Annotated in this window: 47 protein-coding genes, 1 pseudogene and 1 riboswitch (1 of these 49 only partly in view); of the genes and pseudogenes, 23 read left to right on the top strand and 25 right to left on the bottom strand. The window is 66.3% G+C overall.

Annotation, left to right across the window (positions count from 1 at the left end; genetic code table 11):
* The first annotated feature begins 87 nt into the window (after window positions 1-87).
* Complete coding sequence (locus CFK21_RS13685) at window positions 88-2385, top strand: DUF255 domain-containing protein (RefSeq protein WP_172844309.1); 2298 nt, start codon at window positions 88-90, stop codon at window positions 2383-2385.
* Window positions 2386-2405: 20 nt separating this feature from the next.
* Here CFK21_RS13685 and CFK21_RS13680 read toward each other — a convergent pair whose 3' ends face one another.
* Complete coding sequence (locus CFK21_RS13680; RefSeq protein WP_096367173.1) at window positions 2406-2999, bottom strand: uracil-DNA glycosylase family protein; 594 nt, start codon at window positions 2997-2999, stop codon at window positions 2406-2408.
* Window positions 3000-3232: 233 nt separating this feature from the next.
* On the opposite strand from CFK21_RS13680, the gene CFK21_RS13670 reads away from it, so the two are divergent.
* Window positions 3233-5398, top strand: coding sequence for a tRNA(Met) cytidine acetyltransferase TmcA (locus CFK21_RS13670; RefSeq protein WP_096367171.1), 2166 nt, complete (start codon window positions 3233-3235; stop codon window positions 5396-5398).
* Between the two features lie 231 nt (window positions 5399-5629).
* Window positions 5630-10798 (top strand): DUF11 domain-containing protein, encoded by a 5169-nt coding sequence (locus CFK21_RS13665; protein WP_157745698.1) that lies wholly within the window; start codon window positions 5630-5632, stop codon window positions 10796-10798.
* 100 nt (window positions 10799-10898) lie between these two features.
* Here CFK21_RS13665 and CFK21_RS13660 read toward each other — a convergent pair whose 3' ends face one another.
* Together CFK21_RS13660 and CFK21_RS13655 are read right to left on the bottom strand one after the other, a co-directional pair.
* Window positions 10899-12176 carry an MFS transporter gene (locus CFK21_RS13660; RefSeq protein WP_096367169.1) on the bottom strand — a complete coding sequence of 426 codons (1278 nt, stop codon included), beginning with the start codon at window positions 12174-12176 and terminating at the stop codon, window positions 10899-10901.
* 150 nt (window positions 12177-12326) lie between these two features.
* The gene (locus tag CFK21_RS13655; RefSeq protein ID WP_157745696.1) at window positions 12327-12803 is read right to left on the bottom strand and encodes a DsrE family protein; all 477 of its coding nucleotides are present in this window, start codon (window positions 12801-12803) and stop codon (window positions 12327-12329) included.
* 236 nt (window positions 12804-13039) lie between these two features.
* Between CFK21_RS13655 and hrpA the strand changes: the two genes are divergently transcribed.
* Together hrpA and CFK21_RS13645 are read left to right on the top strand one after the other, a co-directional pair.
* Entirely contained in the window at window positions 13040-16909 is a 3870-nt protein-coding gene (hrpA, locus tag CFK21_RS13650; protein WP_096367631.1) for an ATP-dependent RNA helicase HrpA, read from the top strand.
* Between the two features lie 166 nt (window positions 16910-17075).
* Window positions 17076-17993, top strand: coding sequence for a DUF4382 domain-containing protein (locus CFK21_RS13645; protein WP_157745694.1), 918 nt, complete (start codon window positions 17076-17078; stop codon window positions 17991-17993).
* A 105-nt stretch (window positions 17994-18098) separates the two neighbouring features.
* Here CFK21_RS13645 and CFK21_RS15560 read toward each other — a convergent pair whose 3' ends face one another.
* The 5 genes from CFK21_RS15560 to CFK21_RS13620 form a co-directional block, all read right to left on the bottom strand.
* Window positions 18099-18599, bottom strand: coding sequence for a glycine zipper 2TM domain-containing protein (locus CFK21_RS15560; protein ID WP_231971521.1), 501 nt, complete (start codon window positions 18597-18599; stop codon window positions 18099-18101).
* A gap of 186 nt (window positions 18600-18785) precedes the next feature.
* On the bottom strand, window positions 18786-20003 hold the full coding sequence (fabB, locus tag CFK21_RS13635; RefSeq protein WP_096367166.1) for a beta-ketoacyl-ACP synthase I: 1218 nt from the start codon (window positions 20001-20003) through the stop codon (window positions 18786-18788).
* Window positions 20004-20008: 5 nt separating this feature from the next.
* The gene (fabA, locus tag CFK21_RS13630) at window positions 20009-20539 is read right to left on the bottom strand and encodes a 3-hydroxyacyl-[acyl-carrier-protein] dehydratase FabA (protein ID WP_096367165.1); all 531 of its coding nucleotides are present in this window, start codon (window positions 20537-20539) and stop codon (window positions 20009-20011) included.
* Window positions 20540-20628: 89 nt separating this feature from the next.
* Entirely contained in the window at window positions 20629-21930 is a 1302-nt protein-coding gene (locus CFK21_RS13625) for a GGDEF domain-containing response regulator (RefSeq protein ID WP_172844307.1), read from the bottom strand.
* Between the two features lie 80 nt (window positions 21931-22010).
* Window positions 22011-23021, bottom strand: a complete 1011-nt coding sequence (locus CFK21_RS13620) for a glycosyltransferase family 2 protein (RefSeq protein ID WP_096367163.1) — start codon at window positions 23019-23021, stop codon at window positions 22011-22013.
* 95 nt (window positions 23022-23116) lie between these two features.
* Here CFK21_RS13620 and CFK21_RS13615 point away from each other — a divergent pair, with 95 nt between their 5' ends.
* Both CFK21_RS13615 and CFK21_RS13610 read left to right on the top strand, forming a co-directional pair.
* Window positions 23117-24280, top strand: a complete 1164-nt coding sequence (locus CFK21_RS13615) for a hypothetical protein (RefSeq protein ID WP_096367162.1) — start codon at window positions 23117-23119, stop codon at window positions 24278-24280.
* Window positions 24280-24765: a hypothetical protein gene (locus CFK21_RS13610; RefSeq protein ID WP_096367161.1), complete on the top strand. Its 486-nt coding sequence runs from the start codon at window positions 24280-24282 to the stop codon at window positions 24763-24765. The genes CFK21_RS13615 and CFK21_RS13610 overlap by 1 nt, the downstream gene beginning before the upstream one ends.
* 67 nt (window positions 24766-24832) lie before the next feature.
* On the opposite strand, the gene CFK21_RS13605 is transcribed toward CFK21_RS13610, so the two are convergent.
* On the bottom strand, window positions 24833-25228 hold the full coding sequence (locus CFK21_RS13605; protein WP_178110275.1) for a hypothetical protein: 396 nt from the start codon (window positions 25226-25228) through the stop codon (window positions 24833-24835).
* A gap of 514 nt (window positions 25229-25742) precedes the next feature.
* Here CFK21_RS13605 and CFK21_RS13600 point away from each other — a divergent pair.
* The gene (locus CFK21_RS13600; protein ID WP_096367160.1) at window positions 25743-27080 is read left to right on the top strand and encodes a YihY/virulence factor BrkB family protein; all 1338 of its coding nucleotides are present in this window, start codon (window positions 25743-25745) and stop codon (window positions 27078-27080) included.
* Between the two features lie 302 nt (window positions 27081-27382).
* On the opposite strand, the gene CFK21_RS13595 is transcribed toward CFK21_RS13600, so the two are convergent.
* A complete protein-coding gene (locus CFK21_RS13595) occupies window positions 27383-27922 on the bottom strand; it encodes a hypothetical protein (protein ID WP_096367159.1) in 540 nt (179 codons plus the stop codon).
* Between the two features lie 158 nt (window positions 27923-28080).
* Between CFK21_RS13595 and CFK21_RS13590 the strand changes: the two genes are divergently transcribed.
* Both CFK21_RS13590 and CFK21_RS13585 read left to right on the top strand, forming a co-directional pair.
* A complete protein-coding gene (locus tag CFK21_RS13590; RefSeq protein ID WP_096367158.1) occupies window positions 28081-28590 on the top strand; it encodes a protein disulfide oxidoreductase in 510 nt (169 codons plus the stop codon).
* Between the two features lie 4 nt (window positions 28591-28594).
* Complete coding sequence (locus tag CFK21_RS13585) at window positions 28595-28795, top strand: hypothetical protein (protein ID WP_096367157.1); 201 nt, start codon at window positions 28595-28597, stop codon at window positions 28793-28795.
* A gap of 127 nt (window positions 28796-28922) precedes the next feature.
* Here the strand turns inward: CFK21_RS13585 and typA are convergent, their stop codons facing one another.
* Window positions 28923-30737, bottom strand: coding sequence for a translational GTPase TypA (typA, locus tag CFK21_RS13580; RefSeq protein ID WP_096367629.1), 1815 nt, complete (start codon window positions 30735-30737; stop codon window positions 28923-28925).
* A 132-nt stretch (window positions 30738-30869) separates the two neighbouring features.
* Here typA and CFK21_RS13575 point away from each other — a divergent pair, with 132 nt between their 5' ends.
* Window positions 30870-31286: a secondary thiamine-phosphate synthase enzyme YjbQ gene (locus CFK21_RS13575; RefSeq protein WP_096367156.1), complete on the top strand. Its 417-nt coding sequence runs from the start codon at window positions 30870-30872 to the stop codon at window positions 31284-31286.
* A gap of 12 nt (window positions 31287-31298) precedes the next feature.
* Here the strand turns inward: CFK21_RS13575 and CFK21_RS13570 are convergent, their stop codons facing one another.
* On the bottom strand, window positions 31299-32765 hold the full coding sequence (locus tag CFK21_RS13570; protein WP_096367155.1) for a cobyric acid synthase: 1467 nt from the start codon (window positions 32763-32765) through the stop codon (window positions 31299-31301).
* A gap of 53 nt (window positions 32766-32818) precedes the next feature.
* On the opposite strand from CFK21_RS13570, the gene CFK21_RS13565 reads away from it, so the two are divergent.
* The gene (locus CFK21_RS13565; RefSeq protein ID WP_096367154.1) at window positions 32819-33685 is read left to right on the top strand and encodes a cobalamin-binding protein; all 867 of its coding nucleotides are present in this window, start codon (window positions 32819-32821) and stop codon (window positions 33683-33685) included.
* A gap of 48 nt (window positions 33686-33733) precedes the next feature.
* Here CFK21_RS13565 and CFK21_RS13560 read toward each other — a convergent pair whose 3' ends face one another.
* The 3 genes from CFK21_RS13560 to CFK21_RS13550 are packed head-to-tail and all read right to left on the bottom strand — an operon-like array spanning window position 33734 to window position 36903.
* The gene (locus tag CFK21_RS13560) at window positions 33734-34285 is read right to left on the bottom strand and encodes a cob(I)yrinic acid a,c-diamide adenosyltransferase (RefSeq protein ID WP_096367153.1); all 552 of its coding nucleotides are present in this window, start codon (window positions 34283-34285) and stop codon (window positions 33734-33736) included.
* A gap of 15 nt (window positions 34286-34300) precedes the next feature.
* Window positions 34301-35062: an energy transducer TonB gene (locus CFK21_RS13555; RefSeq protein WP_096367152.1), complete on the bottom strand. Its 762-nt coding sequence runs from the start codon at window positions 35060-35062 to the stop codon at window positions 34301-34303.
* Window positions 35062-36903: a TonB-dependent receptor domain-containing protein gene (locus CFK21_RS13550; protein WP_096367151.1), complete on the bottom strand. Its 1842-nt coding sequence runs from the start codon at window positions 36901-36903 to the stop codon at window positions 35062-35064. Before CFK21_RS13550 ends, CFK21_RS13555 begins: the two co-directional genes overlap by 1 nt.
* Before the next feature lie 114 nt (window positions 36904-37017).
* Window positions 37018-37231, bottom strand: a riboswitch (cobalamin riboswitch).
* Window positions 37232-37339: 108 nt separating this feature from the next.
* Between CFK21_RS13550 and CFK21_RS13545 the strand changes: the two are divergent.
* Window positions 37340-37791 (top strand): annotated as a pseudogene (locus tag CFK21_RS13545) (hypothetical protein).
* Window positions 37792-37885: 94 nt separating this feature from the next.
* Here the strand turns inward: CFK21_RS13545 and CFK21_RS13540 are convergent.
* The 3 genes from CFK21_RS13540 to CFK21_RS13530 are packed head-to-tail and all read right to left on the bottom strand — an operon-like array spanning window position 37886 to window position 40301.
* Entirely contained in the window at window positions 37886-38656 is a 771-nt protein-coding gene (locus CFK21_RS13540) for an ABC transporter ATP-binding protein (protein WP_096367150.1), read from the bottom strand.
* Window positions 38653-39648, bottom strand: a complete 996-nt coding sequence (locus tag CFK21_RS13535; RefSeq protein WP_096367149.1) for a FecCD family ABC transporter permease — start codon at window positions 39646-39648, stop codon at window positions 38653-38655. The genes CFK21_RS13540 and CFK21_RS13535 overlap by 4 nt, the downstream gene beginning before the upstream one ends.
* Window positions 39645-40301, bottom strand: a complete 657-nt coding sequence (locus tag CFK21_RS13530) for an HAD family hydrolase (protein WP_096367148.1) — start codon at window positions 40299-40301, stop codon at window positions 39645-39647. Before CFK21_RS13530 ends, CFK21_RS13535 begins: the two co-directional genes overlap by 4 nt.
* A gap of 251 nt (window positions 40302-40552) precedes the next feature.
* On the opposite strand from CFK21_RS13530, the gene CFK21_RS13525 reads away from it, so the two are divergent.
* The 4 genes from CFK21_RS13525 (at window position 40553) to bfr (ending at window position 44381) form a co-directional block, all read left to right on the top strand.
* Complete coding sequence (locus tag CFK21_RS13525) at window positions 40553-41083, top strand: RNA pyrophosphohydrolase (protein ID WP_172844306.1); 531 nt, start codon at window positions 40553-40555, stop codon at window positions 41081-41083.
* A 107-nt stretch (window positions 41084-41190) separates the two neighbouring features.
* A complete protein-coding gene (ptsP, locus tag CFK21_RS13520; protein ID WP_096367146.1) occupies window positions 41191-43458 on the top strand; it encodes a phosphoenolpyruvate--protein phosphotransferase in 2268 nt (755 codons plus the stop codon).
* 139 nt (window positions 43459-43597) lie between these two features.
* The gene (locus CFK21_RS13515; RefSeq protein ID WP_096367145.1) at window positions 43598-43810 is read left to right on the top strand and encodes a (2Fe-2S)-binding protein; all 213 of its coding nucleotides are present in this window, start codon (window positions 43598-43600) and stop codon (window positions 43808-43810) included.
* Between the two features lie 106 nt (window positions 43811-43916).
* A complete protein-coding gene (gene bfr, locus CFK21_RS13510; RefSeq protein ID WP_096367144.1) occupies window positions 43917-44381 on the top strand; it encodes a bacterioferritin in 465 nt (154 codons plus the stop codon).
* A gap of 89 nt (window positions 44382-44470) precedes the next feature.
* Here the strand turns inward: bfr and CFK21_RS13505 are convergent, their stop codons facing one another.
* The 5 genes from CFK21_RS13505 to CFK21_RS13480 form a co-directional block, all read right to left on the bottom strand.
* Window positions 44471-45406 carry a hypothetical protein gene (locus CFK21_RS13505; protein ID WP_157745692.1) on the bottom strand — a complete coding sequence of 312 codons (936 nt, stop codon included), beginning with the start codon at window positions 45404-45406 and terminating at the stop codon, window positions 44471-44473.
* Window positions 45407-46341: 935 nt separating this feature from the next.
* Window positions 46342-46770, bottom strand: a complete 429-nt coding sequence (locus tag CFK21_RS13495; RefSeq protein WP_096367141.1) for a CopD family protein — start codon at window positions 46768-46770, stop codon at window positions 46342-46344.
* 122 nt (window positions 46771-46892) lie between these two features.
* A complete protein-coding gene (locus CFK21_RS13490; protein ID WP_096367140.1) occupies window positions 46893-47396 on the bottom strand; it encodes a peroxiredoxin family protein in 504 nt (167 codons plus the stop codon).
* A complete protein-coding gene (locus CFK21_RS13485; RefSeq protein WP_096367139.1) occupies window positions 47393-48067 on the bottom strand; it encodes a DUF4126 domain-containing protein in 675 nt (224 codons plus the stop codon). The genes CFK21_RS13490 and CFK21_RS13485 overlap by 4 nt, the downstream gene beginning before the upstream one ends.
* 29 nt (window positions 48068-48096) lie before the next feature.
* Entirely contained in the window at window positions 48097-49407 is a 1311-nt protein-coding gene (locus CFK21_RS13480; protein ID WP_096367628.1) for a chloride channel protein, read from the bottom strand.
* A gap of 236 nt (window positions 49408-49643) precedes the next feature.
* Between CFK21_RS13480 and argC the strand changes: the two genes are divergently transcribed.
* The 5 genes from argC (at window position 49644) to CFK21_RS13455 (ending at window position 53734) form a co-directional block, all read left to right on the top strand.
* Window positions 49644-50675 carry an N-acetyl-gamma-glutamyl-phosphate reductase gene (gene argC / locus CFK21_RS13475; RefSeq protein WP_096367138.1) on the top strand — a complete coding sequence of 344 codons (1032 nt, stop codon included), beginning with the start codon at window positions 49644-49646 and terminating at the stop codon, window positions 50673-50675.
* Between the two features lie 13 nt (window positions 50676-50688).
* Entirely contained in the window at window positions 50689-51450 is a 762-nt protein-coding gene (locus CFK21_RS13470) for a DUF6776 family protein (protein WP_096367137.1), read from the top strand.
* Window positions 51437-51883: a bactofilin family protein gene (locus tag CFK21_RS13465; protein WP_096367136.1), complete on the top strand. Its 447-nt coding sequence runs from the start codon at window positions 51437-51439 to the stop codon at window positions 51881-51883. The genes CFK21_RS13470 and CFK21_RS13465 overlap by 14 nt, the downstream gene beginning before the upstream one ends.
* 59 nt (window positions 51884-51942) lie before the next feature.
* Window positions 51943-52314 (top strand): iron-sulfur cluster insertion protein ErpA, encoded by a 372-nt coding sequence (erpA, locus tag CFK21_RS13460; protein ID WP_172844336.1) that lies wholly within the window; start codon window positions 51943-51945, stop codon window positions 52312-52314.
* A 262-nt stretch (window positions 52315-52576) separates the two neighbouring features.
* On the top strand, window positions 52577-53734 hold the full coding sequence (locus tag CFK21_RS13455; RefSeq protein ID WP_096367135.1) for a citrate synthase: 1158 nt from the start codon (window positions 52577-52579) through the stop codon (window positions 53732-53734).
* A gap of 2 nt (window positions 53735-53736) precedes the next feature.
* Here the strand turns inward: CFK21_RS13455 and CFK21_RS13450 are convergent, their stop codons facing one another.
* Both CFK21_RS13450 and CFK21_RS13445 read right to left on the bottom strand, forming a co-directional pair.
* Window positions 53737-54873: an anhydro-N-acetylmuramic acid kinase gene (locus CFK21_RS13450; protein ID WP_096367134.1), complete on the bottom strand. Its 1137-nt coding sequence runs from the start codon at window positions 54871-54873 to the stop codon at window positions 53737-53739.
* 34 nt (window positions 54874-54907) lie between these two features.
* The gene (locus CFK21_RS13445) at window positions 54908-56467 is read right to left on the bottom strand and encodes an OapA family protein (protein WP_096367133.1); all 1560 of its coding nucleotides are present in this window, start codon (window positions 56465-56467) and stop codon (window positions 54908-54910) included.
* A gap of 237 nt (window positions 56468-56704) precedes the next feature.
* On the opposite strand from CFK21_RS13445, the gene tyrS reads away from it, so the two are divergent.
* Window positions 56705-57198, top strand: the 5' portion of a protein-coding gene (gene tyrS / locus CFK21_RS13440; RefSeq protein ID WP_096367132.1) for a tyrosine--tRNA ligase. It continues 712 nt past the right edge of the window; only the first 494 of its 1206 coding nucleotides appear in the window; its start codon is at window positions 56705-56707; the stop codon falls past the right edge of the window.

Raw genomic sequence — 57198 nt, 5'->3', positions numbered from 1 at the left:
AAATTGTTGACGTATGCGGCTCGACTCCGACGGCGGCGTCCCGGTGAACGCACTCACCCGGACCGGGTCCAAGAGGATATGGTTCCTATGCATGCCTGGTTGTGTTCCGTCATGGTTTCCCTGGCCGGCCTGTGCCTGGCCCCGGGCGCGGTCCAGGCGCAGGCGCCGGGGGAGGGGAATCGGCTGGCCGATGCGGCCAGCCCCTACCTGCAGCAGCACGCCGACAACCCGGTGGACTGGCATCCCTGGGGCGCGGCAGCGTTCGAGCGGGCCCGGCGCGAGGACAAATTCATCTTCCTGTCCGTGGGCTACTCGACCTGCCACTGGTGTCACGTGATGAATCGCGAGTCCTTCAGTGATCCGGCGATCGCGACGCTGCTCAATGACTATGCGGTCAGCGTTAAGGTCGACCGCGAAGAGCGCCCGGAGGTGGATGCCGTCTACATGACCGCCCTGCGCCAGATGACCGGACGCGGCGGCTGGCCCATGAACCTGCTGCTCACACCGGATCTCGACCCCTTCTTTGCTGCCGTGTACCTGTCCCCGGAACAGCTGGCCGCCACCCTGAAGGAGGCGCGGAGCCGGTGGCGGGAGGACCGGCCCGCGATTGAGCGTCGCGCGGCCCGGATCATGGCGCGCGTCGCACAGGCCCATGCCCTTCCGGGCGAGGCGGCGGCACAGCTGCCCGGGAAGGACGTGATCGCGCGGGCGGTGGCCGGGCTGGAACAGGAGTTCGATCCCTTCGACGGCGGCTTCGGTCCGCCGCCGCGTTTTCCGCTGCCGTCCAACCTGCAGTTGCTGCTGACCCATGCTGAGCGCAGCGGCGACGCCAGGGCCCGCGAGATGCTCCACGCCACTCTGGATGCCATGGCGCGCGGCGGCATTTTCGATCAGGTCGGCGGGGGCTTCCATCGCTATGCCGTCGATCCGCAGTGGCGCGTGCCGCACTTCGAGAAGATGCTCTATGACAATGCCCAGCTGCTGCAGGTCTATGCGCATGCCTGGGCGCTGACCGGCGAGGCGGCCAATCGCCGGGTCGCCGAGGCCATCGTGGCCTGGGTGAGGCGGGAGATGACCGGCCCGGACGGGCTGTTCCATGCGGCGCAGGATGCCGAGGTGGCCGGCGTGGAGGGTGCTTCCTATGTCTGGTCCCGGGATCAGCTGCGGGCGGTGCTGGCCGAGGCGGAGTATGCCCTGGCCGTTCAGGTCTGGGGCGTGGAGGGACCGCCCGAGCTGGATCATGGCCATGTGCTGCACTGGCCGCAGGGCTATGCGGCGACGGCCGAGGCCCTGGGGTTGACGCCGACCCGGCTGCAGGCGCGTCTGGCGCCGATCCGCGACCAGCTGCTCGCGGTCCGCCTGCAGCGTCCGCAGCCGCACACCGATGACAAGGTCATCACGGCCTGGAACGGCCTGATGATCGAGGCGCTGGCGGATGCCGGCGCGGCGCTGGGGCGCAAGGACTATATCGACCAGGCGGCGGGTGCCGCCGATGCCCTGCTGCGGCAGCTGCGGGACGCCGACGGCCGTCTGCTGCATGTGGCCCGCGGCGGGGAAGCCCGGCTGCCGGCCTATCTCGATGACTATGCCGCCACCATTCTCGGACTGCTGGCGCTGGACCGGGTGCGCGACGAGGCGCGCTGGCGGCGTGCCGCCGGACAGTTGGGCGATGCGATGATCGCCGCGCTCTGGGATCCGGCCGGCGGCTTCCACTATGCCGATGCCGCCGTCGGGCACCTGGTCGTGCAGCCCAGGTCGCGTCGCGATGCCGCCCTGCCCGCACCCAACAGCCTGGCCGCGCGCGCCCTCGCCGGCCTGGCGCGACAGGTCGATGAGCGCTTCGGTGCCTATGCCGCCGCGACCCTGCGCGCCTTCACGCCCGTACTGGAGGAGGCGCCCACGGCCATGCCCCACATGCTCCGGGCGCTGGCCGAATACCGTGCGGCGGGGCTCGATGAGGGCGCAGCGCCGCCGGCGCAGGATTTCACGCCGCCGGACACGGCCGACCGGCTGCGGGTGGTGGCCCGGTCCGAGGCAGAGGATCCGCGCCGGCTGATCCTGACCCTGCAACTGGATCCCGGCTGGCACGTCAATGCCTCACCGGCCTCGCTGGAGTTCCTGATACCGACCCGGGTCAGCGCCCGCGCCGGCGGCCGCGAACTGGTACTGACGGCCGATTACCCCGCCGGCCGGCCGCTGGCGGCCGGCTTCGAATGGCCCATCCGGGTCTATGACGACGGCACGCGCATCCCACTGCGACTTGAGCGGGCCGCGCCGCCGGGGCTGGAGTTGAGCGTGCATGCCCAGGCCTGCAGCGACGCCGGACAGTGCCTGGCGCCGGCACGCATCCCGGTGCTGATCGAGACGGTCGGTGAGGCCCGCTGACGCTGCGACCCCGCAGTCGATTACAGCCGTCCGGGATGGCCCTGGCTGTCGGCGGCTTTGTCGTCATCCTGCTGGGCGCACACCCGCCGCCAGGCCGGATGCCGTGCCAGCCGTTGCAGTGCCTGCGCCAGCAGTTCCCGGCCCGGGTCGGTGCGGTGCCAGGTGGAGGCGCCGGAGGGATGCGGCAGCGGCAGCACGTCGGTGGGCCGTCCCTGCACCGAATGGTGGTGGATGGTGCCGATGACCTCGGTCAGTTTCCGGAACGGCATGAAGCGGCTGATGGCGAGCCGGCCGACCGGTATGATCAACTGCGGGCGCAGCAGGGTGAGTTCGGTTTCCAGCCAGGTACTGCAGTTGGCGATCTCCTCCGGGGCCGGCACCCGGTCGCCGCCCCGGGTCTTCTTGCCTGGAAAACAACGACACACCGCGGCCATGTAGACGCGCCGGCGGAAGGCTTCCTCTTCCAGGCCGATGCCGGCAAACCACTGGAACAGGGTCTTGCCTGCGGTCCAGGCGAAGGGACGGTGCAGATGGATCTCCTTGCCGCCGGGGGCCTGACCGATCAGCATGATGGGCGAGAGCACCGCGGTGCCGATGACCGGGGGTCCCTGCATGTCGGGGCAACGGCGGCAGCGGGCGAGTTGATGCTGGTGCTCGCGCAACTGGACGTGGCGGGTCTTCACAGCGACACGCCCGGAACAGGGGCCTGGTGCCGTAAGCTGCCGGGCTCGATGCAGAACAGGGGTGAAGACACCGCCATGCGCACTGGCATGTTGATAGCGCTCCTCGGGTTTCATCGGGGGAATGCCGGTCAGTATGCCCGATCCGGCGCGTGGGGCCAAAACCGATGATATCCGAACCGTCAACAGATATCCGGGCCGCAGCCGCCGCCGAGTTGCTGCAGCTGCGTCCGGCCCTGCGACGCGCCCGCCAGCGCCGGCTGTGGGTGTGCGCCGGTGCGCGGGACTGGTGTGTGGAGGCGGTTCGGCGCCTTGCCCATGCCTGGCGGCCCGAATCCATGTTATGGATCGGTGAGGACGCGCCGGACGCTGGCGAGGCGGCGGCGCAGCGCGATTATCGCCGCTATCTGGGCGGCGAGTACGAACTGGTGGTGCTGGATGCCCATGCCGGCCTCGATGTGGACGCCCTGGCGGCGGTGGCCGGCACCCTGCGCGGCGGTGGCCTGCTGGTGTTGCTCGTGCCGCCACTGGCCGATTGGCCGCGGCGGGCGGACGCGCAGTTCGCCCGCTTCGCCGCGCATGCAGCACAGCCGGAAGGGCATTTTCTCCTGCGTCTGACCGAGTGCCTGGACGATCCTGCCGTGGGGCTGCTGCAACAGGGCCATGGCTGGCGCCCGCCGCTGCCGCCAGCGCCGGCGGCGGCTGCAGCGGAATCCGCGGTTGCCCCTTCAGGACAGGCGGCGGCCGTCGCCGCAGTGCTGGCCCTGGCGCAGGCCCGGCATCGCCACCGGCCGCTGGTGCTGTCCGCCCCGCGCGGACGCGGCAAGTCGACCGCGCTCGGGCAGGCGGCCGCGCAGCTGCCGGCACAGCAGATCCTGGTCACGGCTCCGGGGCGGGCAAGCTGCGAGACCCTGCTGCGTCATGCCCGCGGCGCGGGCGGCCGGGTGCCGCCCTTTGTCCCGCCCGACGAACTGCTGCGCCGGCGTTCGGCCGCCGACCTGCTGCTGATCGACGAGGCCGCGGCCATTCCCCTGCCCTTGCTGGAGCAGCTGGTGCTGGGCTGGCCGCGGGTGGCACTGGCCACCACGGTGCAGGGATATGAAGGCACCGGGCGCGGGTTCGAGTTGAAGTTCTTCCCCCGGCTGGATCGCATCGCCCCGGGCTGGCAACTGCTGCGCCTGAGCGAGCCCATCCGCTGGGCCGCGGCCGACCCGCTGGAGCGGTGGCTGGCCCGTGCCCTGCTGCTGGAGGCCGAGCTGTTCCCGGAGGAGCGCCTTCCCGCACTGGTGCCGGAAGCCCTGGTATATGAATGTCTCGACCCCGGGCGGCTGGTCACCGACGAGGCGCTGCTCCGGCAGCTGTTCGGTCTGCTGGTCTCGGCCCACTATCGCACCCGGCCCTCGGACCTGCGCCAGTTGCTGGACATGCCGGCGTTGTCAGTCCATGTATTGCGCCAGGGTGAGGCAGTGCTTGCGGTTGCCCTGGCGATTCCCGAGGGGCCGCTGCCGATGGAATTGATACCCGCGATTCTCGCCGGCCGGCGGCGGGTGCGGGGCGAGTTGATCGCCCAGTCCCTGGTGGCGCATGCCGGCTGCGAAGCGGCGGGCCGACTGCGCGGTCTGCGCATCATGCGCATCGCCGTGCATCCCCGGCGCCAGGGCCGCGGCTTGGGCAGCCGGCTGTTGCGCGATCTGACGGCGCAGATGCAGGCACGGGGCGAGGCCGACTGGATCGGGGCGAGTTTCGGTCTGGACCGACCCTTGCTGGCTTTCTGGGAGGGCAACGGCTATGTGCCGGTGCGGGTAGGGCTGCGGCGTGAAGCCAGCAGCGGCCAGCATGCGCTCATCGTGCTGCAGGCACTGAACCGCAGCGCAGCAAGTCAGCTGAAACAGTTGCGGATTCGTTTTCATGCCCTGCTGCCCCTGCAGCTGGCCGATGGACTGCAGGCGCTGGAGCCGGAACTGGCCCGGGCGCTGCTGGCTGCAGCAGTGGGGCCGACCGATCCGGGGGCGGCATTGGAGCCGCAGGACTGGGCCGAACTGGCCGCCTTCGCCTGCGGCCGGCGTGGTTACGAGGTCAGCCTGGTGGCGATCCATCGGTTACTGCAGCAGTACGAGGCGGCCTGGAGGCATAGCGATGTCCTGGACCCCGGCGAACGCGCCTTCCTGATCGAAAAATGTCTCCAGCATCATCCCTGGTCGCAGCTGGCGCAGACACATCGGCTGGACGGGGCCGGGATGGCGCGCGCACGCATGCGCGAAATCCTCCATCGGCTGTTGCGTGCCGTTGCGCCGGATCGGCTCGAAGCCGAGTGTCGGCGTCAGTCTGCCTGAGCGACTGCATCCCTGATCCCGTCGCCCCACGGCACGCTGCGCATAATCTTTAGCCCACCTTCCCTGTTGTTTTCCCTGTTTGTGACTGATTCCTTCAGATCGTGCAGATCATGGCCGGTGCATCCGGAATAGTGTGAACTCATACCGTTTCATCGCTGCAGCATCCCGTTATGCTGCCGTCACTTGTTGTACTTGGCACCACTTTTTCTTTTTGATTTTTTTGAGTTGCAGATGATGATGAAACGGATTATTCCCGGCCCGTTTGCGGCCGCATGCCTTGTCGGCCTGACGGCCGCCCTGTCCACCCTCTCAGTCCATTCCCAGACCCCCCGCCAGGCGCAGTTCGCGCAGCTCGATTACGACGTCGTGTATGTGCGTTGTCCACGCGGCAAGGAGCCGGTGCGGATGCCGGACGGCAACGAATACGGCAACTGGAACGGGGTCAATGATATCTGGCTGTCGGCCTCCAACAACCTCTACCAGCAGCCGGGCTGCGATCTGGTGCTGCACCGTCATGACAAACCGCACGGCGATCCGGCGGCCGAACAGGTGCTGGTCGAGTGCGACGAGGATATCGCCAGCGGCCCCGTCTGCAGCGTGGCCGACCCGAACGTCTCCTTCGATGGCAGCCGCATCGTCTATACCAAGTTCGAGGACACCCGCAGCTTCATCACCGATCGCGGCTTCAACGGCAATGGCGGCTGGGGCGAGACCGACCATCTGCAGAGCGTGATGGAACTCTATCCCGACGGCGACGGCCCCATGGGCAAGTATGCCCATCGGCGCGGCATTCTGCTCGAGTCCTTCGACGCACCGGCCCATGTCTACATCTATGACCTGAAGACAGGCACCGAGCGCCGGGTCTCGCCGCCGGGCGGCAAGTTCGCCGGGCGCGCCCATCCCGGTCTGGACCCGGAGTGGGAGAGCCCCATCCCGGTCATGGACACCGGCCCCTTCTTCCTGCCCGATGGGCGTATCGGCTTCACCAGCAACCGCGCCAGCGGCTTCTACCAGTTCCAGCTGTTCGCCATGGATGTGAACGGCGACAACCTGGAATGGCTGGGCCATCGCGCCATGGGTCAGCAGCTGCACCCGGCCATGCTCAGCAACGGCAAGGTGGTCTATACCAGCCAGGACACCATGCTGCAGCGTTCCAACAACAACGACTATTCGCTGTTCACCATCAACCCCGACGGTTCGGATCCCTTCATCTTCGCCGGCAAGACCGATGCCACCCATTTCTCCTATCACTATGTCACCCAGCTGAGCGACGGCGACGCGGTGGTGACTCTGTACTACGACAACAACAACGGCGGCATGGGCTCGCTGCAGCGCTTCCCGGCCGATCCCGCGGGACCGGATTTCGAGCATCGCAACCATGATCCGGGTGTCTGGAAAAGCGGCAACCAGCTGCATCCCTTCGCCCGCCGCGGCGAATACCGACTCACCCCCGAGGCGCCGGCCGGCGACCAGGCCGCCGATCCCTATGTCGACAGCGGCGATTACTGGCGCCATCCGGGCGATGGCCGCACCGTGATGATGAACGGCAAGTTCACCCATCCCTCCGGCGCGCCGGACAACGGCCTGCTGACGACCTACACCATCGGCAGTTCCTCGACCATGGGCAAGTACTATGCCTCGCTGCAGGATACCCTGGCCCAGATCGGCAAGGATGCCGGCATCTGGCTGTTCCCGCTCGCGCCCAACGGCACCGATCCCATCGGGCATGTGACCGAGGACGGCCTGATCGTGGTGGATCACCCCGACTATCATGAAATCATGCCGCGCGCCGTGGTGCCCTACAGCCGCATTCACGGCAAGCCGCAACCCGACACCATCGCCCGCCATGACAACCTGGGCCTGGAGGATCCGCGGCTGCCCGCCGGCGTGCCCTGGGGCCTGACCGGCGCCTCGAGCCTGTATGACCGCGAGACCCGGGCGCTCAACGGCACCCCCTGGAACGCGAAGGACGGCGGCGGTTTCCATTCCGGTCGCACCTACCAGAACCTGCTGGTGCAGGGCGGAGAACTGGCGATCTTCGACAACGAAGAGATCGCCGGCATCCGGGTGAGCCTGCCGATTCCGCAGACCCCCAACGGCTTTTCCGGCAGTCGCGAGCAGTGGGCCGGCAAGGCGCAGAACCACCATCTGCGCATCCTGGGCGAGTTCCCGGTACGCAAGCCGGGGGTGACGGACGGCCAGGGCAATCCGGATACCAGCTTCATCGTCCGCATCCCGGCCGACACGCCGTTCCTGTTCCAGACCATCGACAAGCACGGCATGGCGCTGGACATCGAAACCGCCTCGCGCACGGTCGGTCGCGGCGAGCAGCAGCTGTGCGTCGGTTGTCATGTGCATACCCGCGACGGCCTGGACCCGGAACAGTCCTTCGCCAAACTGGATACCGGCGCGCCGTTCGGGGACTTCACCCGTCACAGCGCGCCGCTGTTCGCCGGCGTGGATGCGCAGGGCAGGGTCGAGGTGGCCGCCGCCGAGGCGGTCTATCCCGAACTGCCCGGCATCAGCGCGCGGCGCAGCCTGGGTGTGGACTGGGAGAACGGCATCGGCGAGATCATCCAGAGCCGCTGCGCCTCCTGTCACGCCGAGGGCAGAGCGGCACAGCAGTTGACAGGTCTGCGGCTGGACGGCGATATGCGCACCTACGATCTGCTCACCCGCAACGCCTATGTGCGCGAGGACGGCGTGAAGATCAATCACACCACCCGGCCCGGCGACGGCCTGACCGATCTGGATCAACCCGGCACCGACCGCATCACCCGGCATTACAGCTGCTGCACCGTGTCGCGCTGGCTGGCCATGAACAGCGCCCGCTCCAGCATGCTGATCTGGGCCCTGTACGGCGAGCGTCTGGACGGCCGCGATCCGGCCACCGGCCTGCCGCCGGTCAACAGCGGCGTGCCGGTCGATCCACAGGGGCGCGAGTTCCCCGAGATCTGGCCGAAGGTGAGCGAACATGCCGGCTATGTGGCCGACATGCCCGAGCGTGAGAAGCGACTGCTGGCACGCTGGGTGGACATGGGCGCGCCCCTGACCAATGTGCACGATGACCTGGTGCGGCCGGTACTCACCGTTACCCCGGTGCTGTCCGGCGGCTACATCAGCCAGGTGCTGGTGGGGGTCTGGGACGACTCGCCACTGGATTACGGTCGCTTCCGGGTGCTGGCCGATGGTATCGACATCACCCCGGCGGTCGACGGCCAGCCCGCCGTGATCCCGGTCAGTCTGCCAGTGGCGGTGAGCGAGGCCAACGCCGATGAGGTGCGGATCAGCTTCGAGATCTGGGATCGCCCCGATCGCAGCCTGAGCCTGGTACAGCCGGGCGTGCCGGCGGCCAACCGCACCCGCAAGAGCTACACCGGCCGCGGCCTGCTGCGTCTGGCCGGTGTGGATGTGAGCGCCACCGACCTGCCCGATGTGATTGACTCGGTCGATGACACCAATGCGGATGCCGGGCCCGAACCCATGCCTGAGCCGATCGATGATCCGGACCCGGACATCACTACGGATGACACTGATGCGGGCACGGTGGATACCACCCCCGATGATCCTGTCGTCGATGAACCGGTCGATGAGCCTGTGGACGAGCCGGTGCCGGAACCGGCCCCGGACGTGGATGTGGCCACCGTGGTCGAGACCGACAGCCCGGTGCTGGCCGCAGGCGGACGTACACAGCTGCGCTGGACCCTGATGAACCTGTCGCAGACGCCCGCCACCGGCATCGATGCCTACCTGCGCCTGGAGGGCGAACTGGCCGACGTCGCGCTCACCGAACCGGTTGCCGGCTGTGAGCGCCGGACCGACGGCCTGCGCTGTGCCCTGGACGGGCTGGCGGCGGGCGAGCGGCGCGGCATCACGCTCGAACTGACGGCCGCCGAGGCCGGCGAGATCGACGTACGCGCCGAACTGCTGGCCGCCGAACCGGACGGCATGCTGTCCAACAACCTGTTCGAGGATCGTCTGATGATCGAGCCCGCACAGGTGGATCTCCAGCTGCTCGCCCTGGACGCGCCGGCCGCCCTGGAACCGAACGAACCGGTCAGCTGGACGCTGGAGCTCGCCAACACCGGCAGCGATACCGCCCGCGGCGTGCAGCTCTCGGCCGTGACCGAGGCCCCGCTGAGTGTGGGCATGACCGCGGACGAAGTGGCCTGTACCCGCAGCGGCGATGAACTCGCCTGTCCGGTGCCCGACCTCGCGCCGGGCGAGCGTCTGACGGTGCGCGTCCTGACCGTCAGTGACAGCACGCCGACGGCCGCTGTCCGCATTGCGGTCAGCAGCGCGGGCAGGGAACCCACCCCCACCGACAACCAGTGGGAACGCAGCTACAGCGTCAATGACAAGGGCTTCGATCAGGCCAACCTGCCGGCCGCGGTCTGGACCGAAATCCCCGACAGCCGCCTGGCCGACGCCGTGGCCGGGGACGAATCCGAGGCCTATCTGCGCGCCCTGACCGAGGCCAGCAGCGGTGCGGCCTTCGATACCCGGCGCGGCCGGCTGCTGGTCTGGGGCGGCGGCGGCAACCGCTACGGCGGCAATGCCGTCTATGCCTTCGATACCCGCCGGCTGCAATGGCAGCAGGTGTCCGCGCGCAGCGAGTGGCAGGAGGGCGATCCGGAGACAGGCTACTACCGCGACGGCCTGCCCTGGGCGCGTTCGACCTATGACTCGCTGGAGTATGTTCCGGGCGAGGACGCGCTGTGCGCCTTCGGTGGCAAGGCCCTGTACCAGGCCACCCGCACCACCCTGCAGAACCTTGACTGTCTGCGGCTGGAGACCGGCGAGTGGTTCCGCCTCGAGGACGTGCCGGGCCGGATCAGCTACGGCGTGATGACGGCCTGGGATCCGGTCACAGAAAAGGTGTGGATGCACAGTGCCGGCGGCCGCGGCCACCTGCTGTCCTTCGATGCCGCCACTCGCCAGTGGGCCGGCCATGGCGACCGCAGCAGCGATCCCTGGGTCAGCCGCATGACCGGTGCCATCGATCCGAAGCGGCGCCTGTTCGTGGCCGTGGGGGGCGATGCCGGCGGCGCGCCCGGGGAAATCATGCTGTGGGACCTGGCCGCGGGCGAGACTGCCGCGCGCCGCGTGCAGACCACGGGTGATATCGCCGTCACCGCGGCCAAGAGCCCCGGCCTGGTCTACGATCCCGACCTGGACCGCCTGGTGGCCTGGATGGGCGGCACGGACCTGTACGCGCTGGATCTGGACAGCCGGGTCTGGCAGCGCATCGAGGCGGGGGTGGCGGCCGGCAGCAGCGGCCCGGGCGAGGCGCCCTCGGCCGGCACCTTCGGCCGCTTCCGCTACGTGCCGGACCAGCGGGCCTATGTGCTGGTCAATGCCGTGGACGAGAACGTCCATATCATCCGGCTGGCGGAATGACGGGCGGATTGCGGCTCAGAGTGTAGGATGGGTGGAGCGCAGCGCAACCCATCGCGACCCGGTCGTGTGATGGGTTACGGCGCAAGCGCCTCCACCCATCCTACGTGCCTGCGTTCACGCGCTGCTCGCCGCGCTCGATGTCCACCCTCGAGAGCAGCCAGACGCCGATGCCGAACAGCAGCAGCACGGAGACAATGCCCACACGCGGCGAGCCGGTGACCAGCACCACCGTCCCCATCAGCAGCGGTCCCAGCACGGCGGCGAACTTGCCCAGCATGTTGTAGAAACCGAACAGTTCCGCCGACTGCCGCAGCGGAATCAGGCGGGCGAACAGCGATCGGCTCAGTGCCTGCACCCCGCCCTGGACCAGGCCCACGGCGGTGGCCAGCAGATAGAACTCCCACACCGCGCTCATGAAGGCGCCCCACAGGGTGATGAGCATGTACAGCCCCAGCGCCAGGTAGATGGCATTGCGGGTGCCCATCAGGCCGCCCAGGCGGCCGAACACCAGGGTGGCGGGAAAGCCGACGAACTGGGTGATCAGCAGGGCGGTGACCAGGCTGGTGTCGGGGAAGCCCAGCGACAGGCCGTAGTCCACCGCCATGCGGATGATGGTGCCCACGCCGTCTATGTAGAACCAGTAGGCGAGCAGGAAGATGAAGGCCTCCGGCAGGGCGCGGATCTCGCGCAGGGTGCGCACGAGTTGACGTCCGCCCCGGCTCAGGCTTGCGCCCCAGGTCGGCCGTGACGGCGGCTGCGGCTCATGCACCCACAGCAGCAGCGGCAGCGAGAATACCACCCACCAGACTGCCACCGAGAGGAAGGCGGCCCGCACGGCCGCATCGCGGTCGGCCAGGCCGAACCATTCCGGCTGCCAGGCCATGACCAGGTTGAGGCTGAACAGCAGGCCGCCGCCCAGGTAGCCCAGGGCGAAGCCCAGTGCCGAGACCCGGTCGCTGTCGCGCAGCGGGGCGATGTAGACCAGCAGGGCGTCATAGAAGAGGTTGCTGCCGGAGAAGCCGATCACCGCCAGGGCGTAGGTCAGCGCGGCCAGTTCCCAGTGTCCGGCCTGGATCCAGGCCAGCGCGCCGGTCATGAGAATACCCAGGGCGGCGAAGATCAGCAGCGCGCCCTTGCGGTACCCGAGCTGGTCGGCCATCGCGCCGATCAGGGGCGCGGCCAGCATCACCACCAGGCTGGCCAGCGAATTGGCCAGACCCAGGCGGAAGGTGCTCAGCGCGACCGGCTCGCCGGCGTTCCAGACCTGCTTGAAGAAGACCGGGAAGAAGCCGGCCATGACCGTGGTGGAGAAGGCGGAGTTGGCCCAGTCGTACAGGGCCCAGCCGTAGATGCCGCGCTGGTGGGAATGGGATGCCATCGGCCGCCGGTTCGAGGGGATGTGCCGCCGATCATACCCGCCGTCGGCGGTTGGTCAAAGGGATGTAGATCGGGTTGGCCTGAAAGGCGTAACCCGACGCATGCCGCGACATGTCGGGTTACGCTGCGCTGACCCGACCTGCGGCCCTGCCTACCAGCTGATATAGCTGAAGCCCTGTTCCTGCAGCAGCATCAGGTCCGCCGCGCCGACCTCGACGTAGGTGGCGTAGCTTTCCATGTCGTCCATGGTCCATTCCAGGGACTTGAGGGTGTTGCCGCAGACATGAAACTCGACGTCATACATGGCCAGGCTTTCGGCCCGTTGGCGCAGTTCCTCCGGTACCGGCCGGCCGGGGTTCTTCGCCGCCAGATGCACGCCGGGACCGATCAGGGTGATCACGATCTTGATGTCATCGCCGAACTTGCGCAGCATGGCGCCGGCCGAGAACAGGATGTGATCCATGTAGTCCGGGTCGGCCTGGTTGAGTTGGTAGACCAGCTTGTGGCTGGGTTCGCCGAACAGGGAATCGGTCTGGGTCTCGCCCTCCTGAGCCAGGGCCGGGACGGTGGCTCCGAACAGGCACAGGGCGCAGAACGGCAGAACAAGAATACGGAACAGCTGTTTCATTGTGAATCTCCATCCGGGCGCTGGTCGGACTGGGGCGCCCTGTTGCCGGGTGTCGACCTGATCAATGCAGGATGCAGGCCAGCGGATCTGCAGGAAGTGGGATTCCCCGCCGCCCTGTTGGTTCCGCGGCGGGCAGGATATCATGTCCGATCCATATTGACCTGCGGCGCCCCTGAATCCCGCCGATACCTGCATGACGCATTACTGGCATGGCCGGTCTGCTGATACCTGTTTGCATGTCCGTTTCTGAGCTCAAACAACTCGAACAGCGCCTGGCCCGGTGCCTGCTGCGCGACAGACCGGCGTTGCACAAGCGGCTGGCCGGGCTGCGCCGGCGCCTGCGCAGCAACAAGCCCATCGATCGCGGCTTGAGCGCGGTGGCCGCCGAGATCTCGGCCTCCGAGCAGCGGCGTGAACAGCGCCGCCGCTCCCTGCCGCGGCCGGAGTATCCGCTGGAGCTGCCGGTGGTGGAGCATCGCGAGGCGATCGCTGCGGCCCTGACCGAACATCAGGTGGTGATCGTCTGCGGCGAGACCGGCTCCGGCAAGACCACCCAGCTGCCCAAGATCTGTCTGGAACTGGGCCGCGGCGTGGACGGCCTGATCGGTCACACCCAGCCGCGGCGTATCGCCGCGCGCAGCCTGGCCGCGCGCATCGCCGAGGAACTGCACACCGAGGTCGGCGCGCAGGTCGGCTTCAAGGTGCGGTTCAGCGACCGGGTCGGCGCGGATTCCCTGATCAAGGTGATGACCGACGGCATCCTGCTGGCCGAGACCCGGAGCGATCCGCAGCTGCTGGCCTACGATACCCTGATCATCGACGAGGCCCACGAGCGCTCGCTCAATGTCGATTTCCTGCTCGGCTACCTCAAGCGGCTGCTGCCGCAGCGGCCCGAACTGAAGGTGATCATCACCTCCGCCACCATCGACCCGGAACGCTTCAGCCGCCACTTCGACGACGCCCCCATCATCGAGGTCTCCGGCCGCACCTATCCGGTGGAGCTCCGCTACCGGCCGCTGCGGGGCGAGGACGAGGACAGCCGCGAACGCGATCGCGGAGAGGCCATCCTGGATGCCGTGGACGAGCTGGCGCGCGCCGGCCCCGGCGATATCCTGGTGTTCCTGCCGGGCGAGCGCGATATCCGCGACGCCGCCGAGCGGCTGCGTAAGCACCATCCGCCGCAGACCGAGATCCTGCCGCTGTACGGCCGGCTGTCGGTGCAGCAGCAGCAACAGGTGTTCCGGGCGCACAGCGGCCGGCGCATCGTGCTGGCCACCAACGTGGCCGAGACCTCGCTCACCGTGCCCGGCATCCGCTATGTGGTCGATACCGGGCTGGCGCGCATCAGCCGCTACAGCCATCGCACCAAGGTGCAGCGCCTGCCCATCGAGCCGGTCGCGCAGGCCTCGGCCGACCAGCGCGCCGGTCGCTGCGGCCGGGTCGCGCCCGGGATCTGCATCCGCCTCTACAGCGAGGAGGACTACGCCCAACGGCCCGTCTTCACCGATCCCGAGATCCGCCGCACCAGTCTCGCCAGCGTCATACTGCAGATGCTGCAGCTGGGGCTGGGGGATATCGAGGCCTTTCCCTTCATCGATCCCCCCGACCCGCGCTATGTCCGCGACGGCTTCCGGCTGCTGCATGAGCTGCAGGCCATCGATGACGACAGCCGCCTGACCGACATCGGACGCAAGCTGGCACGCCTGCCGCTGGACGTGCGCCTGGGCCGCATGCTGCTGGCCGCCCATGCAGAGGGCAGCCTGGAGGAGGTGCTGGTCATCGTCAGTGCGCTGACCGTGCCCGACCCCCGCCTGCGGCCGCTGGAGGCGCAGCAGGCCGCCGATGAGGCGCAGGCGGCGTTTCGCGACGAGCAGTCGGACTTCGTCGGTTTTCTCAAATTATGGCGCTTCTACCGCGAACAGGAACGGCACCTGACCCGACGCAAGCTGCAGCGCCTGTGCGAGCGCCACTATCTGTCCTGGGTGCGGCTGCGGGAATGGAAGGATATTCACGGTCAGTTGCTGGGGCTGGTCCGGGAGCTGGACCTGCAGTTCAATGCCGAGCCGGCCGAGCATGGCGCCATTCACCGGGCGCTGCTGAGCGGGCTGCTGGGCAACCTGGCCTTCAAGGGGGAAGGGCAGGAGTACACGGGCGCGCGCGGGATCAAGCTGCATATCTTTCCCGGCTCGGGCCTGTTCAGGAAGCCGCCCAAATGGATCATGGCCGCCGAACTGGTCGAGACCGGCCGCCAGTACGCCCGTACCGTGGCGCGCATCGAACCGCAGTGGGCCGAGCAGCTGGCGCCGCATCTGGTCAAGCGCAACTGGCGCGATGCCCACTGGGAGCAGAAGCGCGGCCGCGCCGTGGCCGACGAGCAGGTCAGTCTCTACGGCCTGGTGCTGGTGCCGGCGCGGCGGGTGGATTACAGCCGGGTCGACCCTCAGGCCGCGCGCGAGTTGTTCATCCGCGGTGCCCTGGTGCGCGGCGAGTACCGCACCCGGCTGGAATTTCATCAGCACAACCGGAGCCTGATCGAGGAGGTGGAGGAACTGGAGGCCAAATCGCGGCGCCAGGACATACTGATCGACGAGGCCGTGCTGTATGACTATTTCGATCGCCTGGTGCCGGCGGATGTCAGCAATGCCCCCGAGTTCGAGCGCTGGTACAAACGCGCCACGCCGGAACAGCAGCAGGCCTTCCATCTCAGCCGCGAGACCCTGATGCAGCACGCCGCCGGCCATATCACCGGCGAGGCCTTCCCGGCCCGACTGGAACTGGGCGGGCTGAGTCTGGCGCTGCACTATCACTTCGAGCCCGGCCATGCCGAGGATGGGGTGACGCTGGAGATCCCGCTGGCGGCGTTGAACCAACTCAGCCCGGAACCCTTCGAGTGGCTGGTGCCCGGGCTGCTGGAGGAGAAGGCCACGGCCCTGATCCGTTCCCTGCCCAAGGCGCTGCGCAGGCACTTCGTGCCGGCGCCTGACTTCGCCCGCGCCTGTCTGCAGGCGCTATCCCCCGGAGAAGGATCGCTCACCGAACAGTTGGCCGCGCAGCTCAGGCGTATGACCGGCATCGAGGTCGGACCGGACGACTGGCGGCTGGAGCAGCTGCCGCTGCATCTGTTCATGAATTTCCGGGTGCTGGACGGCAAGGGCAAATGTCTGGCACAGGGCCGCGACCTGGCGGCGCTCAAGGCCGGGATCGGCGCCCGCGCCGAGCGCAGCTTCGCCGGTCTGCCTACGGCGGAATATGAACGTGCAGGGATCATGGAATGGGACGTCGGCGATCTGCCCGAGTCCATCGAACTGGAGCGCGACGGCCTGCGCCTGCGCGGCTACCCGGCGCTGGTGGCGGAAGACGATGGCGTTGCGCTGCGACTGCTGGACAATCCGGAGCGGGCGCGCCGGGCGCACCGTGCCGGCACCCTGGCCCTGTTCTGCCGCCAGGCGGACAAGACCCGGCGCTATCTGGAGAAGAACCTGCCGCAGGCGAAGCAGCTGTGCCTGCACTATGCGCCGGTCGGTGACTGCGATTCGCTCAAGCGCGATATCATCCGCGCCGCGGCGGCCGAATGTCTGTTTGCAGAACAGGAGGAACTGCGCACGCAGCAGGATTACGCACGTGCGCGCCAGGCAGCCGAGGCGCGGCTGGTGGAGACCGCCAACCGGCTTGCCGGCGAGGTCGGTGCCGCCCTGGCGCGCCACCACGCCATCGCCCGCCGCCTCAAGGGCAAGGTCCCGCCGCAGTGGCTGGGCGCGCTCAACGACATCCGTGACCAGTTGCAGTACCTTGTCTATCCGGGCTTTGTCGCCGCCACGCCGCGGGCGTGGCTGGGCGAACTGCCGCGCTATCTGCAGGCAGTCGAGCGCCGGCTGGACCGACTGGAGAGCAATCCCGGCCGGGACCGTCAGCTGGCCGCACAGGTCGCCCCGCATTGGGAGGCATGCAAGGCGCGGCTGCAGACACAGGGCCCGGCCAGCGATGCGCTGCAGCATTTCCGCTGGCTGGTTGAGGAGTTCCGGGTCTCGCTGTTCGCGCAGGAACTGGGCACGCGGGAGAAGGTTTCCGACCAGCGATTGCAGAAGGTGCGGCAGGCACTTTCATAGAACCCGGCAGTAAGTTTCATTGAAGCAATAACTTGTCGATTGGCTTGACAGTGTTGCCAGGCCTCCCCAAGCTCCTGATACACAGGAAGTGTGCGTCGTTTCGCAGCGACAGGACATGTCATCCCCTAGGCTGCGGGTCACCAATTCGAATAATGGAGGGCGCACCATGAATCCCACCACTACGCATTTTCACCGAACCCTGTTGGCAGGCCTGGTCGCCGTCGGCCTGAGTGCCTGCGGCGGTGGCGGGGGCTCCGATTCCGGCGGGACCGGCAGCTTCAGCCTGTCCATCACCGATGCCCCGGTCGATGACGTCACTGAAGTGGTCGTCACCTTCACCGCCGTGACCCTGAAGCCGGCCGACGGTGATGCGATAACCATCACCCTGGATACGCCGCAGAGCATCAACCTGCTGGACTACCAGAACGGTGCGAGCGTGACCCTGGTTGATGATGAGGCCGTTACTGCCGGGGACTATGCCTGGATCCGGCTGGAACTGGATCAGGACAATACCTACATTGTGGATGGCACCGGCCAGCATGACCTGACCATCCCGAGCAGTGCCCAGACCGGGCTGAAACTGAACAACAGCTTCACGCTCTCCGCCGACCAGACCCTGGCCTACACCATCGATTTCAATCTGCGCCAGTCGGTGCATCTGACCGGCGCCGGCGATTACATCATGCGGCCGACGCTGCGGATGGTGAAGGATGATGAGGCCGGCACCCTGGCCGGCTCGGCGGATTCATCCCTGTTCCCCGCGCTCTGCGCTTCACCCGCAGCCGTTTATGTGTTCGAGGAAGGCGACAGTGTGGACGACATGGATGGCGATGACGGTGATCCGGTTGCCACGGTGAACCTGCCCATGGACGGCGTCAACGACTACACCGTGTCGCCCCTGGATCCCGGGGTCTACACCGTGGCCCTGGCCTGCGGTTCGGATCAGGATACCGCCGAGGACGGTGATCCCGGCACCGATGACGACAACTATGGCGAGACCGGGGATGCCGACGACATGTCGTTCTACGGTGAAACCAGCGTGACGATCACGGCCGGCGAGACGACGACGCACGACTTCAACTGAGTCCCTGTTCCCCTTATCCATGACGGGGACGAAAAAGGGGTGGCAATTGCCACCCCTTTTGCTTGTCGGCGCTGCCGCCGGACGGTTTCATCAGGCGGTGCCGGATCAGTAGCGATAACCGATATCCCGCCCGATCGAACCGCCGAGCAGCACGCCGGCCACGGTGGCCGCATCGCGGCCGCGGCCCTTGCCCATCTCGTTGCCGATCACGCCGCCGATGATACCGCCGACGATCATCGGGGTGGCGGAGCGGTACTCGCCATAGCCGCTGTGACGCGGTGCCGGATAGTGGCGCGGCGGTGCGACCACCACCCGCGACGGGCGGTCGTGATGGTAGTGATGGTGGATCACCTGCTTCTGCCGGCGGTGTTTATACCGGTCTTTGTGATGGTAGTGGTTATGGACCTCCTTGCGGGGCTTGTAGTGCCCGTAGCCATGGCCGCGGCCGCGGTCATGACGGGCATAGTCACGGCCGTAGTCCCGCCCGTAGTCCCGGTCATAGTAATGGTTGTGCTCGACATAGCGCTCGGCATGCGCCAGGGGTGCGGCAGCCAGGGCGGCGGCACCCAGCGTCAGTGCGATGAAGCCCTGCTTGATTCGGTTCATGATCTCGCTCCTTCTGTAGAGGTTGGCGAACAGACGGGTCTGTTCTGAGATTGCGGGATCAGTGTAGGGCGGGGGAACTGAATGCAGGCTGAATGGGAAGGGTGCGTCAACTTGTTGATTTCAAGCCAGTGTCCGAAGCCGCTTGGCCCCGTCATTGCGGGGATGCCTTGACCCGGCCGGCGGGGCTTAATCAGCCCACTTGCGGAACACCAGGGTGGCGTTGGCGCCGCCGAAGCCGAAGCTGTTGGACATGACCGTGTTCAGTTCCGCACCTTCTTCGAGCTGGCGCACGATGGGCAGACCCTCGGCCTTCTCGTCCAGCTGCTCGATATTGGCGGTGGCGGAGATGAAGCCGTCCTGCTGCATCAGCAGACTGTAGATGGCCTCGTGCACGCCGGCCGCGCCCAGGGCGTGACCGGTCAGCGACTTGGTGGAACTGATCTTCGGCACCCGGTCGCCGAAGACCTCGCGCACGGCTTCCAGCTCCTTGGTGTCGCCCACCGGTGTACTGGTGCCGTGGGCGTTGATGTAGTCGATCGGGCCGTCCACGTCCTCCAGGGCCTGACGCATGCAGCGCGCTGCGCCCTCGCCGGAGGGGGCGACCATGTCGTAGCCGTCGGAGGTTGCACCGTAGCCGATCAGTTCGGCATAGATCTTCGCCCCGCGAGCGCGGGCGTGTTCGAGTTCCTCCAGCACCACCAGGCCGCCGCCGCCGGAGATGACGAATCCGTCACGGGCCGCGTCGTAGGGACGTGAGGCCTGTTCGGGACGGTCGTTGTACTTGGAGGACAGCGCCCCCATGGCGTCGAACAGCATGGTCATCGACCAGTGCACCTCCTCGCCGCCGCCGGCGAAGACGATGTCCTGCTTGCCCATCTGGATCAGCTCGGCGCCGTGACCGATGCAGTGGGCGCTGGTCGAGCAGGCCGAACTGATGGAATAGCCCACGCCCTTGATCCTGTAGGCCGTGCCCAGGCAGGCGGAGTTGGTGCTGGACATGGTGCGGGTCACGCCGTAGGGGCCGATGCGCTTCACACCCTTCTCGCGCAGGGTGTCGGCGGCCAGCACCACGTTTTCGGTGGAGGCGCCGCCGGAACCCACGATGAGGCCGGTGCGCGGATCGGAGACCAGGTCTTCGCCGAGCCCCGAGTCCGTGATGGCTTCCTGCATGGCGATATAATTGAAGGCGGCGCTGTCGCCCATGAAGCGGCGCAGCTTGCGGTCGATCAGGGTCTCGGTGTCGATGTGCATCGGGGCATGCACCTGGCTGCGAAAGCCGAGCGCCTTGTATTCTTCCGAGAACTCGATGCCCGAGCGGCCTGTGCGCAGGCTCTCACGGACCTCCTGTGCATTGTTGCCGATGGAGGAAACGATGCCGATTCCGGTGACGACGACCCTGCGCATAACCTTCAAAACCCTTCCGTTGATGTGAACAAACCGACCCGCAGATCGTTGGCCTGATAGATCGCGCGGTCGTCGACGTACATGGTGGCATCGGCGATGCCCATGAACAAGCGCCGCTTGATGATACGCTTGATGTCGATCTGGTATCTGACCAGGGAATTCTTCGGCGTGACCTGGCCGCTGAACTTGACCTCGCCGCTGCCCAGGGCGCGCCCGCGGCCCGGACCGCCGCTCCAGCCGAGGAAGAAGCCGATGAGCTGCCACATGGCATCCAGGCCCAGGCAGCCGGGCATGACCGGGTCGCCCTCGAAATGGCAGCCGAAGAACCACAGGTCCGGCCGGATATCGAGCTCGGCCCGGATCTCGCCCCGATCATGGGCGCCGCCGGTGTCGCTGATGCGGGTGATGCGGTCGAACATCAGCATGGGCGGCAGCGGCAGCTGGGCGTTGCCGGGACCGAACAGTTCGCCATGGCCGCAGCGGATCAGATCCTCGTAGCTGAAGCTGTCCTGGCGGGGGGTCTCGCTTGTACTCATCGGGGCGCTCGTGCGGGTTGTCCACAAAGCGCGCTATTGTACCCCAGCCGGCGGGCGGACTCACGCTGCCAGGGATCGGGGCTCGGGGGTCAGGGGTCCGAGGTGTCGAGGCTGGCGCGGATTCGCTCGAGTGCCTCGTCGAGACTGCCGTCCTGGCGGCGCTGCCAGGCCTCCAGCAGTGGCAGGAGTTCCCGGATCAGTCCCGGCAGGTGGGGGGCGACGGCGGCTTCGCCGCTGTGCCGGAGCCGTTGCAGCGCCTGCTCCAGGGTCGGGGCCGGTTCCGGTTCGGTTGCGGGTTCGGGTTGCGGTTCCGGCTCGGGTGCCGCCATTGCCGGCGGGTGTTCGGCGGTGCTCGCCGGCGGGGTTTCCGATTGCGCAGCGGCCTCGTCCCCGGCGGTATCGTCCCCGGCTTCTGCGACCACGGCTTCGCGTTCGTCCGCCGCGGCGGTGCCCTGGTCGAACAGCACCCGGTTGCCGCCGCTGTGCTGGGCGCGGCCCAGCAGGCGCTGGGCCTGTTCCAGCAGTTCCTCGAAGCGGGTGTCACGCCGGATAAGCGGCGTGATCACCCCGGCGCTGGCGGTGAGTCTGAGGGTGTCGTTGCCGATCTTGAAGGTACGCGAGGCGATCTGGGTGCAGATGCGCACGGCCAGCTTGCGCGCCCCCACCGCGTTGGCCGAAGGCAGCACCAGGCCGAAGCGGGCCAGGCCGACGCGGCCGGCGGTGTCCTCGGCGCGGATGCTGTCCTGGATGATCCGGGTGAAGATCTTGAGGATGGCCTCCCCGGCCGGTTTGCCGTATTTGATGAAGGCCTCGTCGAAGGCGTCCACGTCGATGAATACCAGCCCCAGTTCGCTGCGGTGGCGGATGGCGTAGGCCAGTTCCTGGTGGCCGCGATCGGTGAAGCTGCGCTGGTTGAGCAGGCCGGTGAGCAGGTCCACGGTGGGTTCGGTCTCGATGGCCGTGGCGGTCTGCTCCAATCGGGTCTCGGTCGTGGCCAGTTTGATGTGGGACCGGGTATGGGCCAGCAGCTGCACCGAGTCGAAGGGCTTGCTCAGGAAATCGCTGGCGCCGGCGGCGAAGGCGGAGGACTTGGCGTCCTCGTCGTCCTCGGCGCCGGTGACGATGATCACCGGCAGGTTGGCCAGGCGCTTGTCCTCGGCCTCGCGGATGCGCTTGAGCAGGCCCATGCCGTTGAGATAGGGCATGGACAGGTCGGAGATGACCAGGGCGATACCCGGGTTCTGCTGCAGCGCATCCCAGGCGGCCTCGCCGTCGCCGGCCTCGAGCACCTCGAACTCCTGTTTGAGAATCTTCCTGGCGGCGACGCGGATGACACGCGAGTCATCCACGACCAGTACCTGGGTTCCGGCCGCTGTGTTTTCCTCGGACATAGGTCTTCCCTGTGACGTTAAAACCGCGGTTTCATGGGAGAATCGGCCGCAAGCCGGAAAGGCTTTAGCCATTCCGGGCGCTACCCTACCTGATAATAATCCCGCCCCGGCCGCAGATCGTGCCCCTGCAACCAGGCGGCGATCTCCTCGCGGGCGCCGTGACTGGCGATATAGATCAGGACGACCGGCCTGACCGGCTGCGCCAGCAGCCACGGCGGCGCCACGACGGGTACGCCATCCAGGCACTGGCCCAGCTTGCGCGGATCGATGTCGATCCAGGCATCCGGACGGTGGCCCAGTTCCAGCAGCGGCCGGACCCGGCGCCGGGTCTTGCGCCCGGCACCCCAGATGGCCAGCGGCCGGCCCTGGTGCAGCAGCGGGTCGCGGCTCAGGTAACGGGCGCGGATCCGGTCGAAGGCCGCGCGCGAGCAGCGCGGGTCGCAGCGCGAGACCCGGTCCGGCCGCTCGCGCCAGTCCAGCAGTGACAGGTCCACCTTGCCGAAGCGCACGCCCTGTTGATGCAGACGCAGCCAGAGCTCATAGTCCTCCGGGAAGTCGCCGTTGCGGTAGCCGCCGTGTGCCAGCACGGCACGGCGGCGGAACATCACCGAGGGGTGGGCCAGGGGCGATTCCAGGTAGATGTCCTGGTGGATCTGGGTCGGAGTCAGGCAGCGGTTGAGCCAGTCGACATAATGGCGCATGCCGTTGCGCACCGCCTCGGCGGGAAACAGATCCACGCGGCAGCCCACCACGTCATGGCCGGGATGGGCCTGCAGCCAGTCACGCTGACACTGCAGCCGCTGCGGGTGCATGCGGTCGTCGGCGTCCATGCGCGCAATCAGTTCGCCGCGCGCCTGTTCCAGACCCAGGTTCAGGGCGTTGACCAGCCCGGGTTCGGGATTTTCGAGCAGGCGCAGACGCGTATCCTGCGCCCGGTACTGTTGCAGAATGTCGACTGTGGCATCATCCGAGGCGTCATTGACCGCGATCACCTCGTAATCGGTGCAACTCTGACCGGCGATCGAGTCCAGTGCCTCGGGCAGGGTGGCGGCGCCGTTGCGTACGGGCAGAAGGATGCTGATGCGGGGCATGAGGCGGTCAGGAACAGGTGCGGGTGCTGGCTCCGGTCGGGCAATGATACCGGAAGCGGTGCCGGCACGCCTTTCATCAGTCAACGGGGAGTCACATGCAGCAGCAGGAACGCCAACGTCTGTTCGATCTGTTAAGCATTCCGACGGCGCCGTTTCGGGAACAGGCCGTTCATGCCCATGCCGTTGAACGCCTGCAACAGGCCGGCGTGGCGCATTTCACCGATCCGCATGGCAATCTGGTCATCGGGGTGGATTCACCCATCGCCTATCGCCGTCTGCTGCGACAGCGCGCGGACGAGCCGGTGCGGCTGTACATCGCCCACATGGACCACCCCGGCTTTCACGGCCGTCGCTGGCACGATGACGGCAGCCTGGAGATCGTCTGGCATGGCGGGTCGCCGGTGAGGCACCTGCGCAATGCCCGGATGTGGCTCGCCGACGCGCAGGGCTATGTGGGGACGGGGCGGCTGCAGGCCGTGGAACTGCATGAGAAGGGCTACTGTATCACCCGCGCCCGGGTGCGTCTGGAAGGTAAGCTCAGTCGCAACGTGCCCGCCCGGAGGCTGTTCGGCGGCTTCGCCTTCCGCAAGCCGGTGTGGCGCAGCGGTGCACGCGTCTATACCAAGGCCGCCGACGACCTGGTGGGCGTGCACTGCATACTCGAGACGGCCGTGCGCCTGCAACGCGCCGGTGAACGGCCCTTTCTCGGCCTGCTCACACGGGCCGAAGAGGTCGGCTTCGTCGGCGCGGTGGCGCACTTCGAACTGGGCTGGCTGGAGGCGCGCCGGCGGCCGCTGGTCTGCGTCAGTCTGGAAGCCTCGCGCACCCTGCCGGGAGCGCGCATCGGCCGGGGACCGGTCGTGCGACTCGGTGACAGACGCACGGTATTCGAGGCCGATGCCATGCAGCTGCTGGACGAACTGGCGGCGCGCACGCTCAGGGACGGTTACCAACGCCGTATCATGGACGGCGGGGCCTGCGAGGCGACGGCGGCCACGGCCTTCGGTCTGCCCACCGTGGGCCTGACGGTGCCTCTGGGCAACTATCATAATGAAGGCTATGAGGGTGGTGCAGACTGTCCGCGGCCGCGCGGACCGGCGCCCGAGTTCGTCAATCTCCAGGATGTGACGGGCATGCGCCGTCTGTGTCAGGCGCTGATGCGCCGCAACCTGCCCTGGCAGGATCCCTGGCGCGGGGTGCGGCGGCGTCTGCAGCGCAACCGTAAGGGATATGATGTCCTGTTGAAGGAGTGGAACTGATGCCGCGACTCACACTGATGTTTGCCGTCTTTCTGCTGGCAGGCTGTGCCTACATGGATTCCTACACGGCGGTGCCGCTGCCGCTCGAGCCGGGCGAACGGCTGCGGATCGAACAGAGACTGGACCTGCCGGACGACGGCAGTCGACTCTACATCCAGCATGGCGAAGCGGGCGGCGCGCGCGATTACACCGTGTGGGAGCACCATTGTTCGCTGGTGGCGCGTATGCCGGGACAGACCCTGCCACCGATCGAGGCAGGTACCGAACTGGTTGTTGCAAATGTGCAACGTTCGACTGACTTCGGCGTATGGGAGCGGGGGGTGATCAACTATCACACCCTCATCCAGCTGGAAGCCGGTCAGCATCCGCTGCAGGCGCTGGAGTGCGAGATCTGGGCGCACGGCTATGATGAACGGAGCTATATCGGGAGGACTGAACTGCGCCGGCTCCTGGCGCCGGTCATCCTTCTGCAGGAGTCAGATTAACTTATTGTTTTTGTAATAGAAAAGGCCCGCTTGCGCGGGCCTTTTTTCAGCGTTGAAGCCGCCGGTGTTACCGCCGCCGCTTGGTGGTGCGGCGCTTGGCGACCTTCTTCTTGGTCGGCCGTTTCTTGGCGACTTTCTTCTTCGCCTTCTTCTTGGCGACCTTCTTCTTGGTCGGTCGCTTCTTGGCGACTTTCTTCTTCGCCTTCTTCTTGGCGACCTTCTTCTTGGTCGGCCGTTTCTTGGCGACTTTCTTCTTCGCCTTCTTCTTGGCGACCTTCTTCTTGGTCGGCCGCTTCTTGGCTACCTTCTTCTTCGCCTTCTTCTTGGCGACTTTCTTGCGAGCTGTGGTCTTGCGTGCCGTGGTCTTGCGAGCTGTTGTCTTGCGTGCCGTTGTCTTGCGCTTGACGGCTGCCTTCTTCCTGGCTGTCGTCTTACGTTTCGTGGTTTTCTTTCTCACTGCCATGAGGAAACCCTCCTGTTTAATGGTTCGCGCAACATAACGGCTATTGATTATAAAAACTTTAACGAAAAATAAAAGATTAGCGCCGGAAAATGATATTGAACTGCACTAGTGTGTGATAACTTCTGACTGGCCTGCATGGACGCTGCAGTTGCGGCTGCGGCGATGAAACCAAAGCCGCGCGAGTGTCTGTCCCGATGTGCGAAGATGCGATTGATATGCGCAAAACACTATATATACAGTCTGAAAGCGATCTGTTGTCGATTCGTGTGCAACAGGGTGCAGGAATGAGCTTTGCTATTGCCGGGGTTGAGGTGTGTCGTGGCACAGGCTTGGGTATGGCCGTTTACAGCCCTGTGCGAGGGTGCAGGGAGAGCCGTTCTGTGTCGGCAAAAATTGCCGGGATTTTGGGGTGCTTGTTGCATCAGCGGCATGCGGGAAGCCTATCGCATGCATGTGCGCTAGACTTGGAGGCGAGGCATTGTCAGCGCGGTATCGATCAACCAATGAGGCTGTCATGTATCAGTTGAACGAAGTCATAACCCGGCTTAACGGACTCGTGTGGGAGGATGATCTGCGTTCGCTGTCACCGCTTCGACGGATCCTGATACGCAGTCTGCGCCTGCTCTATGTCATGGTGCGCGACTTCCTCTCCGGGGATCTGACACTGCGGGCGATGAGCCTGGTCTACACCACCCTGCTGTCACTGGTGCCGCTGCTCGCGGTCAGTTTCTCCGTGCTGAAGGGCTTCGGTGTCCACAAGCAGATCGAGCCCCTGCTGTACGGCTTTCTGGAACCGCTCGGGCCCAAGGGCAGCGAGGTTGCCGCCCAGATCATGACCTTCGTCGATAACGTCAAGGGCGGTGTGCTGGGCGGCATCGGCCTCCTGCTCCTGGTTTATACCGTATTGTCTTTGCTGAAAAAAATTGAGGGCTCGTTCAATTTTGTATGGCGGGTTGAGCAGCTGCGGCCGTTCGCCCAGCGGTTCAGCAATTACCTCAGCGTAATACTGATCGGCCCGTTGCTGATCATCAGTGCTTTGGGCATGACCGCCTCGGTCATGAACACCGGGCTGATGCAGCAGCTGATGGCGATCGAGCCCTTCGGTACCCTGATCGTCCTGGCCACCAAGCTGGTGCCCTATGTGCTGATCTGGGTCGCCTTCACCTTCATATATATATTCATCCCCAATGTGCGGGTGCGCTTCGGCGCGGCGGCGATCGCCGCCCTGCTGGCGGGCTTTCTGTGGCAGACCACCGGCTGGGTCTTTGCCTCCTTCATCGCCTCATCGACCAAGTACGCCGCCATTTACTCCAGCTTTGCCATTCTGGTGATGCTGCTGATCTGGCTCTACATCAACTGGCTGGTGCTGTTGCTGGGCGCGCAATTGGCGTTCTATATCCAGAATCCCCAGTACCTGACCCGGCACCGGGTGCGGTTGCTGCTGAGCAACCGGCTCAAGGAGCGGCTGGCGCTGACGGTGATGTACCTGGCCGGTGAGAATCACTTCCACAATCGCCCGCCCTGGACGCTGACACAGCTGTGCGATCACCTCAATCTGCCGGCCGAACCGCTCAACCAGCTGCTCGAGGTGCTGCTCGAGCGGGGCTTCCTGGTCGCGACCGCGAGTGAGATCGTTGGCTACGTACCCGCGCGGGATATCGAGACCATCCGCCTGGATGAACTGCTCAACCGGGTGCGGGAGGCGGGAGAGAGCCATTTCGTGCGCCCGGGGCAGGTGCCCGCGTTGCAGGCGGTGGACGGCCTGATGGAGGAACTGCAGGGTGCGCAGGCCGCGCATCTGGATGGCATGACCCTGCGTGATCTGGTGGTGCAGAGGCAGCCTGCGCGTTGATCGGTATGTCTGCCGGGCGGATCAGCGCCGGGCGGGCGAGGCTTCCGGGCTTAGCGTGCAGATTGCGCACATGCGCCCGGAAGCCTCGCCCGCCCGACGCTGACTTGCGTGCGGCGGGAAGCGGGTTGTTGTACGGGATCATGAGGGTTCTTCGAGTTCAGGCAGCTTCAACCCGCCGAACCAGTGCCTGTGGCCGGAGCCCCCGTGAGGGCGCATGTGCGGGGTGTGCACGCTAAGCCCTCACGGGGGCTCCGGCCGCGGGCACGGCGATGCTGGCGCCACAGTCCGGGGCGGGGCACGGTTCAGTCCTGCAACGCCACCATCATCGGGGCGTCACCCTGCCGGAAGATCGCCTCACCCTGATGATACACCGCCACCGGGGTGCCACTCTGCACCAACATCCATTCCGGCAGGTGAGCGCTCAGGGTCTGATAGTATTCCTGCGGGCGGACATTGCCGCAGTCGGGCAGGCCGGGATTCCAGGCGATGCGGTAATGCCAGGCGGCATAACGGCCAAGCGAATCCGGCGCGGTGGCCATGGCGGGCATGCCGGCCTCGTCCACCTCGCCGCTGAATACCCACTCGCCGCTGCACAGGGCGGCCTCGGTCCTGCGCTTGGCCTCGCCCAGGGCCACCAGTGTCCGGGCACGGGCCACGGTGGGGCTCTGGGCCGCGTCACGCGGCAGCCAGGCAATGACCTGATTATGGCCCTGACCAAGTGCGGTTTCCTGAGCCTGCCGCGCAAGCTGGTCGGTACCACTGCCGGCACACCCGACGAGCAGTACCAGCGCAGCGAGGGCGCCGAGGCTGCGAAGACGGATTGTGCTGCGGCTTGCGGTCATTGGGTGATTCCTGTTCACTTGAGGCTCACTCTAGTCATGGCAGGCTGAACCCTGCCTGAATCTGCGTCACAGCTTTGACGTTTATTGACCCTCTGCGGACGAAAATGTGATGGAGTTGGCGGCTGCAATGCGCCACAGTCGGCGATTCCCCAGACCTCATGACCCGGCATAGGCATCTCATACGCCTGGGACGGGCGGCCTGGCAGGTGGCGCTGGTGCTGCTGGTACTGGGCGCGGTGCACCTGTACCGGACCTGGGATACCGCCAGCGGCCAAGCCCCGGCATTCCAGGCCCGCGATATCCAGGGCCGGCCGGTTGCCCTGGCCGATCATGCGGGCCAGCCGATGCTGGTGCACTTCTGGGCCAGCTGGTGCCCGGTGTGCCGGCTGGAGGAGGGCAGCATCGATGCCATTGCCCATGACCACCCGGTCCTGACGGTGGCACTGGATTCGGGCAGTGACGGGGAGTTGAAACAGTACATGGCGGAACAGGGGCTGGGATTTACCGTGATCAACGACCGCGACGGGGCCATTGCTGCCCGCTACGGGGTGCAGGGAGTGCCGGCCTCCTTTGTCATCGGCCCGCAGGGCGATATCCGTTTCACCAGCGTCGGCTATACCACCGGTATCGGTCTGCGGCTGCGGCTGTGGCTGGCAGGGTGGGAGTGAGGCGATGGCGCTCACGGACAATCCCGAGGTCAATGCGCTGATCGATCGCCTGTGTGCGGAGGGCTGCACGGTGGTGCAGGAATACATCCTGGCCCTGGAGTCGGGCACCGAGCATCCGGCCTATGCCCATCTGGACACTGCCGGGCGCCGCCTGCTGCTGGCCGAGCTGCGGGCCATCATGGCGGTGTATGAGTCCCAGGGATGAGGATGCACCGTTGCGTCAGGCGTAGGATGGGTGAAGCGTCGCGTAACCCATCAGGCCCGGCGGGCCGCGATGGGTTGCGGCGCGTTGCGCCTTCACCCATCCTACCCCTCGGCCCCTGAATCCTGAGCTATGCCGAGCGTGCGGCCTTCTTGCGCTCGTGTTCCAGCAGCAGCTTCTTGCGCAGGCGGATCGCCTTCGGCGTGACCTCCACCAGTTCGTCGTCGTCGATGAACTCCAGTGCCTGTTCCAGCGACAGCTTCACCGGCGGGGTGAGCAGTATGTTCTCGTCCGTGCCGGCGGCGCGGACATTGGTCAGCTGCTTGGCCTTGAGCGGATTGACCACCAGGTCGTTGTCGCGCGAGTGGATGCCGATGACCATGCCCTCGTAGACCTCCTGCCCCGGGCCGATGAACAGCCGCCCGCGCTCCTGCAGGTTGAACAGGGCATAGCCCAGGGCCTTGCCGGCGCCGTTGGCGATCAGCACGCCGTTGATGCGCTGGCCGAAGTTGCCGGGCTTGTAGGGTCCGTAGTGATCGAACACCGAGTACAGCAGGCCGGTGCCCTGGGTCGTGGTCAGGAACTCGGTGCGGAAACCGATCAGGCCGCGCGAGGGGATGATGTAGTCCAGCCGCACCCGGCCCTTGCCGTCGGGCATCATGTCCTTCAACTCGCCGCCGCGGGTGCCGAGCTTCTCCATCACTCCGCCCTGGTGTTGCTCCTCGACGTCGATTGTGAGTTGTTCATAGGGCTCCTGCCTGACGCCGTCGATCTCGCGCACGATGACCTCGGGGCGCGACACCCCCAGTTCGTAGCCCTCGCGGCGCATGTTCTCGATCAGGATGGACAGGTGCAGTTCGCCGCGGCCGGAGACGCGGAACTTGTCCGGGTCCTCGGTATCCTCCACCCGCAGGGCGACGTTGTGCACCAGCTCCTTGTCCAGCCGTTCGCGGATCTGGCGTGAGGTGACGTACTTGCCGTCCTTGCCGGCGAAGGGCGAGTTGTTGACCTGGAAGGTCATGCTCACCGTCGGCTGGTCCACGGTCAGCGGCGGCAGCACCTCGGGATGGGCCGGGTCGCACAGGGTGTCGGAGATGTTCAGGTTCTCGATGCCGGTGAAGGCGATGATGTCGCCGGCGGAGGCCTCATTGACCTCGACGCGCTCCAGGCCCAGGAAGCCGAAGATCTGCAGGATGCGACCGCTGCGCCTGCGCCCGTCGCGGTCGAGGACCGCGACACTGGTGTTGGTCCTGACTTTGCCGCGGCTGATGCGGCCGATGCCGATCACGCCCACGTAGCTGTTGTAGTCCAGCGAACTGACCTGCATCTGGAACGGGCCGTCGGCATCGACCTCGGGGCAGGCGACCTTCTCCACGATGGTCTCGAACAGCGGGGTCATGTCGCCCTCGCGCGCGCCCTGGTCCAGGCTGGCATAGCCGTTCAGGCCGGAGGCGTAGACCACCGGGAAGTCGAGCTGTTCATCGGTCGCGCCCAGGCGGTCGAACAGGTCGAAGGTCTGATCCAGTACCCAGTCGGGGCGCGCACCGGGGCGGTCGATCTTGTTGATGACGACAATGGGTTTGAGGCCCCGCTCCAGCGCCTTCTGGGTGACGAAACGGGTCTGCGGCATCGGACCCTCGACCGCGTCGACCAGCAGCAGCACCGAATCGACCATCGACAGCACCCGCTCCACCTCGCCGCCGAAGTCGGCATGGCCGGGGGTGTCGACGATGTTGATGCGGTAGTCGTGCCACTGGATGGCGGTGTTCTTGGACAGGATGGTGATCCCGCGTTCCTTCTCCAGGTCGTTCGAATCCATCACCCGCTCCGGGGCCACACCCCGGTCACCGAAGGTCCCGGACTGGCTAAGCAGTTGATCGACAAGGGTGGTCTTGCCATGGTCGACGTGAGCGATGATGGCGATGTTGCGCAGGTTCTGGATCACGGTGCGGGTACTCTGAATAAGGGAGCGCGGATTATACATGAATACGGGCCGGCAGGCCTGTATACATTGATATAATGGGGGTTGATACGGGCGCACCGAATTGGTGCATAGCGACGACGACGATCCGAAGCCATGGTATTTCAGCACACCCTCAGCCTGTCCACCCGCGGCCGCGGGACCCATGACCTGACCCGCGCGGTCCGGGATGCGGTGCGCGACAGCGGCATCCGCAGCGGCCTGTGCCATGTCTTCGTCCAGCACACCAGCGCCTCGCTGATGCTGTGCGAGAACGCCGACCCGGCGGTGCGGGCCGACCTGGAACGCTTCATGGCCCGGCTGGCGCCGGACGGCGATCCCCTGTTCCAGCATGACGACGAGGGGCCGGATGACATGCCGGCCCATGTCCGCACCGTCCTCACCGGCGCCGATCTGACTCTGCCGGTGGCCGGCGGTGACTGCGTGCTCGGCACCTGGCAGGGTGTCTACCTGTGGGAACACCGCACCCAGGCCCATCGCCGGTCGGTGACGGTCACGGTGTACGGGGAATGACCGCCCGTCACATCAGCCGGCGTCCAGTCCGATGAGCTGCAGCAACTGCGCCTCGTCCATATGGGCCGCAATGGCATCGGCCATGCGTTCGATCCCGGCCTCGCGCAGCGTGGGATAATCCAGCGGCTCGGGATCATCCAGTCCGCCCCAGTGCAACAGGCTGCGGCAGGCATCCGGATGGTCGAACAGACCGTGCAGATAGGTGCCGAGGATCTGGCCGTCGTCCGACACGCAGCCTTCGTCGCGATCCTTCAGCCGCAGGGCCGGGCGCTGCAGGGCAGGCCCGGTGCTCTCGCCCATGTGGATCTCATAGCCCGTGACCGGCGCTTCATCATGCAGCAGACGACCCCGGCAGCGCCGCAGCTGTTTGTCCGGCCGCAACCGGGTGTGCAGCTCGAGCAGGCCGAAGCCGGCGCTGCTCCCCGGGGTGCCTTCCACTGCGTCCGTGTCATCGATGCTCCGGCCCAGCATCTGGAAGCCGCCGCAGATGCCGATCAATTTGCCGCCATAGCGCAGATGCCGCTGCAGATACTGCTGCCAGCCACGCGCCTGCAGCCGCGCCAGATCGGCGCGCACCTGCTTGCTGCCGGGCAGGATCACCAGGTCCGCCGGCGGCGGGGTGGCGTCGATCTGCACCCAGATGACATTGACCTGCGGATGCAGCCGCAGGCTGTCGAAATCGGTGTGGTTACTGATGTGCGGCAGGATGGGGATGACCACGTCGAGGCGGTCGTGGTCTGAGCCGGTCTGTTGTTCCGCCCGGATGGCGTCCTCGGCCTCCAGATGCAGGCCATGCAGCCAGGGCAGCACACCGAGCACGGGTTTGCCGCTGCTGCGGGTCAGCCAGTCCAGTCCGCCCTGCAGCAGCGCCATGTCGCCGCGGAAACGGTTGATGACGAAGCCGCGGGTGCGGGCACGCTCGCTGTCGGACAGCAGCGCCAGGGTGCCGTGGATGTGGGCGAACACGCCGCCGCGGTCGATGTCGGCGATCAGCGCCACCGGACAGTCCACCGCCTCGGCGAAGCCCATGTTGGCGATGTCGTTGTCGCGCAGATTGATCTCGGCCGGACTGCCGGCGCCTTCCACCAGCACGGCGTCATACTGCTGCGCCAGGCGGGCATAGGATTCCAGTACGGCCGCCCGCGCGCTGGCCTTGCAGGCGTGATAATCGACCGCGTCCATATTGCCGTAGACCTGCCCCTGGAGAATGATCTGCGCGGTGGTGTCGCTGCCGGGCTTGATCAGCACCGGGCTCATGTCGCTGTGCGGCTCCACGCCGGCGGCCTGGGCCTGTACCGCCTGGGCACGGCCGATCTCGCCGCCATCGACGGTGACCGCACTGTTGAGTGCCATGTTCTGGGGCTTGAAGGGGGCGACCCGGATGCCGCGCCGGCGCAGCCAGCGGCACAGGCCGGCGGTGAGCACGCTCTTGCCGGCATCCGAGGTGGTGCCCTGGATCATGAGGGTCGGTGTGTTCATGTCATGCAATGTGTGCGGACGGTATACTGGTTCGGATGAAAGCGGTTCGTGTCATGTCTCTGTGGCTGGTTCTGGCATTCCCGGCCGCGTGCGTTGCTGCCGGGGTCCGGGTCGAGGACATGTCGGGACAGGCCCTTGTCCTGGACGCGCCGGCACAGCGCATTGTCAGCCTGGCGCCGTCCCTGACTGAACTGGCCTATGCGGCGGGCGCCGGTGAACGCCTGGTCGGCGCCGTCGCCTACAGCGATTACCCGGCACCGGCCCGGCGTCTGCCTGCTGTGGGCAATGCCAACAGGATCGACCTGGAGGCCGTCCTTGCCCTGCAGCCGGATGTTGTCCTGGCCTGGGGCAGCGGCAACCCGCCCGCCCAACTGGCCCGGTTCCGGCAACTGGGCATCCCGGTCTTCATCGCCGAGCCGCACAGCCTGGACGATATTGCGCTGCTGCTGGAACGCATCGGGGTGCTGGCGGGCACACGGGCCCGCGCCGATCAGGCGGCACGGGAGTTCCGGGCCCGGCGGGATGCGTTGCGGGCACGCTACAGTGACCGGCCGGTGGTGCGGGTGTTCTACGAGGTCTGGCACCGGCCGTTGATGACGGTCAACGGCGACCACACCATCAGCGCCGTGATCCGTCTGTGCGGCGGCCGCAACCTGTTCGCCGACCTGCCCCAGCTGTCCGGGCAGGTGGCCCTGGAAGCGGTGCTGGCCGCCGATCCGGATGCCATTGTCGCCGGCGGCATGGACGCAACGCGTCCCGAGTGGCTGGATCACTGGCAGCGCTGGCCGCGGCTGCGCGCGGTGCGCAATGCGCATATCTTTCATATCCCGCCCGATCTGATTCACCGCCACAGCCCGCGCATCCTCGACGGCGCGGAGCGCATGTGCGAATTGCTGGAGCAGGTGCGGCAGTCTCAGTAGTGGGTGCTGTCGGCTTTCACTGCGCTCAGCTGCAACCTGCGGTGTGGGTTATCCGTTTCTTCCGCGCTGCCACAGTACGTCCGCCTCGCCCGCCAGGCGGTTCAGATGGCGGGCCAGCACGAACAGCAGATCGGACAGGCGGTTGAGGTACTGCAGGGCGGCCGGATTCACAGCGGTGCTGCGCGCCAGGCTGACCAGCCGGCGTTCGGCCCGGCGGCAGACGGTGCGGGCCAGGTGGCAGTGGGCGGCGGCCGGGACGCCGCCCGGCAGGATGAATTCCTCCAGGTATCCCAGCTCGGCGTTCATGGTGTCGAGCCAGGCCTCCAGGCGCCGGATATGCCCGTCGCCGATCGCGACCAACTCCGGTACGCAGAGCTCGCCGCCCAGGTCGAACAGGTCATGCTGAATGGCATTGATGCCCTCGCGGACTTCCGCTGGCAGTGACTGTGCCGCCAGTATTCCCAGCATACTGTTGAGTTCGTCGACCGTGCCGAAGGCCTCGACCCGGGCGTCGTCCTTGTCCACGCGTGAGCCGTCGCCCAGCCCGGTGCAGCCGTCGTCGCCGGTACGGGTGTAGATTTTGGACAGGCGGTGACCCATGATGTGTTCCCTCTTTCAGTGCAATCGATAGGCGACCGGCAGCTGCAGGTCCACCGGGTGGGCGGCATTGTAGGCCACCTGCCGGACCGAGCGCAGGGCGCTGAGCGCGGCCTGGTCGAGTACGGCGCGGCCGGAGCTTTCCAGGACTTCCACGTCATCGATGCGCCCGTCGCTGCGGACCTGGAAACCGAGCAGGACATCGCCTTCCCAGTTGCGCAGTCGGGCCAGGCGCGGATAGTAGAAATGCTGCTGCAGGGCGTCGCGGATCTCTTCGAGAACGGCGCTGCCCTGAACCTCGGCCCGCGTTTGCACCGGCGCTGTGGTGGCGGGCGCCGCCGCGCGCGGGGGCGGCAGCGGTTCGGCGCCTGTCGGGCGCCCGCCGCGCGCTGGTGCCGGTCGTTCAACCGACGCCTGCCGTTCGGGTTCGGTCCTGGTGGTCCCGGCCGCGGCGACGGGGTCGGGGTCGGGGGCGGCCGGCTGCGTTGCGGCTGACGCGTCCGGGGGACTTGCCTGGTGCGGGTCGCCGGCGGATTCTGCATCCCCGGCGGATTCTGCATCCCCGGCTTTGCGTATTGCGGCAGGCGCCGGCGGCCGCCGAGCGGGTGACGGCGCAGCGGTCAGCTGGATGGCCAGTGCGCCGCTGCGACTGCTCAGGGCCGGCACCTCATGCTGCAGCGGCGCCTGCCAGGCCAGCAGGCCCGCATGCAGCGCCAGCGATGCCAGGACAAGCCAGGGCAGCGGCTGCTGGTGCCAGGCATTGTCGGATCGAGGTTTCATCACTCTCCGTTATAGCGCACCGAGACGAACAGGGTGCGATCCAGCGTGTTCCAGTCGCCGGCGAAGCTGGAGGCCAGTACATAGTCCTTGTCGAACAGGTTTTCCACCCGTGCTTCGACCTGCCACCGGGGGGCGGGGCGATACCGGTAGGTCAGATTCACCAGCCCATAGCCGGCCAGGCGGGTGGTGGCGTTCTGGTCGTTGCGCTCGGAACGGGCCAGTGCCTCGATGCCGATGCCGTGCCGGCCGAAGTCGCGCTGCGCGGTCAGGTCCAGCGAATGCTCGGGCCGGCGGTCGAGTTGTTCGTCGTTGCTGTCGTTGGTCGCATCGAGGTAGGTGTAACCGGCGCCGAAGTTCCAGCCCGCCCAGTCGGCGGCGGCGATCAACTCCAGGCCGCGGATGGTGGCATCGCGCACATTGGCCGGACTGGAGGTGAAGGTGCTCGTACCGGTCTGGACGGTGCTCCATTCGATCAGGTTCTTCAGGTCGGTATGAAAAAGATTCGCTTCGGTGCGGACCTTCCCGAAGGTATGGCGCAGACCGAATTCAGCGGTTTGCGATTCCTCCGGTTGCAGATCCGGATTGCCCTGGATGATGTAGGTGGTGCCGAAGAAGCTGTCCACACTGCGTGGCCAGAACAGGCCGTTGACCGTCGGGGCCTTGAACGCCGTGCCGTAGGAGGCGATCACGCGGGTGCCGGTCGGGAGGTCGTGTCCCCAGGCGATATTGCCCGTGGTCTCGTTGCCGAACTCGCTGTGGTGATCGTAGCGCAGGCCCAGGGTCCAGTCGCTCGCCAGGGCGCTGAACTGATGCTGGACGAAGCCGGCACTGTTGTAGATGTTCTCGTCGATGACGCCGTTGCGGTCCTTGCTTGCCTCGTCCACCCAGTAGTCGATACCGGCGGTGAACAGACCGTTGAATACCGTGAGATCGTTCTGCCAGCTCGCACTGCGGCGTTTGGTCTGAATCACGGCCGGCGAGGTCGGGCTGGCGGAATCCGTTTCATCCAGGGCATAGCCCAGGGTCAGGGACTGGCTCCATACCGCAGTCGTCATGTGTTCCAGCTTCAGGCTGGCGGCCTGGTTCCTGTAATCGATGTCGCCGGTGGCGGGGTCGAGTTCATTGGTGCCGTGGGCATGGGTCAGGTTGAAACGCATCGCCAGCCCCGGCATCAGTTCACCGTCCAGTCCAAGCGCAGCATGCAGGTTGTCGTAGCCGTGCTTCTCGCTGGCCTGGTCGAGGGTGCGGATCCCGTCGGTGTCCAGGGCGCCGGCCTGCAGGCTGTAGCGCCAGCGCTTGCCGCCGCCGATGCCGGCCTCGATCTCGCGGGTATCGTCGCCGCCGTAGCCGATGCGCGCGGTCGGTCCCTCGTTCCGGCGGGTGAAGATCTGGATTACGCCGCCCACGGCATCGGAACCGTACAGACTGGCGCGGGGGCCGCGCACGACCTCGATGCGCTCGATCTGGTCCGGACGCAGATTGCCCCAGTTGAAGGTGCCGAGGGTGGCAGAGGCGGCACGCACACCGTCGATCAGTACCAGCACATGATCGGAATTGGTGCCGCGGATGAAGACGGAATCGGTCTTGCCTATGCCACCGCTGGTACTGATGTGAATGCCGGCCTTCGCGCGCAGCAGTTCCACCGTGGACCTGGCCTGGCTGCGCTCGATTTCGTCCCGATCGATGACCGTGACCGAGGCCAGGCTCTGATCGGCGGTCTGTGCCGTCCGGGTTGCGGTAACGATGACCTGGGCCATTTCTTCCGAGTCGGCCGCGGGCGCGGCAGGCGAGATGAATCCGGAAGCGGCCGTGATTGCGGCCGCGAGCGTGTTTCTGAACATCGATTTCTCCCAACGCACGCCCGTCCGCGTGCGGATGATTATTGTGAGTGCATGGCAAGGGAAAGGTGTTGCGTGGGAGAGGTGGATGCCACGCGGGCACCACCCTCCGCAGTGCCACCTGGGATACCTCGGGCCGGTCTCCGGGCTCGCGAGCAGGAAGTATGCTTCCCTGACCTGTCGCCTTCCCACGCGTACGCAGTGGCACTGTGACAGGTCTTGACTCGCCTACCGTTGCGGGGGCAGCGCCGGAATTGAATCCAGGGGATTCGCGCCGGCTTCCCGTTTCACCGCGCTGTGAAGGCGCGGCACCCGAGGCATTTCAAGTGGCCGGAACTTTACGCGGCGGCCGATGGCCGGTCAAGTTGACACGGCCGGCTTGACCTGTTCGTCGGCCGGGGTAGACTGGCATACCAATCGGTATGTTAGGAGTTCGGGCATGAGCCGGAATGCACCCGCGGTTTCACAGAATCCCTTTCTTGCCGCCTTTCGGGGCAGCTTCTACGGCGTGCTGCGCTGGCCCCAGCTGGATGAGCTCTGGCAGCGGCTGCGCGACGATGCCGATGGCGGCTGGTACATCTATGCCGTCGGTGAGACGCCGCCCGGGACCTCAGCCACGGCAGAACAGTTGGCCCGTTTCATCGATGAAGTGGACGTACTGCTGCGCCGTGAGCATGAAGAGGACTACTGCGGCATTGTCTACACCGATTCCTTCGATCAGCCCACCTATGTGAAGATCTTCGATCCCAACAACCTGGGTGTGAGCTGCGGCTTCTCCGACAATCCCCCAAGCCCGGCTGGATCCTGTCCAAGCTCAAGCCCGCGGATCTCGAAGCGGACATGCCCCTGCCCGGCAATCGCCGCCGCTGGTGGCAACGTTTGTTCGGATAGACGGGGATGAACATGGGCTGCGCGGAATTATGTCGTACTGGCTGCGATTGAACGCGAATACATCCCCCCCTTCTTGTCGCTGCCGACCGTTTGATCAGAGTTGCGGAAACCAGAACCGGCCACCATCCGCTGCGACCGACTGCATCGGCCAGGCATAGAGCCGGCTGAGGTTCCCGGTATTGAGCAGCTCGTCGACCGGGCCCTGCAGGCAGGTGCCGTCCGGCATCAGCATCAGGACGTGATTGCAGAAACGGGCGGCCAGATTCACATCGTGCAGCACCAGTAGGGCGGCCTTGTCGCTGTGGTCCAGGCTCCGGCGCACGCGCTGCAGTACATCGAGCTGGCGGCGCAGGTCGAGGTGGTTGGTCGGCTCGTCCAGCAGCAGCAGGGCCGGGTCCTGCACCAGCAGGGTGGCGAAGGCCAGGCGCCGGCGCTCGCCGCCGGACAGGGTCTGGATGTTGCGTTCGGCCAGCGCCAGCAACTCGAGCTCCCCCAGGATCTGATCGACCCGCGCCACTTCCTCGCGCCCCTCCCACTGCCAGCCGCCCAGATGCGGATAGCGTCCCAGCAGGGCGGCCTCGCGCAGCTGCAGGGGAAAGGGGTCGTGATTGTCCTGCGGCATCAGGCCCAGGCGCCGGGCCAGGGGCTTGCGCGCAAAGGATTCGAGCGGCTGTTCGTCGATGAGGATGCGGCCGGTCTCCGGCTGGCGCAGTCGCGCCAGGCAGTGCAGCAGGGTGGTCTTGCCCGAGCCGTTGGGGCCGAGGATGGCCCAGCACTGACCCGGTTCCACCGCCAGGTCCAGGCCCGCGACCAGGCGCCGCGGACCGATATTGATGCCGAGCTGTTCGGCGCGCAGCAGGCTCATGCCGGCTCCGTGGCCCGCGCCTGGCGGGTGAGCAGGTACAGGAACAGCGGCACGCCGAGAAAGGCGGTGACCACGCCCACCGGCAGCTGCTGGGGCGCGAGCAGGGTACGGCCGAGGGTGTCGGCCAGCACCAGCAGACTGCCGCCGGCCAGCGCCGCGGCGGGAATGAGGAAGCGATGGTCGCGGATGCCCAGCAGCCGGATCAGGTGCGGGATCACCAGCCCGACGAAGCCGATGCTGCCCGCCTGACTCACGGCCAGGGCGGTGGCCAGGGCCGCCAGCACATACAGCAGCACCAGGGTGTGGCCGACGGCCGCACCCAGCGTGGCCGCCGTACTCTGGCCCAGCAACAGCAGGTTGAGGGTGCGGCCCAGCCCGACGGCAACCACGAGCAACAGCAGCAGCCACAGACCGCCCAGGCGGATCGGGGCGGCGGTGTTCAGATCCCCCATGAGCCAGAACAGCAGGCCGTGCACCCGTTCGGCCGGGGCGATGGTGAGCAGGAAGGTGATGATCGCGCCCCAGCCGGCGGCGACCACGATGCCGGTCAGCAGCAGCCGGTGGCTGTGCCAGCGCTGCAGGCCGCCGCCGAGTTGGAATACCACGAGGGTGGAGAGCAGGGCGCCGGCAAAGGCCAGGGTCTGTACCGCCAGGCCGGACAGGCCCAGCAGCAGGGCGCCGAGCGCACCCACCGCCGCGCCGCCGGAGGTGCCCAGTACATAGGGGTCGGCCAGCGGATTGCGCAGCAGCACCTGCATCAGCACCCCGGCCAGGGCCAGCAGACCGCCGACCTGGAAGGCCAGCAGGGCGCGCGGCAGGCGCAGTTCCCAGACCAGGGTCCGGGGCCAGTCGGGGCCGCGATCCAGCAGGGCCTGGAGGATGGCCGCCGGCCCCAACTCCACACTGCCCAGGCCGGCGGCCAGCAGCAGAGTCAGTCCGCTGAGCAGCGCGAGCAGCAGCAGGAGCGACAGCGGGCGCGACGGCACACTCATTCCCGCAGACTGATCACCGGCCAGCCCCGGGCCAGTGCGGTATGGCGCAGGGTATCGTCGGGATCGACCGCCACCGGGTGGGTGACCCGCTCCAGCAGCGGCAGGTCATTGTGCGAATCGCTGTAGAACCAGCTGCGGTCCAGGTCCGCGCCGTTCGCCTGCAGCCACTGCTCCAGCCGCTTGACCTTGCCGGCCTGGAAACAGGGGATGTCGAAGCTGCGGCCGGTGTAGACCCCGTCGTGCTGTTCCACCTCGGTGGCCAGCAGGTGCTCGACCCCGAAGCGCTCGGCAATGGGCGCGGTGATGAAGCGGTTGGTGGCGGTGATGATGACCAGGGTGTCACCCGCGCTGCGGTGGCGTTCCAGCAGATCGCGGGCGGCCGGCAGCATGATGGGTTCGATCAGTTCCCTTACGAAGGCCTCGCGCCAGCGATGCAGCTGCGCCGGCGGATGCTCGGCCAGCGGGCGCAGGGAGAAGGCGAGAAAGGCCTGGATGTCCAGCGTGCCCGCCTGATACTGCTGGTAGAAGCGGTGGTTTTCCTGTTCGTAGAGATCGGCGTCGACGATGCCGTTCTCGACCAGGAACCGGCCCCACAGATAGTCGCTGTCCCCGCCCAGCAGGGTGTTGTCGAGATCGAACAGGGCCAGTGCCACCGGCGGCTCTCCTTGGTGTGGGTCGAAGATGTATGCGCTTGCCTTGCCAGCGGGCATTCTACTGGAAGCCTCCGTCGCGTCGCATCCGTGCCGCCCGCCACAGGCGCTTCCGGCTGCGGCGGCGAGGGGTAGGTCACATTCAAATTCAAGTGCTTAGCGGCGATCGTATGCATGGCGGGGTACGATTTGCCGCCCGACCGGGCTTTATGTGAAAATAGAAATGTCGGAAATCCTGCCTGAAGGGTGTGCAAGTGATTGATCCGGATGGATATCGTCCCAATGTCGGCATCATCCTGAGTAATCAGGAGGGGGAACTGCTGTGGGCGCGCCGTCTGGGTCAGAATGCCTGGCAATTCCCCCAGGGCGGTATCCGCACCGACGAGACCCCCGAGGAGGCGCTCTTTCGCGAGTTGCATGAGGAGGTCGGACTCTCACCCCTGCATGTCGAGATCATCGGCGCGACCCGCGGCTGGCTGCGTTACCGTCTGCCCGACCGCTACATCCGCCGTCATTCGCGGCCCCTGTGCATCGGCCAGAAGCAGGTCTGGTTCCTGCTCCGGCTGTTGGGCGAAGAGGCGGATGTGCGGCTCAACGCCACCGATCATCCCGAGTTCGACGACTGGCGCTGGGTCGATTACTGGCGGCCTCTGCACGAGGTGGTGCCGTTCAAGCGCGGTGTATACAAGCGTGCCCTGCGCGAACTGGCGCCGCTGCTGTTTCCCGGCGGTGCGCCGCCGCTGCCGCGCAACCGCCATCGCTTCGCGACCCGCGCCCGACGCTGACCCGCCCCAATCCCCACCTGCCCCGTGGACGTTAGCGCCGCGCCCCGGATCTGGGACATAATCCCCTCACTATTCTGATAAAGGCCTGAGGCATGCCCCCAGCCGATATGTTCGACAGCCTGCGCCGGATCATCCAGGCGGTGAATGCGGCGCCGGACCTGAACACCGCGCTCAATATCATCGTCCAGCGGGTCAAGCAGACCATCGGGGCCGATGTGGCCTCGGTGTACTTCCGCGATGCCGACGGCCAGCTGGTGCTGATGGCCACCGACGGCCTGAATCCGGCCGCGGTCGGCATGGTCCGGCTCGATGACGGCGAGGGCCTGGTGGGGCTGGTGGTGGAACGCGCCGAGCCGGTCAATCTCGAGGACGGACCCGCGCATCCGCGCTATCGCTATATCACCGAAACCGATGAGGAGCCCTTCCACGGCTTTCTCGGCGTGCCCATCATTCAGCATCGCCGGGTGCTGGGCGTGCTGGTGGTGCGCCAGCGCGCGGTGCGCCGTTTCGCCGAAACCGAAGAGACCTTCCTGGTCACCCTGGCGGCCCAGCTGGCCGGCGCCATCTCGCACGCCGATGCCTCGGGCGGGGTGTCGCGGCTGCTGCAGGAGGTCGGCGGTACCGCCTTCACCCTGAAGGGGCTGTCGGGCGCACCGGGCCTGGCGCTGGGTCAGGCGCTGGTGGTCTATCCGCCGGCCAATCTCGATGCCATTCCCGATCATGCCCTGCCGCCCGGAAAGGTCGAGGCCGAGCGGGCGCGCTTCCGGCAGGCGCTCGCCGAGGTCGAGGATGATATCCGCGCCCTGTCCCGGCGCATGAGCGGTTCGCTGCCGGCCGAGGACCTGGCGCTGTTCGATGCCCTGCTGCTGATGCTCTCCAGCGACACCCTGGTCGAGCCCACCCTGCGCCGCATCGGCGAGGGCAACTGGGCGCCGGGGGCGCTGCGCGAGACCATCCGCGACCATGTGAGGATCTTCGATGCCATGGAGGATGCCTACCTGCGCGAGCGTGCCGAGGACGTGCGCGACCTGGGCCGGCGCATCCTGATGCGGCTGCAGTCGGACCAGCCTCAGGTGCGGGAGGTGGCCGAGCCGACCATCCTGGTCGGCGAGGAGGTCACCGCCTCGCATCTCGCCGAGGTGCCGACGCAGCACCTGGCCGGCATCGTCTCGGCGAAGGGCTCGAGTTCCTCGCATGTGGCCATTCTGGCGCATGCCCTCGGCATTCCCGCAGTAATGGGCGTGGAGGACCTGCCGGTCAACCGGCTGGACGAGCAGAATCTGGTCATCGACGGCTATCGCGGCCAGGTCTATGTCAGGCCGACGGGCCACATGCTGGAGGAATTCGAACGGCTGGTCGGTGAGGAGGCCGAACTGGCCGCCGGGCTGGAGGAACTGGCCGCGCTGCCGGCGCTCACCCCCGACGACGTGCATGTGCCGCTGTACGTGAACACCGGCCTGCTGTCGGACATTTCGCCCTCGCTGCGCAGCGGTGCCGACGGCGTGGGCCTGTACCGCACCGAGATCCCCTTCCTGATCCGCGACGGCTTCCCCGGCGAGGAGGAACAGGTGCAGATCTACCGCCAGGTGCTGGAGGGCTTCGCGCCGCGGCCGGTGACCCTGCGCACCCTGGATATCGGCGGCGACAAGGCGCTGCCCTATTTTCCCATCCACGAGGACAATCCCTTCCTGGGCTGGCGCGGCATCCGCCTGATGCTGGATCACCCGGAGATCTTTCTCACCCAGCTGCGGGCCGTGCTCCGGGCCAGTCAGGGCCTGAACAATCTGCGCCTGATGCTGCCCATGATCAGTGACGTGGGCGAGGTCGACGAGACCCTGGAACTGATCCGGCGCGCCCACCGGGAGCTGGCCGAGGAGGGCGTGGCGGTCGAGTTGCCGCTGATCGGGGTGATGGTCGAGGTCCCCTCGGTCATCTACCAGATCCCGCAGCTGGCCAAAAGGGTGGATTTCTTCTCCGTCGGCACCAACGACCTGACCCAGTATCTGTTGGCGGTGGATCGCAACAACGCCAAGGTGGCCGAGCTCTACAACAGTCTGCACCCGGCCGTCCTGCAGGCGCTGGCCCAGATCGTCGACGAGGCCCATGCCAGCGAGCGCGAGGTCAGCGTGTGCGGCGAGATGGCCGGCGATCCGGCCGCCGCCCTGGTGCTGGTGGGCCTGGGCGTGGACAGCCTGAGCATGAGCGTGGGCTCGATCGCCCGGGTCAAGGCCGTGATCCGGGCCTTTTCGCTGGCCCGGGCGCGGGAACTGGTGTCGACCGCCCTGGGGATGGAGAAGGCTGTGGCCGTACGCGTCCTGCTCAATAATGCCCTGGAAGAGGCGGGTCTGGGCGGACTGGTACGTGCTGGCAAATAAATAACTACATGAAATAAAACATTTTACTTTTTCTGCAGCCGAAGCGAACAAGAAAAGTCCAATAAAGGTATTGCGAATCATTATCGTTCATACTAGGATTGAGCCCATGAACTGATTTCGACCGGTGAGGGCCCGATCCATGTACGTCTGCCTGTGCAAGAACATTACCTCCAGCCAGATCCGCGATGCTGTCGAGACCGGCCGTGCCGGCTGTGTTCGCAGCCTGGCTCGCGAGTTGGGCGTGGCGACCCAGTGCGGCAAGTGCGCCCGCTGTGCCCGTGAGCTGGTCGACAGTTGCGCCCGCAGCGCAGTCGAGGCCGCTCCGGCTGCCCAGCCGCAGGTCGCGGTCTAAGCACTCCCTCCATCAGCTGCCACATCCCTCCTGTCCCCGGGGTTGCATACCCCGGGCTTTGCGGTTATTTCTTTGGTCGTCACTCAAACACCAACAAGGATTTCCCATGAAAGGCGACGATCAGGTCATCAGCTATCTCAATAAGGCACTCAAGAACGAACTGACCGCCATCAATCAGTATTTTCTGCATGCGCGCATGTATGAGAACTGGGGCTTGAGTCAACTCAACGAACACGAATACGGCGAGTCCATCGACGAGATGAAGCACGCCGATGCGCTGATCAAGCGCATCCTGTTCCTGGACGGTCTGCCGAACCTGCAGGATCTGGGCAAGTTGCATATCGGCGAGAACACGCGTGAGATGCTGGAATGCGACCTCAAGCTCGAGCAGGAAGCCGTGCCGCTGCTGCGCGAGGCCATCGCTTATTGCGAGCAGAGCGGCGACTATGTCAGCCGTGAGTTGTTCGAATCCATCCTCGCAAGTGAGGAGGAGCACATCGACTGGCTGGAGACCCAGCTGGAGCTCATGGGCAAGGTGGGCGAGCAGAACTATCTGCAGTCGATGATGTAGAGATCTGCGCCGAAAGGGTGCAGTGAAGCTGCACTCTGCCAAAAAAAACGCGGGACAAGCCCGCGTTTTTTCACTCAGTATATTTCGCGTTATTCATAATCCTCATTCAGCGCTTTCAGGAAGGCGGTCAGGTCAGCAATATCATCTGCGTTCAGAGCGATGTCATCAAGCCGCGGGTCTGCATTGCGCAGGGTCGCGCCGCGCGCCATTTCCGAGGCATCCCGATAGAAACGCACTGCGGCTTCGATGGTCTCGAATGCTCCATTGTGCATGTAGGGACCGGAGTGCCCCAGATCGCGCAGGCCGGGCGTCTTGAAGCTGGCGATGGCACGGGTCAGCAGACTGTCGTCGTCGATACTGCCGCAATCGGTGCCGGGCGCCACATCGCACAGGAATGTCTTCAGACGCGTCTGCGGCCCAGGCAGATCCGGGGTGGCGTACACGTTCCATACCCCGAGGTCAGTGAGGCTGGCATCATCGGCATCGGCCACGGCACGGAAGCGTTCACTGGCCAGCGGGTGGTTGGGTGTGGCGGGCAGATAGGCGTTGTAGTCGGCATTGCGGGCCGCCAGGCTGGGAATGGCCAGCGCGGCGAAACTGCCGTCGCCGTGCAGGGCGTCGTACTCGAATTGGTTCACGCCGGTATTGTGCACCTTGAAGTCTGTGAAGTGAGGTGCTGCATGGCAGGCCGCGCAGTTACCCACACCGGAACTCAGGCGGGGGCCGCCGGGCTGGCGGGCCAGAAACACCCGTAACCCGCGCAACTCCTGCTCGCCGAAGTTGAAAGGCTGGCTATGGAACTCGAACGTCTGCGTCTCACCGTCATCAAGGATGAAAACCGGTGACGTAAGCTTATCCAGTGCTGTGCGCAGGCGCGTGGTGTAGGCCTGGTCGCTTTCGCCGCTGTTGGGCTGGCGCGGCAGACCGTTGGCGGCCAGGAAGGCATCGTAGGGGGAGAGATTGAAGGCGCCGTTTGCGTTCATCGCGAACGTCAGCCCTTCTACATAGGCGGCGATCAGCTGCACAACGGCGTCGAACAACTCCTGGTCCGTGGCGGTGGCCACGTCCACCCGGAATTCGGGGGGGGGGGACGAGCGTGCCCGGCAGGTCGCCCGCGGTGCCGGTGAGCACCCTGGTGTAGCTGCCGCCGAATTCCTCGGCCAGTTCGCCGTGGCCGCTGTCGTAGCGGATCACGCTGGCGATGTGGGCAATGGCCTGGTCTCTCTCGTCGGGCAGCCAGCCGAAGTTGCGCCCGGTGAGCGTGTCACCGACCAGATCCTCCAGGCTGGCGAACTCGCCGTCGAAGTGAAGCAGCAGCCCGGCATTGCGCGGTACGGCGCTGCCTACCAGTGGCTGGGCATTGCGTATCGCCGTGGTGCGGGTATCGCCGCGGTCGCGGCGATCGGGGAAGGGCGAACGCGGGGCAAGATCACTGTAGGTGCGCATGCCGCCATCGGGCTGGTCCAGCTGCTGGTCGACCAGGTGGCAGGCCGCGCAGTTCATGGACTGGCCGGCAAAGGGGCCGGGCAGGGACCTGGTGGTGGTGTGGGTGAATTCCATCACCGGGTCGCCTGCGATCAGGGGCCGGTTCACATCGTTGTGGTTGGCGGCAAAGAACTGGGCGAAGCGGGTTTCCAGGAACAGGCGCTCGCCGATGGCGATTTCGGCGGGGTCCTCGGGTTCGATCGCGCTGGGGGGCTTTTTCATTCTTGCATCCGGCAACGCTCAGGCAGGCGAGCAGGGCGCCGATGGACAGGGCAAGAGCGGTTGGTTTCATTCGGAATAACTCCCTTAATTTTCATTTGTGTGAGTGGCTGATCAAATTGGGTACAAATTCTATAACTAAACTAATGGCGAATACTAATCGTTATTATTAAAAATAATATCCAGGGTGAAGACACAGTCTATTGATATTCAGGGATTTTTGTGACGAAAGGGCGGTTTGGCTGAGCCGGGACCGTCAGAACGGCCGGACCACTGCCAGCACCACCACCGCAATCAGGGCCAGGGCGGGGACTTCGTTGAACCAGCGGTAGTAGACGTGGGTGTGGGGATTGCGGTCCTCGCGGAAGGCGCGGACCTTCTGCCAGCACAGGAAGTGGTAGACGATCAGGCCGGCGACCAGCACCAGTTTGAGCGGCAGCCACAGGCTGGCGGTGAGGGTGGGGAGATGGTAGCCGAACAGCAGCCAGAGCCCGAACACGGCGGTGACGACGGCACCGATGGTCATGATGGCGAACAGCTTGCGCTCCATCACCTTGAAGCGCTCATTGCCGGCGGTATCGTCGACCGGCAGATCGGCGTGATAGACGAACAGCCGCGGCAGGTAGAACAGCCCGGCGAACCAGGTGACCATGAAGATGACGTGGAAGGCTTTTATCCAGAGCATTTGGTTTACCGTTCATGGAAAGTGAGGAGTAAGGAGTAAGGAGTAAGGAGTAAGGGGTAAGGAGTGAGAGGGGGAGGCGGAAAAATCGTTTCTACTCCACCTCACTCCTCACTTCTGACTTTTCACGTCCCCAGCATCCCCTCGATCTGCGCCCGCACCTTGCTCATATCCATCTCGCCCAGCTTGTGGCGCACGATGCGCCCCTGCGGGTTGATCAGGAAGGAGGTCGGCGTGACGTTGACATTGCCGAAGGCGCGCGCGGCTTCACCGTTGACGTCCAGTGCGATCCGATAGGGCAGGTCGCGGGCCTCGCGCATGGCCACGACGTGGTTGGGCGGATCGTAGGCCATGGCGATGGCCAGGATGGTCAGGCCGTCCGGACCGTAATCCTCGTGCAGTTCGATCAGGTGGGGGATCTCCTTGACGCAGCCGGGGCAGTCGGTGGCCCAGAAGGTCACCAGTACCGGCTGGCCGCGCAACCCGGTCAGCGACAGCTGCTCGCCGTCCAGTGTGGTCAGGCTCAGGGCCGGCGCCGGCTTGTGGCCGCCCGGGGCCAGCCAGATGAAGGCCAGCAGGCCGATCAGGGCAAAGGCTGTCAGGCCGATGAGAATGTCCTTGGTTTTCATGGGGTGTGTCTGTCCTCCTGCCCGGGCAGAGTGGGTCGGTTTAGCGGTTGCGGTGGCGAGGCCTGTGCCTCGCGCCGGCCGCTGATGCGATTGATCAGAAAACGGAAGACCCGGCGGATGCCGCGCCACAACTTCGGCAGCAACCAGATCATGGCAAGGATAAAGACAAGCAGCAGGCCCAGAAAGATCCAGGGATGATTCAATGCTGTCCACAGCCCGGCGATGACGACGACATCCTCCCCGAGCGAGGCGGCCCAGTTGCTGAAGGGCTCGGGCGAGGTGTTGACCAGCACCCGCGACCCGGCCTTGGTGGCATGCGCCCCGGCCGCCAGGCTGCCGCCGACCAGGCCGGCGGCGATCTGGGCCGCCTGGCTGACATCGCCCACTGCGCCGGCCGCCAGGATCGCCCCGGCCGGAATGCGGATGAAGGTGTGGATGCCGTCCCAGCCGGTGTCCACGCCGGGGGTCTTGTCGGCGAAGAACTCCACGCAGTACATGAAGCCGGCCGCGGCCAGCACCAGCGGGTCGGCCAGCACCTGCAGGTCCGGCGGCAGTTCCATGTGGCCGGTCATACCCATGTAGCCGAGCATGAAGACGGCGGCATACAGGTTGATGCCGCTGGCCCAGGCCACGCCCATGGTCAGTGCGATGGTTTGTACGACCGGATCCATGCCGTGCCCTCAGTTGCCCGGGAAAACCATTATAGGGATTTGTCCTTGGCGGGTCGCGCCGTGGCGAGAAACTGCTCGGCCAGGGCGCGGTACAGGGGCTGAGGACACAGCACGCGGGAGACGGCGTAGGCGATGAAGGCCGTGGCCATCAACGGCAGCAGCAGGTCGGTGTTGTCGGTCATTTCCATGATGATGACGAAGGCGGTGATGGGGGTCTGCACCACGCCGGTGAAATAGGCGGTCATGCCGAGGATGATGATCGCGGCGGCAGGGAAGGCCGGCAGCCAGTCCGCCAGGCCGGCGCCCACGCCGGCGCCGGCCGCCAGCGAGGGGGCGAAGATGCCGCCCGGGATGCCGCTGAGGTAGGAGACCCAGGTCGCCAGCATCTTGAGCAGGGCGAATCCGGTCCCGGACTCGCCGCTTTCGGTGATGATGGCCTGGGCCTGGGCGTAACCGGTGCCGTAGGTGGTGCCGCCGGCCAGGATTCCGATGCCGGCAATCAGCAGACCGCAGGTCAGGGCCAGGGCGTAGGGGTGGCGCCGACCCAGGCCGGCCAGACGCCGGGTGCTCCACAGCAACAGCTGGGAGAAGCCGCCGCCGAGGATGCCGCCGACCACGCCGCAGACCAGGATGGGAATCAGCATCTCGCCCGGGGCGAGCAGGGCCGCGCTGGTACCGAAATAGGTGTAATTGCCCTGGAGCGCCACGGCGGTGATGCCGGCCAGGAACACGGCCGTGAGCAGGGTGCCGCTGGTGCGTTCCTCGAACGAGCGCCCCATCTCCTCGATGGCGAACAGGATACCGGCCAGCGGCGTGTTGAAGGCCGCCGCAATGCCGGCCGCGCCGCCGGCCAGGATCAGTCCCCGGTCCATGTAATGGTGCGGGAAGCGGGCGAAACGGCCCAGCGAGAACATGATGGCCGCGCCGATATGCACCGTCGGCCCTTCGCGGCCGATGGAGGCGCCGCTGAGCATGCCCAGCCAGCACAGGCCGATCTTGCCCAGGGCGATGCGGAACGAGAGCAGCCGGCTGCGGTTGTTGTGGTCGGTCAGACTGAGCGCGGCGATGGCCTGCGGGATCCCGCTGCCGCGCGCCTCCGGCACGAAGCGGCGGGTCAGCCAGACGATCAGCAGCAGGCCCAGCGGCGTGATCAGCAGGGGCAGCCAGGCGCTGCGTGCGACGACCTCCCGGCTGAACAGGTGGTTGGCCCACTCGGTGCCCCAGGCGAACAGGGTGGCGAGCAGGCCGACCAGCACCGCACCGCTCCAGAACAGGATGCGGACCTTCCAGACGTCGGGCGAGAGCAGACGGCGACTGGAGCGGCGGATTCGTTGCAGCATGGGATGATCAGGTTTGATTGTGTCCGCGGCCACGAGGGCCCTGTCCGCCCCGCGGAGGACAATCGGGTGCAGCAGGCGGGTAAATTTCATACCATGCTAACCACGCCGGTCGGTGTCGGCAAGGTTATTGCTTGAATACCGCAGGCGTCAGTCGAACGGCGCCGGGATGTACCGACGCGTTCAGTTCGAGGATGGACACGTGAATCCGGGCCGCAGGCCCGATGGGAAACAGGCTCATGATCAAGGTCGGAGTAGTAGGTGGAACCGGGTACACCGGGGTGGAGTTGCTGCGGCTGCTGGCCGCGCATCCGCAGGTCGATCTGCGGGCGGTGACGTCGCGCGGCGAGGCGGGCCGGCATCTGGCCGATCTGTTTCCGAACCTGCGCGGTCATGTGGATCTGGTGTTCACCCACCCGGACGAATCCGATCTGCCGGGCTGCGACCTGGTCTTCTTCGCCACGCCCAACGGCACGGCCATGCAACTGGTCCCCGATCTGCTGGCCGCCGGCGTGAAGGTCATCGATCTGGCCGCCGATTTCCGCCTGCGCGACCCGGCCGCATGGGAGCACTGGTACGGGATGCCGCATGCCTGCCCGGAGTTGCTGGCCGAGGCCGTCTACGGCCTGCCCGAGGTCAACCGCGAGGCCGTGCGCGGTGCCCGGCTGGTGGCCAATCCGGGCTGCTATCCCACCGCGGTGCAGCTGGGTTTCCTGCCGTTGTTGGAACAGGGGCTCGTCGAGCCCGGCAATCTCATCGCCGATACCAAGTCGGGGGTGAGCGGGGCCGGGCGCAAGGCCGCCGTCGGTACCCTGCTGGCCGAGGCCAGCGAGAACATGAAGGCCTACGGCGTGGCCGGACACCGCCACCAGCCGGAGATCCGGCAGGGGCTGCGGGCCGCCACGCAGCAGCCGGTGGAGTTGACCTTCGTGCCGCACCTGACGCCGATGATCCGCGGCATCCATGCCACCCTCTATGCCCGGCTGACGGGCGCCGCGGCCGATCTGCAGTCGCTGTTCGAGCAGCGCTACGCCGACGAGCCCTTCGTGGATGTGATGCCGTTGGGCGCACATCCCGAGACGCGCAGCGTGCGCGGCGCCAACCACTGCCGCCTGGCTGTGCATCATCCGCGCGGCGGGCAGACCGTGGTGGTGCTGTCGGTGATCGACAACCTGGTCAAGGGTGCGGCCGGCCAGGCGGTGCAGAACATGAACCTGATGTTCGGCCTCGACGAGACCACCGGGCTGGGCGCGGCGGCGCTGCTGCCCTAGGACCGGCCTGAGGATGCTGGGTACAGGCAAGACCGAGGTTCTGATCCTCCGGCGCTGGACCGTGCGCCTGGCGGTTCTTGTGACCCTGTTCCTGGTGCTGGCCGGGGGCTGGCTGTTATACACCTGGGGAGGATCGCACTCCCGCGAGGCGCTGACCCGGCTGCGGCTGGAGCGCGACGACCTGCAGCAACGGGTGGCGGTGCTCGAGGAACGCAACAGCGAACTGCAGCGCCAGTTCGCCGCGGCCGAGCGGGCCCGACAGATCGATCAGCAGGCCTACGCCGACTATCGCCGCAGCCGTGCGCAACTGGAGCAGACCATCACCGCCCTGCGCGAGGAACTGGCCTTCTATCGCGGCATCATGGCGCCGGAGCGCGAGATCGAGGGCATCCATGCCCAGGATTTCAGCCTGACGCGGGGGTTGGGGCCGCGCAGCTTCCGGTTCCGCCTGGTCATGGTGCAGATCGGCAGCAACGACCAGCTCGCCCAGGGCGAGATCGAATTCAACGTCAGGGGGACCCGGGACGGCGCGGCGATCGCCTACGACCACGCCAGCCTGTCCCCCGACCCGGAAGCGGCCGCGGCCATCCGTTATCGCTACCGCTACTTTCAGGTCATCGAGGGCAACTGGACCCTGCCCGCCGGCTTCACGGCCCGCGAAGTGGAGGTCCGGGCACAGCCCCGGGGCGGCGGCGAGGCGCAGCACTGGACCTTCGCCTGGAAGACCGCGGCAGGCATACCCGCAACAGAGGAGAACGCCAATGTGGGGGAATAAACGCAAGCACCAGAGCGGCCGGATCGACACCCTGGTGGGCCAGGATACGGTCCTGACCGGCGATTTGAAGTTTTCCGGCGGACTGCATGTGGACGGCAGCATCGTCGGCAATGTCAGCAGCGACGGCGAGAACGAGGCCGTGCTGATGCTCAGCGAGCGCGGCCGGATCCAGGGCGAGGTCCGGGTGGCGAACGTGGTGCTCAACGGCCAGGTCGAGGGCGACGTGCATGTCAGTGGCCGCATCGAACTGGGTCAGCAGGCGCGGGTGACGGGCAATGTCTATTACCACCTGCTGGAGATGGCGATGGGGGCCGAGGTCAATGGCAATCTGGTCCACCAGGGCGCCAAGGCGCCGGCTGTCACCAAGAAACCCATTGAATCAAAAGGGAAAGACCTGTCGCCGCCGCAGCTGGTGGCACAGGACAATTCTTGACTGCTACGCTCAGGAACTGCATAATGCCCCGCAGTTCCGAAAAACGCTTCAACCGGAGTATGAACATGAGCGAAAACGCAGCAGTCGAAACCCCTGAAGAATCCCCGCTGATCTTCACCGAGGCAGCGGCGCTGAAGGTCAAGGGCCTGATCGAGGAAGAGGACAACCCGAACCTGAAGCTGCGCGTCTTCATTTCCGGCGGCGGCTGCTCGGGGTTCCAGTACGGTTTCACCTTCGACGAGGAGATCAAGGACGGTGACACCAGCGTCGAGCAGTGCGGTGTGACCCTGCTGATCGACCCGATGAGCTTCCAGTACCTGGTCGGCGCCGAGATCGACTACAAGGAAGACCTCAACGGGGCCCAGTTCGTGATCCGCAACCCCAACGCGACCACGACCTGCGGCTGCGGCTCCTCCTTCTCGCCGTCCTGATCCGTCGGCTTCTCCTGCCCGCGAAAGGGGCGCCCTCGGGCGCCCCTTTCGCATTTCCGGAGCCCCGTTTGTGTCATTGCGGTGCCCTGACCCGCAGGGTAGGGTACCCATGATGAAGCCCGAAGGGATTCTATGCGCGCAGCGTGGCAATCTCATACTGCACCTGCGTCGTTCGGAGATTGCCGCGGCGCAGATCCCATGGAATTGCCCTCGGGGAAGAACGTCGCAAATACGGCCTGACGGCTGCAGCAGGGGATGAACCATGAGTGAATATCTGCCCGGCCTGGAAGGCGTTCCCGCCACCAAATCCAATATCTCGGACCTTGACGGCAGCCGGGGCATCCTGACCTACCGCGGCTACGAGATCGGTGAACTGGCGCGCTACAGCAACTTCGAAGAGACCGCCCTGCTGCTGCTCGATGGCCGCCTGCCTACCGCCGTCGAACTGGAGGAATTCGACCGCCGGCTGCGCAACAACCGCCCGGTCAGGTACAACATCCGCGAGATCATGAAATACCTGCCCGCCACCGGCCATCCCATGGAGATGCTGCAGTCCGCCGTGGCTGCGCTGGCCATGTTCTACTCCGGCGAGGAATGCCTGAGCGGGGCCGACATGTGCGAGGATACGGACTACATCCATAACATGTCAGTGAAGATACTGACGCGCATGGCGACCCTGGTGGCGATGTGGGAACACCTGCGCAACGGCTACGACCCCATCCCCCCGCGCAAGGACCTGGGTTATGCCGAGAACCTGCTGTACATGTTCACCGGCGAGGAGCCCGATCCGCTGCTGGCGCGGATCCTGGATGCCTCGCTGATCCTGCACGCCGAACACACCATCAACGCCTCGACCTTTGCCGCCCTGGTGGCCGGCTCCACCCTGACCAATCCCTACCTGGTGGTGGCCGCGGCCATCGGCACCCTGGCCGGACCGCTGCATGGCGGGGCCAACCAGCGGGTGCTGGAGATGCTGCAGGAGATCGGTCGGCCGGAGAACGCCAGACCCTGGCTGGAGGCGCAACTGGCAGAGAAGCGCAAGATCTGGGGCATGGGCCACCGGGAATACAAGGTCAAGGACCCGCGCGCCACCATCCTGCAGAACATGATGCTGGAGCTGATGAAGGAGCGCGGCGGCCAGATCAGTCCGCTGTTCGAGACCGCGGTGGCGCTGGAGGAGGCCGCGGCGGAGCGGCTCGGGCCCAAGGGGGTGTACCCGAACGTGGATTACTATTCCGGTATCCTCTACTCGGAAATGGGCATCCCCGGCGACCAGTTCACTTCCATCTTCGCTGTGGCCCGCTGCGCCGGCTGGCTGGCCCACTGGCGCGAACAACTCAAGGACAATCGCATCTTCCGCCCGACCCAGGTGTATACCGGGGAGGCAGTGCGGGCCTATGTGGCGATCGAGGCGCGGTAGCGTTACCTGCCTCCTGTATCCTGCAGCTTGTCGCTGCCCGGATAGATCCCCCCCAGTATCCGCTCCCCCCGGGCCCCGGTGACGCTCGGCACGTTCCCGGGCCTGGCGTACAGGGCTTCCCGCGCCAGCCAGGCAAAGGCCGCGCCCTCCACCCATTCGGCCGCCAGGCCATAGTCATCGGAAACGCTCAATTTCATGTCCGGCAGTCGGGCAGCGATGCGCCGCAGCAGGTCCGGGTTATAGGCCCCGCCGCCGCAGACGATCAGTTCCGCTGCATCCTGTGCCGCGCGCAGTACGGCCTCGGCCAGGCTGGCGGCGGTCAGTTCCGCCAGGGTGGCCTGCACGTCCTCGGGGGCGCGGTCTGACCCCAGCAGCCGTTGCTGCAGCCAGTTCAGATTGAAGTGCTCCCGGCCGGTGCTCTTGGGCGGGGGCTGGCGGAAATAGGGATCGTCCAGCAGTCCGGCGAGCAGGGCCTCGTCGACCCGGCCCGTGGCCGACCAGGCACCGTCGCGGTCATAGGGCCGGCCCTGCTGCTGCTGGATCCAGCCGTCGAGCAGCACATTGCCGGGGCCGGTATCGAAGCCGGTGACCGGCGTCTCCTCGTTGCCCGGGAGCAGGGTGAGATTGGCCATGCCGCCGATGTTGGCCACCACGCGGGGGCTGCCCGCGCGGGTGAACAGCGCTGCGTGGAAGGCCGGAACCAGGGGAGCGCCCTGGCCGCCGGCGGCGATGTCGCGGCGGCGGAAGTCGGCCACGGTGGTGATACCGGTGCGCTCGGCGATCAGGTTGGGATCGCCGATCTGCAGGGTGAAGGGGTGCGGGCCGTCCGGGCGGTGCAGCACCGTCAGGCCGTGGCTGCCAATTGCCGCGACCTGGTCGGCGGCAAGCCCGGCCTGCTCGCAGACCGCGGATACGGCCTCGGCGGAGAGCAGACCGAGGCGATGGTCGAGCTCGCCCAGCCGGTCCAGCAGGCCGGCGCCGGTGGACTGGATCAGCCCCAGCAGTTCGGTGCGCAAATGGGTATCAAAGGGAAAGGTGCGGGCGGCCAGCAGTTCGACCCGGCCCGGGGGGAAGCGTACCGCTACGGCGTCGATGCCATCGAGGCTGGTGCCCGACATCAGGCCGATGAAGGTGTCCATAGATCCCCCGTAGGGAAGATGCGGCGCGGCGGTCCTACTCCTGCCGGTTCATTGCCACCTGGCTGGCGGTGCCCGGCACGGCCAGTTCCAGTTCGGCCAGGAGTTGTGCAGCCGTGGACTCGAAATCCTCGCGGTAGCGGGCTTCGATCGGTTCGGCGGCGGGCAGGTCCACGGTCAGCGGATTGCGGTGCGCGCCGTCGATGCGGAATTCATAGTGCAGATGCGGGCCGGTGGCCAGGCCGGATTTGCCGATATAGCCGATGACCTGGCCCTGCTGCACCCGGCTGCCGGTCTTCAGGCCGCGGGCATGGCGTGACATGTGGGCATACAGGGTGCTGTAGCGGGTGCCATGCTGCAGGATGACGGTGCGTCCATAGCCGCCCTTGGTGCCCTGGAAGACGATCTTGCCGCTGCCGGTGGCCTTGATCGGGGTGCCGTAGGGCGCGGCGTAATCCACCCCCTTGTGGGCGCGGATGCGGTTGAGCACCGGGTGCTTGCGCTTGAGGTTGAAGCGCGAACTGATGCGCGAGAAGGCCACCGGGGTGCGCAGGAAGGCCTTGCGCATGCTGCGCCCGTCCGGGGCATAGTAATCGCTGCGGCCCTCGGCGGTGGTATAGCGCACGGCCCGGAAGGTGCGGCCCTGGCTGACGAACTCGGCGGCCAGGATCTCGCCGGTGCCGATCTTCTCGCCTTCCAGATAGAGTTCTTCGTAGAGCACGCTGAAGCGGTCGCCCTTGCGGATATCCAGGGCGAAGTCGATGTCCCAGCCGAAGATGCCGGCCAGTTCCATAATAAGGTTGTCGGTCAGCCCGGCGTCCTGACCGGCCAGAAACAGGGAACTGTCGATCTCTGCGGTGGCCGTGACCTGGCTGCGCTGCGGCTCGCGGATGACCTCACGGGCCTCGAAGCCGCCGTCCTCGGTGCGGCTCACCAGCAGGGCGTGCATGCGGTCGTATTCGTAGCGCAGTGCCGCAATGCCCTGGGCGTCGTCGATGCGGACCTGCAGCTTCTCGCCCGGGTGGATGCGGGTCAGACGCCGGGTCTCATCGGACAGATGGATGATTTCGTGCAGGCTGCGCGGGCTGAGATCCAGCCGGGAGAAGATCCGGGCCAGGCTGTCGCCGGGATTGACCGTGACCTCGCGCCAGGGCAGTTCAGTCGGCGCCTGGATTCCGGCGCTGCGGGCCTCGGGAGCGGATTCGGCCGGGGCTGCGGTGACGGGGATGGCGCGGGGAGCAGTCCCGGACTCGGGCTGGTCGGGCGCGGCACGGGCGCTGCCGGGGGCGTCCTCCGGCTCGCCCGACGCAGATGCCGATGCCGAGGCGGGGGCCGGCGCAGCCTGTCCGGGAAGCGCGATAATATCTTGTTTATAAATGGAATCCAGCGCCTGTTCGGCCGCGGTGCCCGCCGTCTCCGGCTGCGCGGACTCCAGATTCGCCGAGGCCTGCTCCGGTGCGGAGGTATAAAGGAATATACCCGAAACCGCGACGGCACCCAGCACCAGCCAGTGCAGGGGATGGAGGCGTCGGCGGGCGCCGCGTTCCGGCTCCAGCACGGACTTGTAGTCCTTTTTGATGACGGATGAGTAGGTCACGGAATTTCCTTATAATTTGCCTCGTAGAAGTTAACCGGGATCGGCGGCGGCGTCAATGGGCCGTGCACTGCCTCCGGATATAGCAGGATTCATGCCCTTTGTGTTCTGCCCTGCTTCCCGGGTATCGGTCGGGAGCGACTGGAATTTGAGTCTAGCGCGTCCCTTTCGTTGCAGTATGTTAACTTGTGCGCCTTTTGGGCGCGCTCAGACGCCATCCAGAATGAAGCCGGAGATTCCATGCTGACACCGCAACAGGCACTAGAAGAGATTCGCCGTGGGGCGAACGAGATCCTGGTCGAGGCTGAGTTGCTCGAGCGGCTCGGCAGCGGCCGCACGCTGCGCATCAAGGCCGGCTTCGATCCCACCGCGCCGGATCTGCATCTGGGGCATACAGTGCTGCTGAACAAATTGCGCCAGTTTCAGGAGATGGGACACGAGGCCATCTTCCTGATCGGCGATTTCACCGGCATGATCGGTGATCCCACCGGCAAGAACGTCACCCGCAAGCCACTCACCCGCGACGAGGTGATCGACAACGCCCGCACCTACGAGGCGCAGATCTTCAAGATCCTGGATCCGGAAAAGACGCTGGTGATGTTCAACTCCAGCTGGATGAACGATATGGACGTTACCGATCTGATCCAGCTGGCCTCGAAGCACACGGTGGCCCGTATGCTGGAGCGCGATGATTTCCACAAGCGCTATACCAGCGGCCAGGCCATCGCCATTCA

The organism is Thiohalobacter thiocyanaticus, from assembly GCF_002356355.1.
Lineage (GTDB): Bacteria > Pseudomonadota > Gammaproteobacteria > Thiohalobacterales > Thiohalobacteraceae > Thiohalobacter > Thiohalobacter thiocyanaticus_A.
Note: the sequence above shows the minus strand (reverse complement) of the source record. Positions and strands in the feature narration are given on the sequence as shown.

What these genes read in the sequence shown, in the direction of transcription:
- CFK21_RS13465 (WP_096367136.1), top strand. Translation starts at nt 51,437, where the DNA reads ATGTGGGGGAATAAACGCAAGCACCAGAGCGGCCGGATCGACACCCTG.
- CFK21_RS13455 (WP_096367135.1), top strand. Translation starts at nt 52,577, where the DNA reads ATGAGTGAATATCTGCCCGGCCTGGAAGGCGTTCCCGCCACCAAATCC.
- CFK21_RS13550 (WP_096367151.1), bottom strand. Translation starts at nt 36,903, where the DNA reads ATGTTCAGAAACACGCTCGCGGCCGCAATCACGGCCGCTTCCGGATTC.
- erpA (WP_172844336.1), top strand. Translation starts at nt 51,943, where the DNA reads ATGAACATGAGCGAAAACGCAGCAGTCGAAACCCCTGAAGAATCCCCG.
- CFK21_RS13585 (WP_096367157.1), top strand. Translation starts at nt 28,595, where the DNA reads ATGGCGCTCACGGACAATCCCGAGGTCAATGCGCTGATCGATCGCCTG.
- CFK21_RS13535 (WP_096367149.1), bottom strand. Translation starts at nt 39,648, where the DNA reads ATGAGTGTGCCGTCGCGCCCGCTGTCGCTCCTGCTGCTGCTCGCGCTG.
- CFK21_RS13555 (WP_096367152.1), bottom strand. Translation starts at nt 35,062, where the DNA reads ATGAAACCTCGATCCGACAATGCCTGGCACCAGCAGCCGCTGCCCTGG.
- CFK21_RS13625 (WP_172844307.1), bottom strand. Translation starts at nt 21,930, where the DNA reads ATGTCCGAGGAAAACACAGCGGCCGGAACCCAGGTACTGGTCGTGGAT.
- CFK21_RS13660 (WP_096367169.1), bottom strand. Translation starts at nt 12,176, where the DNA reads ATGGCATCCCATTCCCACCAGCGCGGCATCTACGGCTGGGCCCTGTAC.
- CFK21_RS13610 (WP_096367161.1), top strand. Translation starts at nt 24,280, where the DNA reads ATGCCGCGACTCACACTGATGTTTGCCGTCTTTCTGCTGGCAGGCTGT.
- CFK21_RS13490 (WP_096367140.1), bottom strand. Translation starts at nt 47,396, where the DNA reads ATGAAAACCAAGGACATTCTCATCGGCCTGACAGCCTTTGCCCTGATC.
- bfr (WP_096367144.1), top strand. Translation starts at nt 43,917, where the DNA reads ATGAAAGGCGACGATCAGGTCATCAGCTATCTCAATAAGGCACTCAAG.
- argC (WP_096367138.1), top strand. Translation starts at nt 49,644, where the DNA reads ATGATCAAGGTCGGAGTAGTAGGTGGAACCGGGTACACCGGGGTGGAG.
- CFK21_RS13565 (WP_096367154.1), top strand. Translation starts at nt 32,819, where the DNA reads ATGTCTCTGTGGCTGGTTCTGGCATTCCCGGCCGCGTGCGTTGCTGCC.
- CFK21_RS13620 (WP_096367163.1), bottom strand. Translation starts at nt 23,021, where the DNA reads ATGCCCCGCATCAGCATCCTTCTGCCCGTACGCAACGGCGCCGCCACC.
- CFK21_RS13680 (WP_096367173.1), bottom strand. Translation starts at nt 2,999, where the DNA reads ATGCAGGGACCCCCGGTCATCGGCACCGCGGTGCTCTCGCCCATCATG.
- CFK21_RS13515 (WP_096367145.1), top strand. Translation starts at nt 43,598, where the DNA reads ATGTACGTCTGCCTGTGCAAGAACATTACCTCCAGCCAGATCCGCGAT.
- CFK21_RS13480 (WP_096367628.1), bottom strand. Translation starts at nt 49,407, where the DNA reads ATGCTGCAACGAATCCGCCGCTCCAGTCGCCGTCTGCTCTCGCCCGAC.
- CFK21_RS13575 (WP_096367156.1), top strand. Translation starts at nt 30,870, where the DNA reads ATGGTATTTCAGCACACCCTCAGCCTGTCCACCCGCGGCCGCGGGACC.
- CFK21_RS13560 (WP_096367153.1), bottom strand. Translation starts at nt 34,285, where the DNA reads ATGGGTCACCGCCTGTCCAAAATCTACACCCGTACCGGCGACGACGGC.
- CFK21_RS13595 (WP_096367159.1), bottom strand. Translation starts at nt 27,922, where the DNA reads ATGACCGCAAGCCGCAGCACAATCCGTCTTCGCAGCCTCGGCGCCCTC.
- CFK21_RS13495 (WP_096367141.1), bottom strand. Translation starts at nt 46,770, where the DNA reads ATGCTCTGGATAAAAGCCTTCCACGTCATCTTCATGGTCACCTGGTTC.
- fabB (WP_096367166.1), bottom strand. Translation starts at nt 20,003, where the DNA reads ATGCGCAGGGTCGTCGTCACCGGAATCGGCATCGTTTCCTCCATCGGC.
- fabA (WP_096367165.1), bottom strand. Translation starts at nt 20,539, where the DNA reads ATGAGTACAAGCGAGACCCCCCGCCAGGACAGCTTCAGCTACGAGGAT.
- CFK21_RS13600 (WP_096367160.1), top strand. Translation starts at nt 25,743, where the DNA reads ATGTATCAGTTGAACGAAGTCATAACCCGGCTTAACGGACTCGTGTGG.
- CFK21_RS13540 (WP_096367150.1), bottom strand. Translation starts at nt 38,656, where the DNA reads ATGAGCCTGCTGCGCGCCGAACAGCTCGGCATCAATATCGGTCCGCGG.
- CFK21_RS13485 (WP_096367139.1), bottom strand. Translation starts at nt 48,067, where the DNA reads ATGGATCCGGTCGTACAAACCATCGCACTGACCATGGGCGTGGCCTGG.
- CFK21_RS13655 (WP_157745696.1), bottom strand. Translation starts at nt 12,803, where the DNA reads ATGAAACAGCTGTTCCGTATTCTTGTTCTGCCGTTCTGCGCCCTGTGC.
- CFK21_RS13605 (WP_178110275.1), bottom strand. Translation starts at nt 25,228, where the DNA reads ATGGCAGTGAGAAAGAAAACCACGAAACGTAAGACGACAGCCAGGAAG.
- ptsP (WP_096367146.1), top strand. Translation starts at nt 41,191, where the DNA reads ATGTTCGACAGCCTGCGCCGGATCATCCAGGCGGTGAATGCGGCGCCG.
- hrpA (WP_096367631.1), top strand. Translation starts at nt 13,040, where the DNA reads ATGTCCGTTTCTGAGCTCAAACAACTCGAACAGCGCCTGGCCCGGTGC.
- CFK21_RS13570 (WP_096367155.1), bottom strand. Translation starts at nt 32,765, where the DNA reads ATGAACACACCGACCCTCATGATCCAGGGCACCACCTCGGATGCCGGC.
- CFK21_RS13685 (WP_172844309.1), top strand. Translation starts at nt 88, where the DNA reads ATGCATGCCTGGTTGTGTTCCGTCATGGTTTCCCTGGCCGGCCTGTGC.
- CFK21_RS13470 (WP_096367137.1), top strand. Translation starts at nt 50,689, where the DNA reads ATGCTGGGTACAGGCAAGACCGAGGTTCTGATCCTCCGGCGCTGGACC.
- CFK21_RS13645 (WP_157745694.1), top strand. Translation starts at nt 17,076, where the DNA reads ATGAATCCCACCACTACGCATTTTCACCGAACCCTGTTGGCAGGCCTG.
- CFK21_RS15560 (WP_231971521.1), bottom strand. Translation starts at nt 18,599, where the DNA reads ATGAACCGAATCAAGCAGGGCTTCATCGCACTGACGCTGGGTGCCGCC.
- CFK21_RS13590 (WP_096367158.1), top strand. Translation starts at nt 28,081, where the DNA reads ATGACCCGGCATAGGCATCTCATACGCCTGGGACGGGCGGCCTGGCAG.
- CFK21_RS13450 (WP_096367134.1), bottom strand. Translation starts at nt 54,873, where the DNA reads ATGGACACCTTCATCGGCCTGATGTCGGGCACCAGCCTCGATGGCATC.
- CFK21_RS13615 (WP_096367162.1), top strand. Translation starts at nt 23,117, where the DNA reads ATGCAGCAGCAGGAACGCCAACGTCTGTTCGATCTGTTAAGCATTCCG.
- CFK21_RS13670 (WP_096367171.1), top strand. Translation starts at nt 3,233, where the DNA reads ATGATATCCGAACCGTCAACAGATATCCGGGCCGCAGCCGCCGCCGAG.
- CFK21_RS13665 (WP_157745698.1), top strand. Translation starts at nt 5,630, where the DNA reads ATGATGATGAAACGGATTATTCCCGGCCCGTTTGCGGCCGCATGCCTT.